General features: G+C 62.8%; 48 protein-coding genes (2 of these 48 only partly in view). 22 read left to right on the top strand and 26 right to left on the bottom strand.

Going from position 1 to position 57,671, the window contains the following annotated elements:
* On the top strand, positions 1-2,469 hold the 3' portion of the coding sequence (locus FHS84_RS11345) for a TonB-dependent receptor (protein WP_166934227.1). It extends 636 nt beyond the left edge of the window; 2,469 of the gene's 3,105 nt are visible here — the last part of the coding sequence; the start codon falls outside the window, past its left edge; it ends in the stop codon at positions 2,467-2,469.
* A 62-nt stretch (positions 2,470-2,531) separates the two neighbouring features.
* Here the strand turns inward: FHS84_RS11345 and FHS84_RS11340 are convergent, their stop codons facing one another.
* On the bottom strand, positions 2,532-3,974 hold the full coding sequence (locus FHS84_RS11340; RefSeq protein WP_166934225.1) for a tetratricopeptide repeat-containing sulfotransferase family protein: 1,443 nt from the start codon (positions 3,972-3,974) through the stop codon (positions 2,532-2,534).
* Between the two features lie 196 nt (positions 3,975-4,170).
* Here FHS84_RS11340 and FHS84_RS11335 point away from each other — a divergent pair, with 196 nt between their 5' ends.
* Positions 4,171-5,835, top strand: coding sequence for a DUF5597 domain-containing protein (locus FHS84_RS11335; protein ID WP_166934222.1), 1,665 nt, complete (start codon positions 4,171-4,173; stop codon positions 5,833-5,835).
* 24 nt (positions 5,836-5,859) lie between these two features.
* On the top strand, positions 5,860-8,799 hold the full coding sequence (locus tag FHS84_RS11330) for a TIM-barrel domain-containing protein (protein WP_208393814.1): 2,940 nt from the start codon (positions 5,860-5,862) through the stop codon (positions 8,797-8,799).
* Between the two features lie 44 nt (positions 8,800-8,843).
* On the opposite strand, the gene FHS84_RS11325 is transcribed toward FHS84_RS11330, so the two are convergent.
* Together FHS84_RS11325 and FHS84_RS11320 are read right to left on the bottom strand one after the other, a co-directional pair.
* Positions 8,844-9,656, bottom strand: a complete 813-nt coding sequence (locus FHS84_RS11325; RefSeq protein ID WP_208393813.1) for a FadR/GntR family transcriptional regulator — start codon at positions 9,654-9,656, stop codon at positions 8,844-8,846.
* A 143-nt stretch (positions 9,657-9,799) separates the two neighbouring features.
* Positions 9,800-10,747 (bottom strand): hypothetical protein, encoded by a 948-nt coding sequence (locus FHS84_RS11320; RefSeq protein ID WP_166934220.1) that lies wholly within the window; start codon positions 10,745-10,747, stop codon positions 9,800-9,802.
* A gap of 303 nt (positions 10,748-11,050) precedes the next feature.
* Between FHS84_RS11320 and FHS84_RS11315 the strand changes: the two genes are divergently transcribed.
* Entirely contained in the window at positions 11,051-11,836 is a 786-nt protein-coding gene (locus tag FHS84_RS11315; RefSeq protein ID WP_166934217.1) for an acid phosphatase, read from the top strand.
* A gap of 12 nt (positions 11,837-11,848) precedes the next feature.
* Here FHS84_RS11315 and FHS84_RS11310 read toward each other — a convergent pair whose 3' ends face one another.
* The 4 genes from FHS84_RS11310 to FHS84_RS11295 form a co-directional block, all read right to left on the bottom strand.
* Positions 11,849-13,516 carry a sensor histidine kinase gene (locus tag FHS84_RS11310; RefSeq protein ID WP_166934215.1) on the bottom strand — a complete coding sequence of 556 codons (1,668 nt, stop codon included), beginning with the start codon at positions 13,514-13,516 and terminating at the stop codon, positions 11,849-11,851.
* A gap of 7 nt (positions 13,517-13,523) precedes the next feature.
* Complete coding sequence (locus FHS84_RS11305) at positions 13,524-15,323, bottom strand: ATP-binding protein (protein WP_166934213.1); 1,800 nt, start codon at positions 15,321-15,323, stop codon at positions 13,524-13,526.
* A 67-nt stretch (positions 15,324-15,390) separates the two neighbouring features.
* Positions 15,391-16,752 (bottom strand): Gfo/Idh/MocA family protein, encoded by a 1,362-nt coding sequence (locus tag FHS84_RS11300; RefSeq protein WP_166934211.1) that lies wholly within the window; start codon positions 16,750-16,752, stop codon positions 15,391-15,393.
* A gap of 12 nt (positions 16,753-16,764) precedes the next feature.
* Positions 16,765-17,937 carry a Gfo/Idh/MocA family protein gene (locus FHS84_RS11295; protein WP_166934209.1) on the bottom strand — a complete coding sequence of 391 codons (1,173 nt, stop codon included), beginning with the start codon at positions 17,935-17,937 and terminating at the stop codon, positions 16,765-16,767.
* Positions 17,938-18,165: 228 nt separating this feature from the next.
* Between FHS84_RS11295 and upp the strand changes: the two genes are divergently transcribed.
* Complete coding sequence (gene upp / locus FHS84_RS11290; protein WP_166934207.1) at positions 18,166-18,795, top strand: uracil phosphoribosyltransferase; 630 nt, start codon at positions 18,166-18,168, stop codon at positions 18,793-18,795.
* 55 nt (positions 18,796-18,850) lie between these two features.
* On the opposite strand, the gene FHS84_RS11285 is transcribed toward upp, so the two are convergent.
* Together FHS84_RS11285 and FHS84_RS11280 are read right to left on the bottom strand one after the other, a co-directional pair.
* The gene (locus tag FHS84_RS11285) at positions 18,851-19,372 is read right to left on the bottom strand and encodes a hypothetical protein (protein WP_166934205.1); all 522 of its coding nucleotides are present in this window, start codon (positions 19,370-19,372) and stop codon (positions 18,851-18,853) included.
* Positions 19,373-19,395: 23 nt separating this feature from the next.
* Entirely contained in the window at positions 19,396-19,953 is a 558-nt protein-coding gene (locus tag FHS84_RS11280) for a hypothetical protein (RefSeq protein ID WP_166934203.1), read from the bottom strand.
* A gap of 278 nt (positions 19,954-20,231) precedes the next feature.
* Between FHS84_RS11280 and FHS84_RS11275 the strand changes: the two genes are divergently transcribed.
* Together FHS84_RS11275 and FHS84_RS11270 are read left to right on the top strand one after the other, a co-directional pair.
* Entirely contained in the window at positions 20,232-22,100 is a 1,869-nt protein-coding gene (locus FHS84_RS11275; protein ID WP_166934201.1) for a methyl-accepting chemotaxis protein, read from the top strand.
* 3 nt (positions 22,101-22,103) lie between these two features.
* Positions 22,104-22,550: a chemotaxis protein CheW gene (locus FHS84_RS11270; RefSeq protein ID WP_166934199.1), complete on the top strand. Its 447-nt coding sequence runs from the start codon at positions 22,104-22,106 to the stop codon at positions 22,548-22,550.
* 10 nt (positions 22,551-22,560) lie between these two features.
* Here the strand turns inward: FHS84_RS11270 and glgA (FHS84_RS11265) are convergent, their stop codons facing one another.
* From glgA (FHS84_RS11265) to FHS84_RS11255, 3 genes are all read right to left on the bottom strand, one after another.
* Complete coding sequence (glgA, locus tag FHS84_RS11265; RefSeq protein ID WP_166934197.1) at positions 22,561-24,033, bottom strand: glycogen synthase GlgA; 1,473 nt, start codon at positions 24,031-24,033, stop codon at positions 22,561-22,563.
* A gap of 7 nt (positions 24,034-24,040) precedes the next feature.
* The gene (gene glgC / locus FHS84_RS11260; RefSeq protein WP_208393812.1) at positions 24,041-25,294 is read right to left on the bottom strand and encodes a glucose-1-phosphate adenylyltransferase; all 1,254 of its coding nucleotides are present in this window, start codon (positions 25,292-25,294) and stop codon (positions 24,041-24,043) included.
* Positions 25,295-25,465: 171 nt separating this feature from the next.
* Positions 25,466-27,529 (bottom strand): fused MFS/spermidine synthase, encoded by a 2,064-nt coding sequence (locus tag FHS84_RS11255; RefSeq protein ID WP_166934193.1) that lies wholly within the window; start codon positions 27,527-27,529, stop codon positions 25,466-25,468.
* A gap of 346 nt (positions 27,530-27,875) precedes the next feature.
* Between FHS84_RS11255 and FHS84_RS11250 the strand changes: the two genes are divergently transcribed.
* A complete protein-coding gene (locus FHS84_RS11250; RefSeq protein ID WP_166934191.1) occupies positions 27,876-28,238 on the top strand; it encodes a DUF4258 domain-containing protein in 363 nt (120 codons plus the stop codon).
* On the top strand, positions 28,220-28,771 hold the full coding sequence (locus tag FHS84_RS11245; protein WP_166934189.1) for a helix-turn-helix domain-containing protein: 552 nt from the start codon (positions 28,220-28,222) through the stop codon (positions 28,769-28,771). The genes FHS84_RS11250 and FHS84_RS11245 overlap by 19 nt, the downstream gene beginning before the upstream one ends.
* A gap of 189 nt (positions 28,772-28,960) precedes the next feature.
* Here FHS84_RS11245 and FHS84_RS11240 read toward each other — a convergent pair whose 3' ends face one another.
* Both FHS84_RS11240 and FHS84_RS11235 read right to left on the bottom strand, forming a co-directional pair.
* Positions 28,961-29,299 carry a P-II family nitrogen regulator gene (locus FHS84_RS11240; protein ID WP_166934187.1) on the bottom strand — a complete coding sequence of 113 codons (339 nt, stop codon included), beginning with the start codon at positions 29,297-29,299 and terminating at the stop codon, positions 28,961-28,963.
* A 10-nt stretch (positions 29,300-29,309) separates the two neighbouring features.
* Complete coding sequence (locus FHS84_RS11235; RefSeq protein ID WP_208393811.1) at positions 29,310-30,527, bottom strand: ammonium transporter; 1,218 nt, start codon at positions 30,525-30,527, stop codon at positions 29,310-29,312.
* Positions 30,528-30,829: 302 nt separating this feature from the next.
* On the opposite strand from FHS84_RS11235, the gene FHS84_RS11230 reads away from it, so the two are divergent.
* On the top strand, positions 30,830-31,447 hold the full coding sequence (locus FHS84_RS11230) for a bactofilin family protein (protein WP_166934185.1): 618 nt from the start codon (positions 30,830-30,832) through the stop codon (positions 31,445-31,447).
* A 335-nt stretch (positions 31,448-31,782) separates the two neighbouring features.
* On the opposite strand, the gene FHS84_RS11225 is transcribed toward FHS84_RS11230, so the two are convergent.
* Positions 31,783-32,193, bottom strand: a complete 411-nt coding sequence (locus FHS84_RS11225) for a hypothetical protein (protein WP_166934183.1) — start codon at positions 32,191-32,193, stop codon at positions 31,783-31,785.
* Between the two features lie 11 nt (positions 32,194-32,204).
* Complete coding sequence (locus tag FHS84_RS11220) at positions 32,205-33,137, bottom strand: hypothetical protein (protein ID WP_166934181.1); 933 nt, start codon at positions 33,135-33,137, stop codon at positions 32,205-32,207.
* Positions 33,138-33,310: 173 nt separating this feature from the next.
* On the opposite strand from FHS84_RS11220, the gene deoC reads away from it, so the two are divergent.
* The 5 genes from deoC to FHS84_RS11195 all read left to right on the top strand — a co-directional run bounded on the left by deoC (position 33,311) and on the right by FHS84_RS11195 (position 38,666).
* The gene (deoC, locus tag FHS84_RS11215) at positions 33,311-34,246 is read left to right on the top strand and encodes a deoxyribose-phosphate aldolase (protein ID WP_166934178.1); all 936 of its coding nucleotides are present in this window, start codon (positions 33,311-33,313) and stop codon (positions 34,244-34,246) included.
* Positions 34,247-34,464: 218 nt separating this feature from the next.
* Entirely contained in the window at positions 34,465-34,866 is a 402-nt protein-coding gene (locus FHS84_RS11210) for a cytidine deaminase (RefSeq protein ID WP_166934176.1), read from the top strand.
* A 5-nt stretch (positions 34,867-34,871) separates the two neighbouring features.
* A complete protein-coding gene (gene deoA, locus FHS84_RS11205; RefSeq protein ID WP_166934174.1) occupies positions 34,872-36,179 on the top strand; it encodes a thymidine phosphorylase in 1,308 nt (435 codons plus the stop codon).
* A 7-nt stretch (positions 36,180-36,186) separates the two neighbouring features.
* The gene (guaD, locus tag FHS84_RS11200; RefSeq protein ID WP_166934172.1) at positions 36,187-37,542 is read left to right on the top strand and encodes a guanine deaminase; all 1,356 of its coding nucleotides are present in this window, start codon (positions 36,187-36,189) and stop codon (positions 37,540-37,542) included.
* 128 nt (positions 37,543-37,670) lie between these two features.
* Positions 37,671-38,666, top strand: coding sequence for an adenosine deaminase (locus FHS84_RS11195; RefSeq protein WP_166934170.1), 996 nt, complete (start codon positions 37,671-37,673; stop codon positions 38,664-38,666).
* On the opposite strand, the gene FHS84_RS11190 is transcribed toward FHS84_RS11195, so the two are convergent.
* Together FHS84_RS11190 and glgA (FHS84_RS11185) are read right to left on the bottom strand one after the other, a co-directional pair.
* On the bottom strand, positions 38,663-38,932 hold the full coding sequence (locus FHS84_RS11190) for a DUF2934 domain-containing protein (RefSeq protein ID WP_166934168.1): 270 nt from the start codon (positions 38,930-38,932) through the stop codon (positions 38,663-38,665). The genes FHS84_RS11195 and FHS84_RS11190 overlap by 4 nt on opposite strands.
* An 11-nt stretch (positions 38,933-38,943) precedes the next feature.
* A complete protein-coding gene (gene glgA, locus FHS84_RS11185) occupies positions 38,944-40,434 on the bottom strand; it encodes a glycogen synthase GlgA (protein WP_166934166.1) in 1,491 nt (496 codons plus the stop codon).
* Positions 40,435-40,837: 403 nt separating this feature from the next.
* Here glgA (FHS84_RS11185) and FHS84_RS11180 point away from each other — a divergent pair, with 403 nt between their 5' ends.
* Both FHS84_RS11180 and FHS84_RS11175 read left to right on the top strand, forming a co-directional pair.
* A complete protein-coding gene (locus FHS84_RS11180; RefSeq protein WP_166934164.1) occupies positions 40,838-41,167 on the top strand; it encodes a hypothetical protein in 330 nt (109 codons plus the stop codon).
* Positions 41,168-41,179: 12 nt separating this feature from the next.
* A complete protein-coding gene (locus FHS84_RS11175; protein WP_166934162.1) occupies positions 41,180-42,211 on the top strand; it encodes a hypothetical protein in 1,032 nt (343 codons plus the stop codon).
* A gap of 4 nt (positions 42,212-42,215) precedes the next feature.
* Here the strand turns inward: FHS84_RS11175 and FHS84_RS11170 are convergent, their stop codons facing one another.
* From FHS84_RS11170 to FHS84_RS11160, 3 genes are all read right to left on the bottom strand, one after another.
* Positions 42,216-43,133 carry an MBL fold metallo-hydrolase gene (locus FHS84_RS11170; RefSeq protein WP_166934160.1) on the bottom strand — a complete coding sequence of 306 codons (918 nt, stop codon included), beginning with the start codon at positions 43,131-43,133 and terminating at the stop codon, positions 42,216-42,218.
* A gap of 71 nt (positions 43,134-43,204) precedes the next feature.
* A complete protein-coding gene (locus FHS84_RS11165; protein WP_208393810.1) occupies positions 43,205-45,187 on the bottom strand; it encodes a TonB-dependent receptor in 1,983 nt (660 codons plus the stop codon).
* A gap of 73 nt (positions 45,188-45,260) precedes the next feature.
* Positions 45,261-45,563, bottom strand: coding sequence for a hypothetical protein (locus tag FHS84_RS11160; RefSeq protein ID WP_166934157.1), 303 nt, complete (start codon positions 45,561-45,563; stop codon positions 45,261-45,263).
* Between the two features lie 392 nt (positions 45,564-45,955).
* Between FHS84_RS11160 and irrA the strand changes: the two genes are divergently transcribed.
* Both irrA and FHS84_RS11150 read left to right on the top strand, forming a co-directional pair.
* Positions 45,956-46,369, top strand: a complete 414-nt coding sequence (gene irrA, locus FHS84_RS11155) for an iron response transcriptional regulator IrrA (RefSeq protein WP_208393809.1) — start codon at positions 45,956-45,958, stop codon at positions 46,367-46,369.
* 109 nt (positions 46,370-46,478) lie between these two features.
* Entirely contained in the window at positions 46,479-46,853 is a 375-nt protein-coding gene (locus FHS84_RS11150) for a GNAT family N-acetyltransferase (RefSeq protein ID WP_166934155.1), read from the top strand.
* Here FHS84_RS11150 and FHS84_RS11145 read toward each other — a convergent pair.
* Complete coding sequence (locus tag FHS84_RS11145; RefSeq protein ID WP_208393808.1) at positions 46,837-48,408, bottom strand: DHA2 family efflux MFS transporter permease subunit; 1,572 nt, start codon at positions 48,406-48,408, stop codon at positions 46,837-46,839. The genes FHS84_RS11150 and FHS84_RS11145 overlap by 17 nt on opposite strands.
* A gap of 198 nt (positions 48,409-48,606) precedes the next feature.
* Between FHS84_RS11145 and FHS84_RS11140 the strand changes: the two genes are divergently transcribed.
* Positions 48,607-50,226 (top strand): rhomboid family intramembrane serine protease, encoded by a 1,620-nt coding sequence (locus tag FHS84_RS11140; RefSeq protein WP_166934153.1) that lies wholly within the window; start codon positions 48,607-48,609, stop codon positions 50,224-50,226.
* Positions 50,227-50,230: 4 nt separating this feature from the next.
* On the opposite strand, the gene FHS84_RS11135 is transcribed toward FHS84_RS11140, so the two are convergent.
* The 4 genes from FHS84_RS11135 to FHS84_RS11120 form a co-directional block, all read right to left on the bottom strand.
* On the bottom strand, positions 50,231-50,782 hold the full coding sequence (locus tag FHS84_RS11135; RefSeq protein WP_166934151.1) for an OmpA family protein: 552 nt from the start codon (positions 50,780-50,782) through the stop codon (positions 50,231-50,233).
* A gap of 80 nt (positions 50,783-50,862) precedes the next feature.
* On the bottom strand, positions 50,863-51,876 hold the full coding sequence (locus FHS84_RS11130; RefSeq protein ID WP_166934149.1) for a lysozyme inhibitor LprI family protein: 1,014 nt from the start codon (positions 51,874-51,876) through the stop codon (positions 50,863-50,865).
* 23 nt (positions 51,877-51,899) lie between these two features.
* Positions 51,900-53,351 (bottom strand): AMP nucleosidase, encoded by a 1,452-nt coding sequence (locus FHS84_RS11125; protein WP_166934147.1) that lies wholly within the window; start codon positions 53,349-53,351, stop codon positions 51,900-51,902.
* Positions 53,348-54,538, bottom strand: a complete 1,191-nt coding sequence (locus FHS84_RS11120; RefSeq protein WP_166934145.1) for a phosphopentomutase — start codon at positions 54,536-54,538, stop codon at positions 53,348-53,350. Before FHS84_RS11120 ends, FHS84_RS11125 begins: the two co-directional genes overlap by 4 nt.
* Positions 54,539-54,643: 105 nt before the next feature.
* Here FHS84_RS11120 and FHS84_RS11115 point away from each other — a divergent pair, with 105 nt between their 5' ends.
* Both FHS84_RS11115 and FHS84_RS11110 read left to right on the top strand, forming a co-directional pair.
* Positions 54,644-55,468, top strand: a complete 825-nt coding sequence (locus FHS84_RS11115; RefSeq protein WP_166934143.1) for a purine-nucleoside phosphorylase — start codon at positions 54,644-54,646, stop codon at positions 55,466-55,468.
* A 443-nt stretch (positions 55,469-55,911) separates the two neighbouring features.
* On the top strand, positions 55,912-57,671 hold the 5' portion of the coding sequence (locus tag FHS84_RS11110; RefSeq protein WP_166934141.1) for a TonB-dependent receptor. Its footprint extends 949 nt past the window's final position; the window shows 1,760 of its 2,709 coding nt (coding positions 1-1,760); it begins with the start codon at positions 55,912-55,914; the stop codon falls past the right edge of the window.

The raw sequence follows: 57,671 nt of genomic DNA, 5'->3' as shown, positions 1-57,671 counted from the left end.
CTGGCGTCGGTCGACTGGCAGGACCAGTTGACCCGTACGACCGGCATCAATCTGTTCCCGTTCGACTGCTACAATTCGGCAGGGACGATCTCGCAGGCGACTGCGACTGATAACGCCTACACCACCTGCTTGGCCGATTCCGGCCACAAGATGAAGCCGCAAGGTTTCGCTTATCGTCAGGTGGACTTCCGGCAGCAGCGTCTCGCCGGCACCGTGGTGTTGCAGTGGCGCCCGACTGAGAAGTTGGAATTCAGCGTCAGCGGTATGAACACATATGCCCACTTCACCGATCTGGAGCATTATGTGCAGATGGACTCCAAGGCGTGGGGCGACTACGGCGCCAATTCGACTTACAAAAACGGCCAGTGGATCAAGGGCACCGGCAAGCTCACGACCATCGATACCCGCGCCGGTACCGGTCATAACCGTACCAGCGAACTTGCCGCCAACATGAAGTGGACGCCGACCGACAACCTCGATGTGTCGGTTGACCTCCAGTATGTCGACAGCAATCGTCAGTACCTCAACAACTCGGTGTTCACCGGCTATATGCCGAACACCTTGGTGACGATGGACCTGACCGACAGGAACAATCCGAAGATCTCCTGGGACAAGACGGCCGATACCACCGATCCGACCAACTACTACTGGTTGGCCGACATGGATCATATGGAATACAACTCGGCGCATTCCTACGCCGAACGTATTGATGCGACTTACCGGTTCAGCGGCGACGGCCTGTTGGGCTTCGTCAAGGCCGTTGACGTCGGCTTCCGCGCTCAGCAGAAGTTGTCCGTGGCGCGCGCCACGGGCTACAACTGGGCTTCGATCAACCCGATCGGATGGTGGATCGACGGCGGTTACACCCTCGGCGGCACCTGGAAGAGCTTCCCCGGCAAGACCAGCTTCGTGAACTCGAACGGCGAAACGATCACCTCGGCCGCCATCAGCGACGGGTTCAAGACTCTGAACAAGTACGGCCAGCTCTATTCCTATCCGCTGATCTACGGGCAGAACGTGCCGAAACTCTGGGTCCCGAGCGCAAGCCTGGCCCTGATGAACACGTATGATCTGACGACCCTCTATCGTCCGGTGCAACCCGGCTGGGGCTTCCAGAGCTACACGTATGACGTAGGCTGCAAGACGGGCATCACCTGCATTGCGGCATATGCCAATACGACGGTGGGCAGCAGTGTCACGGGCAATACGATCAGCCCGCAGACGCAAGACACCTATGCCGGCTATGCCCAGTTGGACTTCGCCAAGGAAAATCTGTTCGGTTGGAATATTCCGATCGACGGCAACATCGGCGTTCGCATCGTCCATACCAAGCATGTCGTCGAAAACGGCAAACTGGTCATGCCGTCGGCGCCTGACGTCGGCAGCTACAAGGTTTCCAACGGCTGCGCCCTGGCGTTGGGCAAGGAGATGAAGGCAGGCGACCCGACCACGGTCGTCACCTCGTGCGCCGACTACAACACGGCCATGACCTTCTGGGGCGACTATGCGCATGCGGCCTACGCCGTGCTGCGGCCCGATCCGGTCGAGACCAGCTACACCGAGGCTCTTCCCAGCTTCAACCTTCGCGCCAGTCTCACCAGCGAGTTGCAGGCTCGGTTGGCCTATTCGGAATCCATGCTGCGTCCGGAATTCGCATACACGAGCAACGACGGCTCGCTGTCCTTCAACTGGGGCGATTCGCAATCGTCTCAGGCGTTCAGCTTCAAGACCACGCCTTCGGGGTATGAAGGCAATCCGAACCTGAAGCCGATGCACTCGACCAACGTCGACTTCAGCTTGGAATGGTACTTCGCACCGAGCGGCAGCGTTACAATGTCGTTGTTCGGCAAGCGCATCACCAACTACATCTACACCCGGACCGCGCCGACGTCGGTCACCAACCCGTATTCGGGCCAGACCTACACCTTCTCGGATACGAGTTACGTGAACGGTTCGAAGGGCGGTATCGACGGTTGGGAAATCGACTATCACCAGTTCTACGATTTCCTGCCGGGCTTCTGGAGCGGCTTCGGTTTCGAAGCCAACTACACGAAGATCTACAACTGGGGCGGCCACAACAACTCCGGCAACATCACCGCGTCGGATGCGGTCGCCAGCGGTAACGCCACGCTGCCGATGGAAGGCATGTCCAACGACAGCTACAACCTGGCTCTGATGTACGCGAAGTACAACATCGATGCCCGTTTGGCCTGGAACTGGCGTTCGACCTATATGTCGTCCTCGGCGAACTCGAATGCGCCGCGTACGCCGGTTTGGGTCGAGAACTACGGCCAGCTCGACGGTTCGGTGTTCTACTCGTTCTGGGATCACTTCAAGGTCGGCGTTCAGGTCACCAACATCACCGGGTCGAAGTTCAATACGGACCAGGGTTATGCCGACTACCATCCGCGCGTGAACTGGATCGCGCATGACCGCAGCTACGCGATGGTCGTGCGTACGAACTGGTAAGACGCCGGTTCACATATCTGCGAAGCCCCCCGGTTCCTCCGGGGGGCTTTTTTTATGCCTTGTCAGGCGAGGGCATCGCGCAACGCAGCGAGATAGGGACGGTATGCCTCGGCCCGCCCTACGGAGCTTTGGTAAAGAGGCTGGCGCACCTGATTGAAGCTCGCGGTCACCACGGCTCGCTCGGTTTTGTGAAATTCGAGGCAGCGCGCATCCCATTCGAGGCCGCAGTATTCCACCATGCGCCGTGCCAACGCCGGCAGGTCTTTCACTAGGTCTTCGTATTGGATTTCCAGCATCGCGCCGGCCGGCAGCACTGACCGCCAGTGCGCCATCAAGGCATCGTAGGCCTTGTAGTAGCGGCCGAGTTCGCCGAGGTCGTAGGCAAAGCCGACATCGCCGGCAAAGGATTGCTGAAAGCACGAAAAGCAGGTGTCCAGCGGATCGCGGCGGATGTGAATAATTTTCGCCTGCGGCAGGGCCAGATGAATGAGGCCGACATGCAGGAAATTGTAGGGGAACTTGTCGACGATACGATGGGCGGCCGGTGCGATCGCCGTTACTTTGCGGACATAGGCTTCGCCGAGGCTGGCCAGTGCGTCGGCGGTCGCCGCGGCGACACCCCGCGGATAATCCGCTCCGGCCGCTCCGTTCGCAACGAGATCGGGCAGGGGCGTGATTTCGCCGGCGCCGTGCACCTCCGGATGGCTGGCCAGAATTTGCTCGACCAAAGAGGTTCCGGATCGCGGCATGCCGACAACGAACACGGGTAACGAACTGATGCATCCCGATCCGCGCCGTGTTGCGAGCAGTTCGGGCGTGAAGGCATCGGCGGCAGCCTGCATCTGTCCGAGTTCGCGCGCTTCGTCATAGGCAATCAGGCTTCGTTTGGCGGCATTGGCCATCTCGAGATGGGCGAAGGCTTCCGCGGGGCGGCTGCGGTCTGCGGCTTTTGCCAGCAGGAAGTGCAGGGTGGAGCGGTCCTGCGCGTCGAGCGCGTCCTCGTGTTGCGCCAGCTTTTCCAGCATCGCAATGGCCTGGGCCTTTTGCTTGGCGTTTCCGGCGTGGACCAGCGGATGGTAGTAAGTCGGGACCGTCGCATCGATCATCAGCGCCCGTTCGGCGGCGCGGCAGGCTTCGACCGCCCGGCCGAGATTCAGGTATGCGCACGCCATGCCGTAATACGCCGGCGCATAGGCGGGATAGTGGGTGAGGATGTGGCGGCAGTTCTCCAGCGCCACGGTATTGCGCTCGTCTTCGTTGTCGAACGTATCGACGTCCCGGCAGACCGCTTGAAGTCGGGGATCGCGTCCGATGGCCTCCTCCCAGGCGGCCATTGCGGCACTCGGACGGCCGAGTTTCAGAAGCAGTTCACCAAGCAGTGCGCGCGGTTCGAACGCCTGCGGTACGGCAGCGATCACTTGTTCCAATTTGGCCGCAGCCTCTTCGAACCGGCCCTGCCGGTATAGCGCCTGGGCCGAAGCCAATTGTTCTGCCGGGTTGTCCATGATCGTCCCTCTGGATGCACCCTGTGGGGTTGCGGACCTGTCGTCAACCGACTGCAGAGTGGTCTACACAATGTTGCGAAATGGGTTTTCCAAGTTCCAAAACGGCTTGCGGAGCGCGGATTTCCGCTGCAAAGTCCGGCCTCGAAAGCGCTGTCATATAAATAATATCAAGGACGGCGAGGGAAGGAACTGCACCATGGAACGCAAGAAATCTGCGGCGCGGAAGACCGTCGTCGCCTCGCTGATCGCGGCTGGCCTTTTGGTCGCCGGGTGTCATCAGAAGCAGACGCCCGCTTCGCACGAAGCCCCCATTCCGACCATCGCGCAGAAGAACGGGCATACCGCCCTGATGGTCGACGGCGCGCCGTTCCTGATGCTGGGCGTGCAGGCGAACAACGCCGCCAACTATCCTTCGCAATTGCCGAAGATCTGGCCCGCCGTCGAGCAACTCGGCGCCAACACGCTCGAGATTCCGGTCGCCTGGGAGCAGATCGAGCCGGTCGAAGGCCGGTTTGATTTCTCCTGGGTCGACACGCTGCTCGGCGAAGCCCGTGCGCACAACACCCGGCTGGTGCTGTTGTGGTTCGCGACTTGGAAGAACACCGCTCCGGCCTATGCGCCGGAATGGGTGAAGCTCGACGGCAAGCGGTTCCCGCATCTGGTCGACGCCAAGGGGCAGGTCACGTACGCGCTGTCGCCGCATTCGCGCACCACGCTCGAAGCCGACAAGAAGGCGTTCGTCGCCCTGATGGCCCATCTCAAAGAGGCCGATCCGCAGCGCACCGTGCTGATGGTTCAGGTCGAGAACGAGCCCGGCACCTACAAGAGCGTGCGCGATTATTCGCCCGCCGCGCAGAAACTGTTCGACGGTCCGGTGCCCGCCGCGCTGGCCGCCAAATTCGGCAAGCAGCCCGGCACCTGGAAAGAGACGTTCGGCGCCGATGCCGACGAGTATTTCCACGCCTGGTCGGTGGCGTCGTACATCGAAGAGGTCGCGAAGGCCGGCAAGGCGGTCTATCCGCTGCCGATGTATGTCAACGCCGCCTTGCGCGATCCCACCAAACCGCAGGACCCGCTGACCTACGCGTCGGGCGGGCCGACCTGGAACGTGCTCGACATTTATCGCGTCGCGGCACCCTCGATCTTCACCGCCGCGCCCGACATCTACAGCCATGACGGCGCCACTGTCGTCGCCCACATGGACAAGTACACGCGCCCCGACAATCCGCTGATGATCGTCGAGATCGGAAGCTCCGAAGACTTCGCGCGCTACGTCTATGCTGCGATGGGCAAGCGCACGCTCGGCTTTGCGCCGTTCGGCTTCGATTTCACCGGCTATTCCAACTGGCCGCTCGGCGCCAAGGTGGTGGATGCGCAATCCATCGCGCCGTTCGCTGTGAACTACAAAGCCCTGCGCGGCATCGATCGCGAATGGGCGCGGCTCGCGTACGAAAGCGATGTCTGGGGCGTGTCGGAGCCTGACGATCACAAGTCGCAGGAGATCGCGCTCGGCCGCTTCAAGCTGACGGTTTCGTATCAGGAATGGCAGTTCGGCCTGAAGGCGTGGGATCCCAAAGGTGCCAACGGCATTCCTGCTGGCACCGAGAAGGCGTCCGGCGGTGTTGCCGTCGCCAAGCTGGGACCGGACGAATATCTCGTCACCGGCATTCACGCCCGCGCCACGTTCGACCTCGCCGATCCGAAGTCCGCCAACGGCTTCCAGTTCGCGCGGGTGGAAGAGGGCCACTACAAAGACGGCAAGTGGGTGTTCGAGCGGGTGTGGAACGGCGACCAGGCCGACTGGGGGCTCAATTTCACCGACCGCCCCGTCATTCTGCACGTCAAGCTGGCGACGTACTGACAACAGGCATTGGAGAGAAACGCGATGACCTCGAAGAAGGTTTTGATGATCACCGCCGCCGTGGCCGCGCTGGCGGTTACCGGGGCTTGTTCGTCCGTACACGATCTGTTTGCGCCGAAGCCGCCGCCGGCTGCACCGGCATCGCCGTGGGAGAAGACCGCCACCGGCGTGGTGGTGACCCCGACCGCCGGGCCCGCCAAGAAGGTGCGGCTCGAAGTGATGACGGAGTCGATCATCCACGTCACGTCCTCGCCCGATGCGGCGATCGCGCCGCGAGAGAGCCTCCTGGTGCGGGCCGCGCCGGAAGCGGTGAAGTTCGACACCGCGGTGGATGGCGACACGCTGACCGTGAAGACCGCGAAGCTGTCGGCGCAGGTCTCGCTCAAGACCGGCGAGGTCAAGTTCCTCGATGCCGAAGGCAAGCCGGTGCTGGCCGGTGCGGCGACCACGTTCAAGCCGGTGACGGTCGACGGCAAGCCGTTCTACGACGTGCGGGCCGAATTCAATCGCGGCACCGACGAAGCCTTCTACGGCCTCGGCCAGCACCAGAACGGCCAGATGAACTACAACGGCGAAGACGTGATCCTCGCCCAGCACAACATGGACGTGGCGGTGCCGTTCGTGGTGTCGACCAAGAACTACGGCGTGTTGTGGGACAACTATTCGATCACCCGCTTCGGCTATCCGGCGGAATATCCCGCGATCAACGCCCAGCTCAAGATCTACGATGCGTCGGGCAAGGAAGGCGGCTTCACGGCGCGCTATACCGATGGCGGCAAACTCCTGGCCGAGCGGATCGAAGCCGATCCCAACTACCAGTTCATCGAAGATCAGAAAAATTTCCCGCCCGGCGTGATGCAGGAGCAAAAGGGCGCGGGGACCAGCAATCTGCCGCCGGCGCCGCCGCGCGCGCTCACCGTCACCTACGACGGCGCCCTCGAGACCCAGAAGAGCGGCGTGCACAAATTCCGCTTCTACGTCTCGGGCTATTTCAAGCTGTGGCTCGACGGCAAGCTGGTGATGGATTCCTGGCGCCAGGGCTGGCAGGGCTGGTACCGCAACGTCGAAATTCCGATGACTGCCGGCAAGAAGGTCACCTTCAAGGCGGAGTGGAAACCGGAAGGCGGCTATTTGCGCTTCCTGCATCTCGATCCGATGCCGGATGCCGAACGCCACGAACTGTCGCTGCATTCCGATGTCGCCAAGGCCATCGACTATTATTACGTCGCCGGATCGAACCTCGACGACGTCATCGCCGGGTACCGCCATCTCACCGGACCGGCGATCATGATGCCCGAGTGGTCCTACGGCTTCTGGCAGAGCCGTCAGCGCTACGAAACGCAGGACCAGCTCGTCGGCGTGTTCAACGAATACCGCAAGCTGAAGCTGCCGATCGATGCCATCGTGCAGGACTGGCGCTATTGGAAGGACCCGGAGTGGGGCAGCCACGATTTCGATACCAGCCGCTTCCCCAATCCGCCAAAGATGTTCGACGACGTTCGCAAGATGAACGGCCACGTGATGCTGGTGATCTGGCCGAAATTCTATGAGGGCCTGCCGCACTTCAAGGAGTTCGACGAGAAGGGCCTGATGTACCGCTATTCCGTCGACCAGAAGTTCAAGGACTGGGTCGGGCCGGGATACGTGTCGTCCAACTACGACGTCTATTCCAAGGAAGCCCGCGACATCTATTGGAACCAGGTCCAGAAGAAGCTCGACAATCTGGTGGCGCCCGATGCGTGGTGGATGGACAACGACGAGCCCGACATCCATTCCAACACGGCGATGGACGTGCAGGTGAAGATGCGCGGACCGACCGTGCTGGGGCCGGGCGCCGAGTTCTACAACACCTATCCTTTGATGCACGTCTGCGGCTTCTACGATCACTGGCAGGCGGCGCATCCCGACAAGCGCACCTTCATCCTGACGCGCTCGGGCTTTGCCGGCGTGCAGCGCTGCAATGCGGCGGTGTGGAGCGGCGATATCGCGGCGCGTTGGAGCGACATGCGCGAGCAGATTTCGGCCGGCGTGAATTTCTCGATGTCGGGCATCCCGAACTGGACGTTCGACATCGGCGGTTACACCCTGGAAAACCGCTATCTCACGATGGAAGTCGGCAAGAAGAAGATCGAGCCCAAGCCGGCCGACAAGGCGGAGTGGACCGAGCTTTATACCCGCTGGTACGAGTTCGGCGCGTTCGTGCCGGTGTTCCGCAGCCATGGCGAACTGGTCAAGCGCGAGACCTTCGAAATCGCCAAGCCGGGCACGAAGGTGTTCAACATCCTCGCCTTCTACGACAAGCTCCGCTACCGGCTGTTGCCCTACATCTACACGCTTGCGGCCGATACCTATTTCAAGGCCGGCACGATGATGCGCGGCCTGGTGATGGACTTCCCGAACGATCCCGCGGTTCGCAACATCGCCGACGAATATCTGTTCGGGCCGTCGTTCCTGGTGGCGCCGGTGACGGAGTACAAGGCGACGTCGCGGTCGGTCTATCTGCCGGCCGGCACGCGCTGGTACGATTACTTCTCCGGCGCGGTGTACGAGGGCGGCCATACCATTACCGCCAAGGCGCCGCTCGATCGCATGCCGCTGTTCGTCAAGGAAGGCGCCGTCGTGCCGACCGGCGTGGCGCAGCAGTACACGGGCGAAAAGCCCGGTGCGCCGATCACGCTCACCGTCTACACCGGCAAGGACGGCCACTTCGATCTTTACGAGGACGACGGCACGTCGACCGGTTATCAGAAGGGCGCCTTCGCGCGCATTCCGGTGGCCTGGAACGAAGCGACCGGCACGCTCATCATCGGCGCGCGCAAGGGCTCGTTCCCCGGCATGATCGCGGCGCGTACCTTCAAGGTCCGCTTCATCTCGGGACCGACCAAGACCGCGCTCGATTTCGACGCCAAGGGCGCCGAAGTCGTGAAGTACAGCGGCGAAGCGGTCGAGGTGAAACGGAAGTGAATTGAATCAGCGCGCGTGCTTCCGGTACGCGCGCTGAAACTGCCTTATTCCGCCGGGATCTGGTTTTCGATGCCGTGCGTGGGCAGGACCGGCGGCTTGGCCGTCTGGGTTTTGGCATAGGCGATGAGGTCCAGCGCTTCCTGCATCAGGAACCGCATTGCCGCGCTGGCTGCTTCGGCATCGCCGTTCACGATGGCATCGGCGACCTTCTTGTGGTCGGCGGCCGAGGCCTGCGCCACGCCCTTGAAGAAGTTGGTGGCGCGGATCGAGAAGCGCGCGGCGGTATCGATCATATCGCACATCTGGGCGTAGAAGCGGTTGCCGCTGGCGCGCATCACCGCGACGTGGAAGGCGATGTCGCTGGTCAAGGGATCGTCGTCGCCATGCTCGGCCGCCACCATGCGGTTGATCGCGTTGGTGATGGCGGCGATTTCTTCGCGCCCGGCGAATTCGGCCGCCATGGCCGCCGCGACCGGCTCCACCGCCATGCGCATCTGGGTGAACTCGGAGAGGAGCTGGAACGACAGCTTGCGCTCCAACAGCCAGCGCAGCACGTCGGGGTCGAGGAAATTCCACGACCGTTCGGGCAGCACCCAGGTACCGTGACGCGGACGCGCGGCGATCAAGCCTTTCGCGGTGAGCATCTTCACCGCCTCGCGCAAGACGCTGCGCGAGACGTTGTACTTTTCGCAGAGCACGGCCTCGATCGGAAATGGATTGTCTTCGGAATAGTGCCCGGTGACGACGGCGATGCCGATGTCTTCCATCACGCGGAAGGTGAGGTTGGAACCGGCCATGCCGCCGACGGATGGGGAGTGGGCTCCCATCGCACCGGTGCTCTGCGAGGCATTACGCATCCCCAGCTCCCTTCATGAACGCCGTCCGGAGGACCGCGACGTCCGGTCCGTGCCAGGGCGACAGCTGACAAGTGATGGTAACGGTATCATCGTCCGCATTCCACCGCAATTCGCCAAAGCTGCGCCCATGGCTGGCCGGCGATCTATTTCTTGTTGCCTGGCAAGGCGCAAACCGCACCGCGCTTGGCTGCCGTCGGGCAATCCACGACCTCGAACGGCCACTTGCTGTCGTCGTGCGGAATGTAGGCCACGATGCCCTTCGGCATCTGCGGGCAGGCAAACTCGACGACGTAGAGCTTCTTGGCTTCGATCTGGCCGACCACGCGGGTGGTCTGGTCGGTAGCTTCGCAAGCGATCTTGTTCTTGGCGAGCGTGTCGCGGAAGCTCTTCAGCGTCGGACCGATGTCGCCATTGTCCGACAGTTTGCAGGGCAGACCGCGCTTGGCCGACTGGTTGCAGGTCTCCACGTGGACCGGAATGGACGCGCCGGGCAGGCCGACGACCATCATGTAGCCCTGGCCGTCATCGCAGGCGACTTCGTCGAATTCGATGTGATTGGCCGCATTCTGGCCGGACCACTTGAAGTCCTTGACCTTGCAGACATGGCCCGAGGCGGTCAGCATTTTGGCGGCAACCGCCTTCAAATCGGCGTTACCCGGCAAGCGGCAGATTTCGGTCGGCTTGCGCTTGGCCGCGATGTCGGCCTTGGCGGTGGCGTCGGTCGCGAAGCACGAGAAGCCATAAGGTTTGGCAGGCTCCTGCGAGACGAGGAAGTAGCCCATGCCGTTGGAGCAGGTCGTTTCATAGGTCTGGGTCTGGACCGTCTTGCCGTCGACGGTTTCCGGGCCGGCGGCGACGCGCATCGCATCGGTTACTTCGCACGACAGCGACATGGATTTGGCGAGCGCCGCGGCAGCGATTTTGTCTTCCGCCAGGACCTGCTCGAGAGTCTTGCCTTTGGCCTTGTCTTCCTTGGTGAGGCGCTTGGCGTCCTGGGCGTAGTCCTGAAGTTTGTTGAACTGCTCTTGCGAGAGCTGGCCTTGCGGGATGCCTCCGCGAGCGCCGGCAACAGGAGCTCCACCGGGGGCCATTTGAGCATGCGCCCCTCCCATGACAGCGATTACCATTGCAGCCATAGCAATTCCGAGACGCATGAGACTCCCCCTAATTACATGATTGATATGATAGTATAGCCCAATAAAAGCCCGTTCCAAGGGCTTTTCAGGCGTGCTGCTTCCATCCTCCGCACCCTCTGCAGGCGATTTGGCTGCCCTTATGTGTAGCCGCAATCTTGCCGTAATTTCTTTGGATCCGTTCCAGAGTGGCATCACAAATCTTGAGCCCTGGCAGGGATCGGGGATATTCCGGCTGCGATAGGTTTCGGGAGGATTCGGATGCGGACGATCACTGCAGGGTTGGCGGCCGGCATCATGCTGGCGGGGTTGGCGGTTGCGCAGGACGTTCCGGCGCACAAGGGATATCTGAAGCCCGGCACGGTCGACATCATGTCGGTGCTGCCCGCCGGACCGGTTGCGGGTGACGCGCGCTACGACGCCGACCGCGCGATCTTCAAGGCGACCCGCCGCTACGCCGGTTCGCCGCGGTGGGAGATGGCGACCAAGGACGTAAGCTGGAAAGACGCCGACATGCTGGCCGGATTTTCCTGCGCTCTCGGCGCCACGGTGACGCCCAAGGATGTGCCGCGCATTCTCGCTCTGGTCCACAAGGCAGGCGACGACACCCAGCGCGAAACCAATATCGCCAAAAAAGCGAACAAGCGCTCGCGCCCCTTCCTGATCGACGCCGGGGAAATCTGCCAGCCGGCGAAGGAACTGGCGGACAGCTATGATTATCCCAGCGGCCACACCACGGGCGGCTGGACCTGGGCTCTGGTGCTGGCCGACGTGGCCCCCGGTCGCGCGTCGCAGATCATGGCGCGGGGCAGGGCTTACGGCGAGAGCCGGATCGTCTGCGGCGCGCACAATTCCAGCGCCGTCGAGGCGGGACGCTTGTCGGCCACCGTCACCATGACGTCGGTGCGGGCGACCACGGCGTATCAGCGCGATCTCAAGAAGGCGCAGGCCGAGTTCAAGGCGCTGAAGAAGCCGGCGCCCGATGCGGCGCTGTGCGAAGCCGAACGCGGGCTGGTGTCGCTGAATATTTTCGCGCCCGCTCCGTAGACGGACGGTTTGCTACCGGGAATTTCCGGCGGCGCGTTCGCGGATACTCTCCTGCACGCTGACATTCTGCGTCGGCGGCGATAGCGCTGCGTCATCTGCCGCAGGCAGGATCATGCGCACCGTGGTGCCCGCGCCGGGCGTACTCTCGATTTCGAACGTGCCGCCCATCAGTTCGATCAGACCCTTTGCAATCGGAATGCCGAACGCCAAGCCTTTGCCCACGGCGATCAGATGATTGTCGGGATGGCCGAAAGGCCGTTTCAAATCCTCCAGGCGTTCGGGCGGAATGCCTTCGCCGCGATCCTGGATTTCGATGACGATGTTGGACTTGCGGGCGGTGATGTCGATGGTGATCGGACCGCCATTCGGCGAATGGCGCACGGCGTTGGACAGGATGCGCTCGATCGCCTGGGCAAGACTGGTCGGGGAACCCCGGCAGATGGCTGCCCGATCGGTGCGGACGAGAGACACCCGCAACGATTTTTCCTGGATGCGCTCATGCAGCGAATGGATTGCCTTGCGGGCGACGTCGGCCACATCGAACGGCTTTTCGTCGGCGCCCTTGTCGCCCGCCTCGATGCGGGCGATCTCGATCAGGTCGTTGACCGTCTTGAGCAGGGCGCGACCGGCGCTGCGGATGTCGCGGACATACTCGCCGTTGCGCGGCGAGCCGAGCGGCCCGAAGATCTGGCAGCTCAGCGTGTCGGCATAGCCGATGATGGCGTTGAGCGGCGTGCGCAGTTCGTGACTGATGGTGCCGAGAAAGACGGACTTCAGGCGGCTTTGCTCGTGGGCGGCGCGCGCTTCGGCCTGGGCCTGCATGGCGTTGCGCTGCAGCGCCAGCCAGCGTCCGGCCACGATCAATTGGGTCAGCACGAACACGAACAGCACGATGCCTAGCGGGATCGTCACTTGGCGCATGAAATCGCTGCCGGGCAAATGCGGTTTCCACTTGAGCCACGCCACGGGTTTGCCGCTTGCGTCGGTCAGGGCGAACTGTTGGTAGCCGTCGGACTGGTTGCCATCCAGCGTGACGAAAGCGGAGGTGGCGGAGAAACCGGTAGAGAGATCGGCGAACTTCTCGACCTCCACCGGATTGAGGAAGATCGCGTAGAACGGCGTCCGGTTTGCCGCCGGCAGATCGGCTTTTTCTTCCGGGGTCACCGGCGCTGCGACGGCGAAGTACGGCTTTCCGCCGGACACGATCACGCCGTTGGCCATCTCCGGCGGCTGCCGCACGCCGGATTTGCTGACTTTATCGAGCAGGGCATTGAGCCCGCTCGCGTGCCGGAAATACTCGGGGTTGAGCGTCGTTTCGCCATGCGGCGCATGCAGGAAGCGGATTTCCCGGTTGGGTCCGATCAGCGCCGTATAGCGGTTGCCCATCGACTCTTCATAGGTGTCGAATTGGTAGGTGACCCACTTCTGGTCCCACTTCTTGACGATGTTCACGAACGAGTCTTGCCAATAGACCATCAGACGGACTTGGCCGCGCAGGTACAGATAGGCGTCCTCCGCGTCGTATCCGGCGACGATCCGCTGCGTGGCAAGAGATTGCGCGTCCTGGCGATGCGCGCTGAGGCCCGTGATGATGACGATCGCGATCATGACAACGGCGAACGCCGCTGCGAAGCAGATGTGGATCAGTTGAAAGCGGAAACGGGTGCCGGAACGAGCCATCGCCACGTCATCCTTTCATCTGCCGAAGCCGTTCGCGGCGTCGCGTTGAAGGCGTGGTGGTGAGGTCGTCGTCCCGCGGCGGCGCGTGCACCGCATTCGGCGGAAATTCGGCCCAGATGCGCGTGCCGATGCCGAGTTCGCTTTCGATATGGAAGCTGGCGCCGTGATGTTCGATCATCGCTTTGGCCAACGGCAGGCCGAGACCGGTCCCGGTGCGCTCCGCGGTGACGTCGCGCTGAATCTGGCCGAACGGTTCGAGCGCCGTAGCGATGCCGTCTGCGTCCATACCGGCGCCGTTGTCTTCGACCCCGATGGCGAGACCGCCGTCTTTTGCCGGTTCGGCGAACAGGCGCACGCTGCCGCCGGGCGCAGTGAACTTCACGGCATTGGACAAGAGGTTGACCAGCACCTGCCGCATCGCCCGCTCGTCGGCATCGAGCAACAGGTCGGCATCGGCGATGTCGTCGACGAGATCGAGCCCCTTGGCGAGCGCCTGCGGGCGTACCAGCAGCATCGCGCTCTCGGCGAGTTGCTCGATCGGGAATACGGAGCGGACGAGTTCGAACTTCTGGGCCTCGATCTTGGCCATGTCGAGCACGTCGTTGATGAGGCTCAACAGATGCGTGCCGCTCTGGTGGATGTCTTCGATATAGCTCTCGTAGCGCGTCGGCGTCATCGGTCCGAACACGCGATTGCGGACGAGATCGGAGAACCCGATGATGGCATTGAGCGGCGTGCGCAACTCGTGGCTCATCGAAGCGAGGAACCGGCTTTTGGCGCGATTGGCGGCTTCGGCCTCGGCTTTGGCCTTTATGAGCTGCTCTTCGTGCTGGCGCTGATCGGTGATGTCGTAGATCGTGCCCACCGCATGCCGGAGCTGACCGCTATCGTCCGCGAACACGGCGCCGGTGGTGAGGATGGTGCGCACTTCGCCGTCGTTGGCGCGCACGATGCGGAACTCGAACTGCCAGGGGCGGTCCGGCCGCCGGACGGGTTGCTTGGGGTAGCGCTCCAGGAATGCGGGCCGGTCGTCCGGGTGGATGAGGCCGATGAGCGTTTCGATGCTGGGGTGCACGTCGTCGCCGACACCCAGGATCTGGCGCATCTTCGGCGACCAGTGATCGACACCGGTCGCAAAATCGGAGTCGAAATTGCCGATGCCGGTCGCTTCCACGCCGATGCGCCAGCGGGCTTCGCTCGCCGTCAATTCGTGGGTTCGGCGTTCCTGCGACAGCGCCAGACGGATCAGCATGATGCAGGAATTGAGTGCGCTCCAATCCCAGTCGCCCGGTTCGTGCGGATCGCGATAGTAGAGCGTCAGTACGCCGAGCACGGTACCGTCGGTATGAAGGATCGGCAGCGCCCAGCTCGAGCGGATGCCGCAGGCGTCGGCGAAGCTCTGCAGGTTCCGCCATAGCGGGTCGGTTGTGGTGTCGGACACCAGCACGGGTGCTCGCCGCCAGGCGGCAGTACCGGTCGAACCGCTGGTGGGCCCGACTTCGATCTCTTCGAGGGTGGAGAAGTAATGGTGGTTGAGGCTCGGAGCCGCCAGCGGCTTCAGCCCTAGCCGGTCGGGCTGCACCAAGGTGATGGCGCACAACGCCGGAGGGACCAGCTTCTCGGCCAGTAGTGCGATCCCTTTCGCGATTTCACGCAAGTCGGCGCCGTTCGCCATGCCCTCGAGGATGGCGCCTTGGGCATCCAGCATTGCGCGGGCAGTAATGAACTCGTTCAGAGGCGCGCTCCATCGCCGGTGGACCAGGAAAGAGAGCACACGCCGGTTAAGAAAGCCGAACGCCCCGCCCATGATTTGGCACCGGACGGGGCGCTTGTGGAAACTACGTATAACGTCGAACGTGCAGGCTCGACGGCGACTAGCCGAACGTGTAGGGCGCGCGCTGCGGACGGCTCAGCATCGCGTTGGCTTCGGCGTCGTTCTGAAAGCGTTCGGTCACGGGGTCCCAATGCAACGGCCGCTTGAGATGCATGGCAATCCAGTGGACGAGGCATGTGGAGCAGGCGCGATGGGCGATTTCGGCGTCGGTTGCATGCGGGCCTCGCGTCCGCATCGCCTTGATCCAATCCAGGTGCTGCTCGACCGAGGCGTAAAGCTGGATTTCGTTCGGGCCGATGAGGCCGTCGAGTATCTTCTCGTCGGAAGCCTGGAGCGGCATGGCGCTGGTGGTCGCTTTGGGATCGGTCGGCGAGACGCCTTCGCCGGTGCGCGCCACGAAAATCCAGCCCTTGGTGCCGATGAATTTGACCCCGTTGGGGAAGTCGCCGGAGATGTCCATGGTCACGCCGTTGGCGTAGCGGGCGTGGGTGAGGAATTTTCCGTGTACGTTCCATAACCCGGATTTTGGGAATTCCGCTTCGCCCCAGACCTCCACCGGACCGGAGCGCTCCATATCCATGCCCCAGTGGGCGGTGTCGATATGGTGCGCGCCCCAGCCGGTGATCATGCCGGAGCCGAACTGCTCGCAGCGCAGCCAGCCCGGACGGCCGAAGTCGTTCTGCGGATGCACCCGCGTTTCGGTGTAGTAGGCCTTCGGCGTCGAACCGAGCCAGGCGTCGTAATTGAGGTTCGCGGGCACCGGCTGTTCGGGCGCCTCGGGTCCGGCGGGATCGCCGGGCAGGCCGACTTCGATATGTTTCAGTTCGCCGATGCGCCCGTTGCGTACGAGTTCGCAGGCGCGCCGGAACTGCGGCCAGGGTTCGTCGGATCGCTGCTGGCTGCCGACCTGGAACACGCGGCCGCTCTTCTTCACTTCATCGGCCATGACGCGGCCTTCGGCGATGGTGAGCGAGGCGGGCTTCTGCAGATAGACGTCCTTGCCGGCGCGCACCGCATGGACTGCCAGGATGGCGTGCTGGTGATCCGGCGTCGAAATCATGACGCCGTCGATATCCTTGTCGGCAAGCAGGTCGTGATAGTTGGCGTAGGTGAGGGTGGAGGTCCACGGCCTGCCGAATTTCGTCGTGTAGGTTTCGTCGACGAACTGCTTGCCGAGCGCAAGGCGTTTGGAGTCGACATCGCACACCGCCGTGATGCGCGCGTCGGCGATCTTGAACACCTCCTTCATGTCGTGGACGCGGCTGATGCGTCCGATGCCGATGGCGCCGATATTAATGCGGTCGTTGGCGCCGAACGCGGATTGCGGAACGATGGCGGGGAAGGCCGAAACGGCCACAAGACTGAGGCCCGATTTGAGAAGGGAGCGGCGTGAAGGTGTCATGACGCTTCGTCCTTATGTGATAACGGGTTTGGTGGCGTTCTTTTGTGCGGTGAGCACCAGTTCGGCGGTGAGCAGCGCTTCGTCCTGGTTCTGCGCCTTCTCGGTGCGGTCGATAATGTCGCGCACGAACAACGGTCCGAACGGCAGCACGACGTTGTTGCAGTCGATGTAGCGCACGCCTTTCTTGTCGGCGATGAACAGGTGATTGCCGCCGGGCCGTCCGGATACGTCGTAGTACTTGCGCAGTTCGATATAACCCTCGGTGCCGAGCAGGAACAACCGCCCGTCGCCCCAGGTCGGCAGTCCGTCGGGCGTGAACCAGTCGACGCGGATATAGCCGGTGCCGCCGTTGCCGACCGCAACCATGTCGCCGAAATCCTCGAATTCGGGATATTGCGGATGGGCGACATTGCCCGCCTGCGAGGCGACCACATGGGCGCTGGTCGATTTGGTGTAATAGAGAAACTGCTCGATCTGGTGCGAGCCGATGTCGGTGAGAATGCCGCCGTAGCGGTGCTTGTGCCAGAACCATTCCGGCCGTCCGCCGGCATCGACATTGCCGATGCGGTGCGGGGCGAGATTGACGGTCTGGATCACCTTGCCGATGGCGCCCTGGTCGATCAGATAACCGACCTGGATGGCGGCTTTCACTTCCAGCCGCTCGGAATACATGATGGCGAACTTCTTCTTGGTCTCGGCGACGGTCTTGCGCACCTCGGCAAGCTGCTCGAGCGTGGTGATTGCCGGCTTGTCGGAGAGATAGTCCTTGTCCGCTTTCATCACCCGGATGCCGAGCGGCGCGCGCTGATCGGGAATGGGTGCGCCGCAGACCAGCTTGATCGATTTGTCGTTGAGGATCTCGTCTTCGCTTTTGGCGAGCTTGATGTCGCCGAACTTGGCGCGGAAATCGGCGATCTGTTTGGGATCGGTGGTGTAGAACTTCACCAGTTTGCCGCCGCCGCGCTGCACGGCCGCCGTCATGCCCATGATGTGGTAGTGATCGAGGCCGATCACGGCGAACTTGATCGATTGCTTGGCGAAGGGGGCGGGATCGAATCCGGCGGGGGCGGTTTCGGCGCCGATGCCGGGTGCGCCCTGGGCCAAGGCGGGGGCGGGCAGGGCTGAGAGCACGCCGGCCGTGCCGGCGCTCATCAAGACATTGCGACGATTGACCGAATCGAACATGGGCTTCCCTCTCATGCCGGATGGGTTGTGTTACCGGTAACAGGCGTCCAGCTTAGCACCGCCAACGAACTGCGGCGAGCCGGATTCCGCGGCTTTTCCGGGCAGATCGGACACGCGCGCGTAAGATGGCCGGATTTCCACATCTTGGTGTGTTTCCGCGTCCGATGGGCGCCTTGCGTCGTGACGCGACACATCCTAACTCAAAGGCAGGCTCGGGAGTCTCACGAAATGGACGGCGTCACGCTGGTCGATCATCCGCTGGTTCAGCACAAGCTCACCATTATGCGGAAAAAGGGAACGTCTACGAAGCAGTTCCGCGAACTGCTCAACGAGATCGGCATGCTGTTGTGCTACGAGATTACGCGCGAGCTGCCGACCACGCTGATCGACATTGAAACCCCGCTGGCGCCGATGAAGGCACCGGAGATCGAGGGCAAGAAGCTGGTGTTCGCGCCGATCCTGCGCGCCGGCATGGCGTTCCTGGAAGGGATGCTGAATCTGGTGCCGTCGGCCCGCGTCGCGTTCATCGGCCTTTATCGCGATCCGCAGACGCTGAAGAGCATCGAATACTATTTCAAGGCGCCGGAAGACATCGCCGACCGCTTGGTGATCGTGATGGACCCGATGCTGGCGACCGGCAATTCGTCCATCGCCGCCGTCGACATGCTGAAGGACCGGGGCGTGAACAATCTCCGCCTGATGTGCCTGTTGGCGGCGCCCGAGGGTCTCAAGAAGTTCCACGAGGCCCATCCCGACGTCCACATCTGGACCGCCGCGATCGACGACCATCTCAACGATCACGGCTACATCGTTCCCGGTCTCGGCGATGCCGGCGACCGCATGTTCGGGACGAAATAAGCGCTTCGCCGAAAAGCGGGCACCGGTTTTCGGCTACGAAGTGCGCCGGAAAAAGCTACACCGACAGCAGCCGCTGGAAGAACGCGCGGTAGCGCCTGAGTGCCTGCCGCAGGTCTTCCGTGGACGCTTCCCGGCCGCGGCCCCATTGCTGTTCGAGATTGGCGCGCTCCTGCGCAAAGGTATCGGCCAGCCGCGCCATCGCTTGTGCCACCAGATGGTCGGCATCTTCCACTGCCCGCCGCGGCTCGTCGACGAGCGCCGTCTGGATGGAATCCCACTGCGCCCGCAGCGGATCGGCATGTTCCGGCGCCAGCAATGGCGCATCGCGTTCTTCCTCCGCGGGGTGCTGCGCGAAGCGGCGAGCTGACATCTCCTCGTCCACATCGCGGCCCGGTGGCTCCGTGCCCGACATCGGTGTATCGAGATCGTCTTCGAGCCGCTCGTCGGGGACCCGCGCACGGCGCTGTTCGGCGGCCGCCGCTTCCGGATCGTCGAAGACCTCGCCCAGGGGATCGCGGTGTTCCGGAACGATCTGCGGATCGAAGCTGGGATCGCGCGGCGGACCTTTGCTGTTCATTTTTCCATCCATAATTCTGCTCCTTATGAGGCCGCGCGCATGCGAGGTTCGCTCGCCAGTTCTTCGAACAGGCTGCGGTAGTGGACCATGGCGCGACGCAGATCTTCGGTATTGGCCTGGCCCTGGGAATGGCGCACCGCAATCTCGTGTGCGGTCCGGTAATTCTGGACCACCTGCGGATGCTCGACGGACAGATCGGCCGCCTGTTGCTCGAATTCGATGACCGGATAGCCGCGCGCCGCCATCACTTCGCCGAGGAGCCGGTCCGCTGCCGAGACCGCACCGGCCGGATCGTCGACGAATTCGGCCTGCAGTGCGCGCCATCTCGCCGCGTAGCGGGCGCGTTGCTCGGGCGAGAGGGGATGAATGGCGTAGGACTGCACCCGTTGTTCGCGACGGCGCAGACGCTCCTCGGCCGCCCGGCGGCTGCCGGTTTCTTCGAGGGCTCGTTGGTATTCGGGGCCGAAGTGCGATTTCAAACGCTTCGATCCGCGTCCGCGCCAGATAAGGAGGGCCACTGCTGCCGCCAAAACGACTACCAGCACGATCAATACTGCCGCCATCGGGTCCGCCGGATTCATGCTTTGCCTCCAAGATCACCGTCGCGAGCTTAACGAGCCGGCCAGGGGGCTGTTCCTTTGGTTCCTTGCGGAAAATACGTACTGCCAACGACTACAACCAGGCGCGGCGCCCGCTCTGGCGGAATGTCGGACAAAACAGCGTTATCGAAGTGTTGACGGCCGTAGCACCGCAACTAAGCCGTGAAAGTACCAGGAAAAACCGGCCATAAATAAACTCATTCTAAAATGTATGGTGTCACAAAAGCTCCGCATAGTGACGATCACCCCCGGAGCCCCCCGTGAGTTTCAAGGATTTCTCGGTCAGCAAGAAAGTCGTCGGAGCGTTCGCGATCGTATTGTTGACGACGATCGCGCTCGGAGTGTTCGCGATCACCAGCCTGGCGCGGCTGAATACCGATGCGAACGATCTGCGGTCCAACTGGATGCCGTCCATTCAGGCCCTCGGACGCTTCCAGACCAAGATCACGCATTATCGCGCCTTTCAGGCGTCCATGCTTTTGATCGACGAAAGCCAGCGCGCCGGCGACACGAAAATCCGGCAGGGCGTTCTGGCCGATGCCGAAGCGGCGTGGGCGGAGTATTCCAAGAACATCACACCCGGCAAAGAGCGTGCGCTCGCCGACGAGATCAAGGCGCGCTGGGACGAATACCGGCCGATGGAGCAGAAGGAACTCGAGCTGCTGCAGTCCCAGGGTACCGCCGCCGCGGCGCGCTATTACACCCACGAGATGCGCGAAGCGTTCAGCGCCTTGAACAAGGCCGTCACGGCCGACGTCGCCTTCAACAAGGAAATGGGCGAGTCCTCGGGCGAGCACGGCCAGGAAACCTATCTCTCGGGCCGCCTTTGGATCATCGTGGCCTTGGGATTTGCCGTCGTGCTGTGCATCGGCGCGGGCATAATGCTGATCCGCAGCGTGTCGAAGCCGCTCGGCCACATGACGGACGCGATGGGCGAACTGGCGAACGGCAACCTCATGGCCCACGTACCGCACGCCGATCAGCAGGATGAGATCGGCAAGCTCGCCGAAGCCATGACGACCTTCAAGAACCAGCTTGCGGCGGCCGAGCAGTCCAAGGCCGAACAAACCAAACTGATCGTCGAGAGCATCGGTACCGGACTGGCGGAAATTGCCAAGGGCAATCTCTCGTACCGCGTCATTGCCGAACTCGTCGGGCCGTTCGCCCAGCTTAAGCAGGATTTCAACGGGGCGGTCGAGCGTCTGCAGGACACGCTGAGCGGCGTGATGAACTCCACCCAACAGATCGCCAACGGCGCCAACGAAATCTCGACGGCCGCCGACGACCTGTCGCGCCGCACCGAACAGCAGGCGGCCAGCCTCGAAGAAACCGCCGCGGCGCTGGAAGAGATCACGGCGACCGTCAAGAAGACTTCGGCCAACACCAAGGAAGCCACGATCAGCGTCGCCACCGCCAAGACGACGGCGGAAGAGGGCGGCCGCGTGGTCGAGACGGCGGTGAAGGCGATGGATGCGATATCCCAGTCGTCCAAGCAGATCACCGACATCATCGGCGTCATCGACGAGATCGCGTTCCAGACCAATCTTCTGGCGCTCAATGCGGGTGTCGAAGCCGCGCGTGCGGGCGAAGCGGGCAAGGGATTTGCCGTCGTGGCGAGCGAAGTGCGCTCGCTGGCGCAGCGTTCGTCGGAAGCCGCCAAGCAGATCAAGTCGCTCATCAACACCTCGAGCGAGCATGTCGCCGACGGCGTCAAGTATGTCGGCGAATCCGGCGCCGCCCTGAAGCGCATCGTCGAGCAGGTCGTGCAGATCAACGCGCTGGTCGGCGAAATGGCGACCGCCGCGCAGCAACAGGCGACCGGCATCGAGGAAGTCAACTCGGCCGTCAGTCAGATGGATCAGGTCACGCAGCAGAACGCCGCGATGGTGGAGGAGTCGACCGCCGCGTCGCGCAATCTCGCCAGCGAGACCCATACGCTCAGCGAACTGATCTCGTTCTTCAAGACGAGCGAAAAGCATTCCACGGCAGCCATCGCCGAACGTCCGGTCGCGCGTGCGCCTGCCAAACCGGTTGCCGTGCGCCCGGTACGCCGCGTCAGCGCCGGCCGCATCTCCGCGGCAGCGACGGCGCAGAAGATTGCGCCGCACGACGACTGGACGGAGTTCTGATCCATGCAGACCGAAGGCGCCCGGCAGTACATCAAGTTCCTGGCTACCGGGCAGGAGTTTGCCACCGACATCATGGGCGTGCGGGAAATCCGCGGCTGGACCGAAACGACCACGGTGCCCCATGCCGCCGATTACGTGCGCGGCGTGGTCAACCTGCGCGGCGTCGTACTGCCGGTGATCGACCTCAAAGCGCGGCTCGGCATGGGAATGACCGAGGTGACGCCGGCGCATGTCATCATCGTGCTGCAAAGCGGCGAGCGTTCGACCGGCATGCTGGTCGATGCGGTGCTCGACATCATGACGCTGACCGAAGATCAGATTCAGCCGATGCCGGACATCGTGCGCGAAACCAGCAACGATTACGTCGAGGGCGTGGCCGTGCTCGACGGCCGCATGGTGACGCTGCTCGGTATCGACAAGCTGACCGCGGGCGTGGAGGCGTTCGGCTAAGCCCGTCCGCCTAGATCGTGCTCACCGCCGCCTGGGTGCTGCCGGCCTTGGCGAAACGGCGGTAGAGATCGGCGTATTGCCGCCCCGACCGCGCCCACGAATAGTCGGCGCGCATGCCTTGTTCCTGCAGCGATTTCCACACTTTGCGATTGGCATAGCGCGCGATGGTGTGGGCGATGGCGCCGGTCAGGCTTTCGCGCGTCACGCCGTGGAACAGGAACCCGGTCGCCACGCCCGCATTCACCGCCGCTTCGTTGGCGTCGATGATGGTATCGGCAAGTCCGCCGGTATTGGCCGCCACCGGTATGCAGCCGTAGCGCAGGCCGTAAAGCTGGGTCAGGCCGCAGGGTTCGAACCGCGACGGGATCAGGATCGCATCGGCGCCGCCCTGCAAGAGATGCGACAGCGCTTCGTCGTAGCCGATGGTGACGCCGATCTTGCCGCGATGCTTGTTCGAGGCCGCGATGAAGGCGGTTTCGAGCTTGGTATCGCCCGAGCCGAGCAGCGCCAGCCTTCCGCCCATGGCAACGAGATCGTCGGTCAGCGAGGCCAGCACGTCCATGCCTTTTTGCGTGGTCAGGCGGCTGATGACGCAGAAGATCGGCCCGAAGCCGTCGGAAAGACCGAACGCTTTTTCCACTGCCTGCCGGTTCTGGCGGCGCAGATGCAGCGTGCGGGCGTCGTACTGCTGGACGAGGTTGGGATCGCTCGCCGGATTCCAGACATTGGTGTCGATGCCGTTGACGATGCCGAACACGCGGTCGCCGCGCGCCCGGATCAGGCCTTCCAGGCCCATGCCGAATTCCTTGGTGCGGATTTCCTCGGCATAGGTCGGCGATACCGTGGTGATCGCATCGGCGGTATGCAGGCCCGCTTTGAGGAAGCCGACGCCGCCGAAATACTCGACGCCTTCGATCGAATAGGCGCGTTGCGGCAGTCCGAGATGCGAGAAGGTTTCCGGCGCGAACCAGCCGGGGAAGGCGATGTTGTGGATGGTGATGATCGAGGGAACGCTCGATCCGTCGTAGCGCAGATAGGCCGGCGCCAGCGCGCCTTGCCAGTCGTGGCCGTGCACCAGATCGAAGCTGCCGTCGCCGGCTTTGCCCTCGGCGAGATCCGCCGCGGCGCGGCCGAGCGCGCCGTAGCGCATCCAGTTGTCGGGCCAGTCCTTGCCGGTGGTGGGATCGAGATACGGCCCGCCGTCGCGGGCGTAGAATTCCGGCGCATCGAGCACGATGACATCGAGCCCGCCCGCGGTGCCCGCGATCAGCCGCGCCTCGGCGCCGAGCAGATCCCGGTACTGATGAAGAACTTCGCCGCGGCTGAGCGCCTTCATCACTTTGTTGTAGCCCGGCAGCAGCGTCGTCACCGCCACGTCGTAGGGCTTGAGGGCTGCCGGCAGTGCGCCCGCCACGTCCGCAAGGCCTCCGGTCTTGACCAGCGGATAGGCCTCGGAAACGACGGAAAGCGCACGCAAGCTCATGACAGCCTCACGTCAGCCGGTCGATCATCGCCTGGGTGATGAGGCAGACGCCTTTTTCGGAGCGGCGGAAGCGCTGGGCGTCGAGCTTGGGATCTTCGCCCACCACCAGTCCTTCCGGAATGACCACGTCGCGGTCGAGCACCACACGCCTCAGCCGTGCCGAACGGCCGATCTTGCAGCGCGGCAGGATCACCGCGTCTTCCAGCACCGAGAACGAATTCGAGCGCACGCCGGTGAAGCACAGGCAGCGGCGCAGATGCGAGCCCGAGATGATGCAGTCGCCCGATACCAGCGATGCCACGGCCGAACCGCGGCGGCCTTCGAGATCGTGCACGAACTTGGCCGGCGGCGTGATTTCCGCATAGGTCCATAGCGGCCACGTCGTGTCGTAGAGGTCGAGCTTCGGCAGCACGTCGGTGAGGTCGATATTGGCTTCCCAATAGGCGTCGATGGTGCCGACGTCGCGCCAATAAGGCTCGGCCTCGGCGCCCGCGCGCACGCAGGAATCCGAGAACTTGTGCGCCACCGCTTTGCCGTTCTTGACCAGGTACGGAATGATGTCCTTGCCGAAATCGCGGGTCGAGCCGGGCGTGGCGGCATCGCGCTTCAGTTCCTCGAACAGCCGCTTGGTGCGGAAGACGTAGATGCCCATCGAGGCGAGGCAGGTGTCGGTCTTGCCCGGCATGGTCGGCGGATCGGCGGGCTTCTCGACGAAATCGGTGATGACGCTTTTCTCGTCCACCGCCATCACGCCGAAGCCCTTGGCCTCGGCCTTGGTGACTTCGAGACAGCCGATGGTCACGTCGGCGCCGGATTCGACATGCTGCATCAGCATCAGCTCGTAATCCATTTTGTAGATATGGTCGCCGGCGAGAACGACCATGAACTCCGGATTGTAGCTCTCGATGATGTCAATGTTCTGGTACACCGCGTCGGCGGTGCCCTGATACCACAGGCCTTCGGAGACGCGTTGCGAGGCCGGCAGGATGTCGAAGCTTTCGTTGCGTTCGGAGCGGAAGAAGTCCCAGCCTTGCTGCAGATGGCGGATCAGCGAATGCGCTTTGTACTGGGTGGCGACGGCGATGCGGCGGATGCCGGAATTGACTGCATTGGACAGGGCGAAATCGATGATGCGGGCCTTGCCGCCGAAATAGACGGCCGGTTTGGCGCGCTTGTCGGTCAGTTCGTTCAGCCGCGCGCCGCGTCCGCCCGCAAGGACGTAGGCCATGGTGTCACGCGCGAACGGATGTCTACGCTCCATAAGCATTCACTCCCTCGGGCGCCCGGTTCGCCGGACTGCTCCGGTGTCATCTTTTGAAATCATCACTAGCACAGAGTGCAATTGTAAAGGCAGGTTTGGCCATACTTTTTTTGGCTAATTTGGCGGTCGACGGGAGCGCTAACGTCCGTACCCGCCGCTTCGCCGGGCCGGTCAGAAACGCAGGACGCTCCAGATCGCGGAATAGTCGTCGGTCCAGGGTCTGAGGCCCTGCGGGACCGGTTCGGTCGGGATGCCGGCAAGCTCGCCCTTCCGGAACAGGTCCTTGCGGGGGGTGACCAGGACCCAGACCGAACGCGTCACGCCGTGGTCGAGGTCGTTGTAGACGTCGATGCTGCGGGTGGTCATCCCGCGCGCGGCCGCGTCCTGGGCGATTACCGGGGCCAGCGCGATGTAGCGGTTGGAGACGTGCACGGCCAGGACGCCGTCGGGCTTGAGGTGGCGCCAGTACAGCGAAAAGGCCTCGCGGGTCAGCAAGTGCAGCGGGATGGAGTCGCTGAGGAAGGCGTCCACGACCAGCACGTCGAAGCCTTGCGGCCGCTCGCGTTCGAGGCTCAGCCGCCCGTCGCCGATGACGACGCTCTGGCGGGCCGGATTGGTCGGCAGGTACCAGAACAGCGCGTGGGCGATGCGGTCGACGGCGGGGTTGATCTCGTAGAAACGGTAGGTGTCCCCGGCGCGGCCGTAGCCCGCCAGCGTGCCGACACCTTGCCCGATCACGCCGACCTTGAGGGGCCCGCGCTTGCCCGCCTCGGTCAGCAGCCGCCCGATCCCGGACGGCCGGGCGTAATAGGACAGCGGCGTCCGCCGCAGCCGCGGGTCTTTCACTTCGATGCCGTGCAGGATCGAGCCGTTGACCAGCCGGCGCACCACGATCGGATTGGTCTTCGTCAGGGCGGTATCCTGAACCCGCAGGGCGCCGTAGAAGTTCCGGGTCAGGAACACCGAATGGGACTGAAAGGAATAGGCGGTCCGCGCCATCGTCCATCCGGCTGCACCCACCACCAGCAGACCGCAGATCGCGAGCAGGTTCTGGTGCAGCGTGGTCCATTCGCGATAGTGCCGTCCAGCCGCCGCCAGCACGATCAAGGCCGTCAGCGGCAATAAAATCGGCAGCTCGTAAGGCGCGTTGAACACGGTCGGCGCCACCGCCGCCACGAACAGTCCGCCCGCCGCTCCGCCGGTCGAGATGATGAGATAATACTCGGTCAGATGCTTGGGTTCCGGCCGCGCCAGCGACAGCTCGCCATGGCAGACGCAGCAGAACACGAACAGCACGCCGGAGAGCACCGGCAACATCAGCAATCCGTGTTCGGAGAAGAGGCCGGCGGTGGAGGCCAATGCGACGCCGAGCGCCAGCACGAACACGAGATACCACGCCGGCAGCGCGAACCATTTGAGATTGTTGAAGGCGAGAATGAAGCTGGCGAGATAGAGCGCCAGCGGCACGATCCAGAACAGCGGGATTGCCGCCACGTTCTGCAGCATGAAGTTGGTCATTGCCAGCAACAGGCCCGAGGGCGCCGCGGCCAGGAAGAACCACAACGCCCGCTTGCCCCAGGTCGGCCGCTCGGTCTTTTCACGCCGCGCCAGTGTGCCCTCGCGATAGCGCCATGCCGTCAGCGAACAGATCACCGCGAACCCGGCGTAGAGCACCGACCAGCCGACGGCCTGCAGGTGTCCTGTGACGTAAGGCTCGACCAATACGGGATAGCTGAGCAGGGCCACCATCGAGCCGAAGTTCGACAGCGCGAACAGCCGGTAGGGCGGGCGCACGACGGCGCCGTCCGGGCCTTCGACCGGCCGCGCCAGCCACGCCTGCACCAAGGGGCTCGTCGCCGACAGCAGCACGAACGGCAGGCCGATGGTGGTGGCGAGAAGGCCGAGGATCAGCGGCAGCGGACCTTCGCCGCCCGCGGGCTTCCAGTGCTCGGCCGGAATGATCGGCAGGAACACCAAGCTGGCGGCCAACAGCCCGGCATGAATGCGCCATTGCCAGCGCGGCGGCACGTGCGTGGTCAGGACATGGGCATAGAGATATCCGGCCAGCAGCGCTGCCTGGAAAAACAACAGGCAGGTGGTCCAGACCTGCGCCGAGCCGCCGAACCAGGGCAGGATCGCCTTGGCGATCAGCGGCTCGACCTCGAACAGCAAGAGCGCGCCCGCCAGGATCGTCGCCGCAGCCGCGAAGCGGTCAACCTGCCAACGCTGAGCCATGCGATTCCCCGACATTGAGGCCGGTGGTTATAGAACCCAGGCGTTAAAAAGCGCGAACAAACCTTCCGCCTGGGGGGCGGATGTTGCTGGCACGCGGTTCATTCCGCTATGGGCGAAAGTGTGTGTGCGTCGTGCTGCACCAGCTCGTTTAGGGCTCTCCTTCACTATGCTGCACTCCTAGGTGGTGGTGGGCGCCAGCGTCCGTTTCTACGTCCGTGGCACTTTGTCTTCCCCGTGCGGAAGGGATTGCCCCAGAATTGTCTTTATATTTTCACAGCTTATTAAACTTGGACCTATCATATTGATAGGTATTGCAATGCAACAGGAACTATCATTATGATAGGTCATGGTCGATCCAAAACCCCCTCAACCCGCCGGCGGCCGAGGCGCCGATCTGGTGCCGTTCAAGCCGCCGAGGCCCTGGCTGCAAAAGCGGATTCGGGAGATTGCGAAGAACACGGACAACATCACGTGGGGATCACATGCGTTCGACCGAAGCGACGAACGGGACATCACGGACACGGATGCGCTGACGATCCTTCGGACGGGCCAATTGGACGACCAAATAGAGCAGGGGGAGAGTCTGGGGGAATGGAAAGGGAAGATGACAAAGGTTCTGCGGGGCCGACGAGAAGCGGGCGTCGTAGTGATCGTAATCAAGGATGCGGAGTTATTTGTGAAGACGGTGGAATGGGAGGATTTGCGATGACAAGACGTGAGTTCTTCCAAGACGGAAAGGAAATACAAGCGGAACCGCTGCACTACACCACGTGCGGGCTTGACGACGTGTACCTGCTGAGTGGGTTTACACGCAAAAGCACACCGTACGGCGATGGTGTAACCATCAGCAATATTGACGGCCTTCATAGGGCCATCGGCCTATCCCTCATTGTTGACCGCAAAGCTCTCTCTCCAAAGGAATTGAGATTTTTGCGGAAAGAATTGGATATGACGCAAGCTGATTTGGGTAGAGCCCTCAGGCTATCAGATCAGCAGGTAGCACGTTGGGAGAAGGGTGAGTGTGCTATCACTGGCCCTGCCGAAGTGGCGATGCGTCTTCTTTTTGCTGTTGAGCTTGTTCCTGCCCGTAAACGCGGGGCGTTCATGGCTAATTTGGTGAAAGCGCTAAATGAGCTTGCATTGAAAGACGAGACGCGCCCCAACAAACTCGTGTTTACTGAAACGGATATGGGTTGGATAAAAACGGCCACAACGCGCGAACTTGCCTGCGTTGGAGCTTAATTAGAGGCTCTACACGTTTCTGAGCTTGTATAAAGCCCCGGTCGAATGGCCGGGGCTTTTGCATGAGTCGCTCTATATGGTGGCCCACAACATCCCTTCGCTGCAGGTTTTCCACGGCTTGGTCTGATAGTTCGCGATAGCGCCGCGGATTTTGTTCCGCTTGCGGCGGAGCAGGAGGCGAAAGGAAAGCTATAGCGCGTCGTTATCCCGTTCGCCGGTGCGCACGCGTAAGGCCGCTTCGAGGTCGCAGACGAAGATTTTGCCGTCGCCGATCTTACCGGTGTAGGCGGCCTTGCGGATCGCCTCGACCACGACCTCGCTGCGTTCGTCCGGCACCGCCACTTCCAGCTTCAGCTTGGGAATGAAGCTGATGGTGTACTCGGCGCCGCGATAGACCTCCTTGTGGCCCTTCTGACGGCCGTAGCCGCGCACTTCCGAAACCGTCATGCCTTCGGTGCCGGTGGTGAGGAGGGCGTCGCGCACCATGTCGAGCCGATGCGGCTGGATAATCGCGATCACGAGTTTCATGCGTCGGTCCTCACCCATTCATGTTGTAGCCGGTCTCGCCGTGGCTGGAGAAATCCAGGCCTTGGATTTCCTGTTCGCGGTCGATCCGCCATCCGGCGACGGCTTTGGTGAGCTTGATAATGACGAACGTTGCCGCCGCCGACCAGAGGCCTGTGACGATAACGGTTTCCAATTGAACCCCGAACTGGGCCAGGACCGGGCGGGCCAAGGTGGTGCCGCCGACGCCGAGCCCTACGGCGAAGGGTACCAGCAGGCTGCCGAGCGCGCCGCCGACCCCGTGCACGCCGAGCACGTCGAGAGCGTCGTCGACCTTCCACATCCGCTTCACCACATGCACAGCGCCGTAGCAGACGAGGCCGCCCGCCGCGCCCAGGAACACCGCGCCCAAGGGGCCGACATAGCCGGACGCCGGCGTGATCGTGGCCAAACCCGCCACCGCGCCGGTGACGGCGCCGACCAGCGAAGGCTTGCCGAACTTGATCCATTCCACCGCGATCCAGACGCAGGTTGCCGTTGCGGCCGCCAGGTGCGTGGCCAGCATCGTCATGCCGGCATCGCTGCCTGCTTTGAGAGCGCTGCCCGCATTGAAGCCGAACCAGCCGACCCACAGGAATGCGGCGCCGACCATCACCATCCACGGCGCGTGCGGCGGCTGCACCGAATGCGGAAAGCCGTGCCGTGGGCCGAGCATCGCGGCGGCGAGGAGGGCGGAGATGCCCGCGGTCAGATGCACCACGATGCCGCCGGCGAAATCCATCGCGCCGAGCTGGCCGAAATAACCGCCGCCCCACACCCAATGGCACACCGGCGCATAAACGAGTACCAGCCACAATGCCGAGAACAGCATCACGGCGCCGAATTTGATGCGCTCGACGTAGGCGCCGATGATGAGGCCGGGCGTGATGATCGCGAACGTCATCTGGAACATCACGAACACGCTTTCGGGAATGGACGTGCCCGGATGTACGGCGTCGCGCGGCAGATGCTGCAGGAACATCGCTTTCAGATCGCCGATCCACGCGCCGGAGCCGCTGAACGCCTCGGAATAGACGAACGCGAACCACATCAGCGAAACGATCGCGGCGATGGCGAAGGTTTGGAACAACACCGACAGGATGTTCTTGGCCTGCACCAGGCCCGCGTAAAAGAAGCCCAAGGCCGGAAGCATCATCAGCAGCACCAAGGCGCTGGATATCATCAGCCAGGCGGTATCGGCTCCGTTGATCACATTGCCCTCCAGAGACGGTTTTCTGCTTATTGGCCGGGCAGGTTGCAAAACCGTGCATCGCCCGCAACGCGGCACATTGCCGTTCAAATCAGCAATTATCGTATTTGCACCAATAACAGGCAAGTTACGAGGCAAACCGCCCAGAATTCGAGCGAAACGCGGCCTCTGCACCCGTTATTATATTATATATACGGAGAGGTTTATGAAATTAACGAAAATCGCAACTTTAAGTTAGGTCGAAGCACGTTTTTAGATATGTAAGCGTTGTCAGTAACGAGTGGTCTGTCATTGGGGAGGGGGACATGACGATCTTCAATCGTGCCAAGGAGCCCGAACAAGAAGGGCTCCGATCCATGCCGCAACAGCCGAAAGCGCCGGAGCCCGTGAAAGCGGCCCAGCCGCCGCGTCCGGTCGTGCGTCCGGCAACACCGCCCGTGCAACAACGGCCGGCCGTCGTCGCGCCGGTACGCGTCGCCGTTCCGGCGGCCGCAACGCCTGCCGTCTCGCATCCTGCGCCGGCGGCGCCAGTTGTCGAAGCTGCCGAAGCGGTGACGCCACGTGCGCCTGTCGCCGCTCCGAAGCCTGCTACGCCGCCGTCGCCGAATGCCGCGATGCTGGTTGCGGGCGCCGGCGTCACGCTGAAGGGCAACATGCAGTGCGACATGCTGCGGGTCGAAGGCAGCATCGAAGGCGACGTGAAAGCGCGCAAGCTGGTGATCTCGTCCGGCGGCACCTTGATGGGAACGGCCGAAATCGAAGACGCCGAAATCGAAGGCATCTTCGAAGGAACGCTGATCGTCTCCGGTCATCTGGTGGTGCGCAGCACCGGCCGGCTGGCGGGAAAATTCCAATACGGCGAGATCGAGATCGAACGCGGCGGTGCCGTCACCGGCGAAGTCCAGCTTCACGGCCAGGTCTAGCGCCGAACGTTCTGCTTCCTCTTTCCTCCCCCGCGGATCTCAACCGGTAGCTCCGCACTACCGCCCGAAGTGCGGGGGAGGCGGCCCGGCGTAGCTTTAGTGAAGCCGGGACGGAGGGCAAAACCTCGAAGCACGCACCCCGCCGCGGTGCTGCCCGCGCGCTGGACCCTCGCTATTTATTTTCCGGAAATTATTGCGGCTGCGAACCAATTGCGCCGCCTGATGCGAGCTAACTGTTTGTCGCCGCAGTGCGAACGCCAGACTGTCGCACCCTCTTGAAGAATGCGAGGAGTTTCCCCATTTCCATTACATCCCAACAAAAGCATTCGGCCGGCTCACGCCGTCTTCGGCCCGATCAATGCCGTCAGTTTGGCGATGATGTCGTCGAGGCCCGTGCAGACGGCGCCGATTTCGGCACAGTGCGCACTGACGGCGGCGATAGCGGCAATTTCGGACTTCAGCACCGCCACGGCGCCGGTCAGCGCAGCCGTGAGGTTTTGCAACGTCGCACTGTCGTCCAGGGCCGCCGCGCTGATGAGGGTCAGTTTTTGGTGGGTGGTGAGAATGTCTCGTTGTTTTTGCCCAAGTTGTTGGACTTTGGCGTTGTCGTCGTCCGACAAACCCACCCCCGGCGTGGCGGCGGCGATGATGGCGTGAATCTGCGCGTCGATGTCGGCGCTCATGGCCTTCAGTTGCGCCATGCGCGGCTTGGCATCGGCGAGAATGGCGTTGAATTCGGGCCCCATGGCCGTCTCCTTCAATCCGATCGTTTCTCTGTCGTGCTGAGTTTGTCGGCGATGTCTTTGATCCGCTGCGCTTGCGCCAGGAACGCGCTCAAGGCGTTGAGGACGGCCGCCGGATCGGCGTCGGGATGGGTCACTGCGTCCTTCAGCTTGGCATGCGCCTCGGCCAGCTTGTCATAGAGGTCGGGAAGACCCGCTTTGATGACCGCATCCATGGCTTTGGCGGCGTTGATCGCTCTGGTCAGCGCGTCGGGCGTCTTTTCCGCAAGAAAGGCGGTATGTGCGGTGGAGACCGCCTTTTCGAGATCGTCGAGTTTGGCGGTCTGGATCAGTTTGAGTTTGGTCGCCATCTCGGCTCTGCCGCCCTGAATGACGCCGTCCATGATGGTGACGGCGCGCACGATCGCCGCGTGTTTTCGATTGTCCTGATAGAGTCCGTAACCGTAGCCGACAACGGCGCCGACCGGCTCGGCGACCGAGGTGAGGGCGGTGCCCGCAATCGCATTGACGGCTCCCGCGACGACGGCCGCCGAACCGACGGCTTTGCTGGTCGCCGCCTGAACGTCCCTGGTGGCATCGGCCTTTTCGAGGGTGTCGAGCGCTTCGGCGTAATCGCGAATGCCGTTGAGCAGCGCCGCGGTTTTGGGCATCAGGTCGGGCACATAGACGGGAACGCCGTCATTGGCGCCCACCAATGTGAACGTGCAGCCGTCGCTGTCCGCCGTGCAGCCGGATTTCTGGATGAGTTTGTCCTTGGCGGCTTGCTGGAAAAGGATGCCGTTCAATTGGCCCGTGGCATCGTCGTCGAGCGATTGGAACGCGGTCGCGGCCTTGTCGGCGGCGGACGCGAAGGTGGCGATGGGCTCCCGGTAGGAGCTGGTGGATGTGCAGCCCGCAACGGCGACTGCCATCAAGAGGAGCGGAAACAGCTTGGTGATGATGCGCATGATCCCCTTCGCATACCGATCGAAATGGCTGCACAACTGGAAGTGTACGGCATTTTTGACCAGCCGCGTAGAGGCGCTGGCGCCAAGGGGCCCGCGAGCCATCCGGTCTTCATGCACAAGCCCTGCGCCGCGGGCGGGTTGACTTGCCGGTTCCTGGGTGGAAGCGTCTGGAAATGCACAAGAACCTGTCTGTTTTCTCAAACGATCATGCGCCCGCGGGCGCCCGTAATCCGGTCGCGGCCTTCGACGCGGCGCTCATCAATGCCCAGTCCGTTGACGAGGCCGAGGTTGCGCGCGCGGTAGCGGCTTTCGCCGAACAAGCACCGTCGCCCGGCGCGCCGCAGTTGTTGAATGCGCTGCGGTGTATCGACCTCACCACGCTGTCGAGCGACGACACGCCCGAGCGCGTGAAGGCCCTGTGCGCCAAAGCCCGCCAGCCGCTCAGCCGCGACAAGCAGGCGGCGCTCGGTCGCGAGGGCATTACGACGGCCGCGGTGTGCGTCTACCACGCCTTCATCGGGACGGCGCTGGAAGCCCTGGCCGGGACGGCCGTTCCTGTCGCGACCGTATCCGCCGGATTTCCCCACGGCCTGTCGCCGCTCCGCGCCCGCGTTTTGGAGGTGAAGGAGTCGGTTGCCGCCGGCGCGCACGAGATCGACATCGTCATCGACCGTTCGAAGGCGCTCACCGGCGACTGGCAAGGCATTTATGACGAGGTGTGCCTGTTCCGCGAAGCCTGCGGCGAGGCCCATCTGAAGGCCATCATCGGCACCGGCGACCTCGGCACCCTCACCAACGTGGCGAAGGCGTCGCTCGTCTGCATGATGGCCGGCGCGGATTTCATCAAGACCTCCACCGGCAAGGAAACGGTCAACGCCACGCCGGAATTCGCCCTGGTGATGGCCCGGACGATTGCCTTCTGGCGCAAGTCGACGGGGTACAAAGTCGGCTTCAAGGCGGCGGGCGGCATCTCGAAGGCGAAAGAGGTGCCGGTCTACCTCGCCATCATGCAAAGCGTCTTGGGCGACGAATGGCTTCAGCCGAACCTGTTCCGTATCGGTGCCTCCCGGCTGTTGGGCGATATCGTGGAGACGCTGGAACGGAGCTAACCTGTCATCCCCGGCGAGCCCGCGCGGCACATCGATTTCGGTTCGGCACATGGTCGGCGGCGCGGGCGAGGGAAGGGGACCCAGGTGGTGGTGTTTTTCCGCTCTCGAAGAGTCATCGCGGTGCCGAACCGCCAATATTGTCCAGGGTTCAAAACCTGGGTCCCCTTCCCGTCGCAGCGCTACGCTTGCTCCGCCGGGGATGACAAAATGAGATCGCTATGACCCACGACGATATGCTTTCCCTGGCCCGCACCATGCGGGACCGCGCCTATGCGCCGTATTCGAAGTTCCATGTCGGGGCGGTGGTGAAGGGCGCCAACGGCAAGATATATGGCGGCTGCAATGTCGAGAACGCGGCCTATCCGGTCGGCAATTGCGCCGAGGCGTCGGCCATCGCAGCCATGGTCGGCGACGGCGAGACCCGTATCGTCGAGGCATTGGTGATGGGCCCCGAGGGGCAGATTTGCACCCCGTGCGGCGCCTGCCGTCAGCGCCTGCGCGAGTTCGCCGACCTCGATCTGCCGATCTATCTCGCCGACCCGACCGGCATCCAACAGACCGTCACTCTCGACGACCTCCTGCCGATGTCTTTCGGCCCCGACAATCTTATGCAGAAATAACCGACATGCTTCCTCAGGAAATCATCCGCAAAAAGCGCGACGGCTTCGCTCTCACCGAGGGCGAAATCGCCGAGTTCATCCAGGGCGTCACCGCGGGCACCGTGTCCGAAAGCCAGATTTCGGCTTTCACCATGGCCGTCTTCTTCAAAGGCATGGAGTTCCCCGAGCGGGTGGCGCTGACCAGGGCCATGACCCATTCGGGCACCGTGCTCGACTGGGGCGACTTCGGGCCGGTGCTCGACAAGCATTCCACGGGCGGGGTGGGCGACAAGATCAGCCTGATGCTGGCGCCGATGGTCGCCGCGTGCGGCGGCTTCGTGCCGATGATCTCCGGCCGCGGCCTCGGCCACACCGGCGGCACGCTCGACAAGATGCAGGCGATCCCCGGCTACCGCGCCCAGCCGGACCTCGGCACGTTGCGCGAGGTGGTGAAGAAAGTCGGCTGCGCCATCATCGGCCAGACCTCCGATCTCGCGCCCGCCGACCAGCGCATTTATGCCGTCCGCGACGTCACCGCGACCGTTGAGTCGATCCCGCTGATTTGCGCCTCGATTCTCTCGAAGAAGATCGCCGCCGGGCTGCAAGGCTTGGTGATGGACGTCAAGCTCGGCACCGGCGCGTTCATGGAAAATCTGAAGGACGCGACCGATCTCGCCGAAACGATTGTGAGAATCGCTAACGGAGCAGGATTGCCCACCGCTGCCTTACTCACCGATATGAACGAGGTGTTGGGGCTGACAGCAGGCAACGCCATCGAAGTGGTCGAGGCCGTCGACTATCTGACCGGCAAGAATCGCGAGCGCCGTCTACATGAGATCACCAAGGCGCTGGTCGGCCAGATGCTGGTGCTCGGCAAGCTTGCGGCGACGCCTGAAGAAGGCATCGCCAAGGCCCAGGCGTCTCTCGATTCCGGCGCCGCCGCGGCCAAGTTCGAAGAGATGGTCGCTGCCCTCGGCGGCCCGAACGACTTTCTCAAGAACCCCGATCGCTATCTTGCCAAGGCCCCGGTCACGATGCCGTTCAAGGCGCCGCGCTCCGGTTTCATCGCGGCGGAGAAGACCCGCGCCATCGGCCTCATCGTGGTCGACCTCGGTGGCGGCCGCCGCAAGACCACCGATGTGATCGACATGGGCGTCGGCTTGTCGGACTTCCGGCCGATCGGCACCAAAGTTCAGGCCGGCGACACGCTCGCGCTTATCCACGCCAAAAATGACGCCGATGCCGCAAAAGCTGCTGCCGCGCTGGCCGAGGCGGTTATCATCGCCGACACCGTGCCCGAGGATCGTCCCTTGGTTCATGCGCGGGTGGTATAGCTGAGTCATGCGCCAGGTCTTTCGCGGCACGCTTTTTCATCTTCTCGACGACCCCGATGCGGGCGCCGATGCTGCCGTCATTCATGAGGACGGAGCGCTGCTGGTCGAAGACGGCCATATCATCGAGGCCGGAACCTGGATCGATATCCAGCCGCTGGTGAAGGGGGCGCCTATCGCCCGCTTTCCCGACGGGCTGATCGTGCCCGGCTTCATCGACTGTCATGTCCATTTCCCGCAGATCGACATGATGGCGTCGCCGGGCGACAACCTGCTGCATTGGCTGTCGGCCTATGCCTTCCCGACCGAGAGCCGGTTTCATCACGAGGACGTCGCGGCCGAGACGGCGCGCTTCTTCCTCGACCAGTTGTTCGCCCACGGCACCACCACCGCGCTGGTGTTCGCCACCGCCCACAAGGTCGCCGCCGAGGCCCTGTTCGCCGAAGCCTTCCGCCGCAACATGCGCCTCATCACCGGCAAGGTGCTGATGGACGTCAACGCGCCGGCCGGCATCTCCGACACGGCCGAAACCGGCTACATGGAGACCCGCCATCTGATCCGCGATTGGCACGGCAAGGGGCGGCTGGGCTATGCGGTAACGCCGCGCTTCGCGCTGACCTCGAGCGAGCGCCAGCTCGAACTCGCCGGACGGCTCCTGGCCGAACACCCCGGCGTCAAGCTGCACACCCATCTGTCGGAGAACACCAGCGAGATCGAGGCGGTCCGCCGCTTGTTTCCCGACTGCCCCGATTATTTCGGCGTCTACGAGAAATTCGGTTTGGCGACGCCGCATTCGGTCTTCGCCCATTGTCTGCATTTGTCGGCCTCCGAGTGGGTACGGATGGCTCGTTCGGGTTCAAACATCGCTTTCTGTCCGACCTCCAACCTGTTCCTCGGTTCCGGCCTGTTCAATTTGAGTGCCGCCGAAACCGCGGGCGTCAAAGTCGGGTTCGGCACCGATGTCGGGGCAGGGACCAGCCTGTCGCTGCTCGCCACCATGAACGAGGGTTACAAGGTCTGCCAGTTGCAGAAGCGGCACCTCAGCCCGTTCAAGCTTTTCTATCTCGCCACGCTGGGCGCCGCGCGCACCCTCCGGCTGGACGACAAAATCGGCAATTTCGCGTCCGGCAAGGAAGCCGACTTCGTGGTGCTCGACGCCCACGCGCTGCCGCTTGCCAAGCGCCGCTGGGAGCACGCCACCACCTGGGCCGAGAAACTGTTCGCGCTCGCCATGCTCGGCGACGACCGCGCCGTGGCCCGGACTTACGTGGCGGGACAGTGCGTGCACGAGCGTGACAAGAAAGCGGCGCCCTCCGAACCGCCGAAACGCCCGCGTCCGCTGGACGACGATCCGATCTGGGATTGATTGAAGGTCCCGGCTCTGCGCGCTGCCCCCAAGCGGCGAGGCCAGCTACGCGCGTTGTGCATGCAGCGCTTGGCCGGGATGACATTGGGTAATGTTGCCTCCCTCACTCGACTCTGGCACCTTTTGTCATGGACCAGTTCATCGCCAAACTCCCGAAAGCCGAACTCCATCTTCACCTCGAAGGCAGCTTCGAGCCCGAGCTGATGTTTGCCATCGCCCGGCGCAACAAGGTGGAGATCCCGTATCGCTCCGCCGAAGAAGTCCGCGCCGCGTACCGCTTCGCGAACCTGCAGGATTTCCTCGACATCTATTATGCCGGCGCATCCGTGCTCTTGGCCGAGGAGGATTTCTTCGACCTGACGCGGGCCTATCTGAAGCGCGCCGCCGCCGACAATGTCCGGCATGTGGAGGTCTTTTTCGATCCGCAGACCCACACCGATCGCGGCGTACCGTTCAAGACCGTCGCCGATGGGATTTGGCGGGCGCTGTGTGAAGGCGAGAAGGAGTTCGGCATCACCGCGAAGCTGATCCTGTCGTTCCTGCGCCATCTGCCGGAAGAGTCCGCGTTCGCGACCCTGAAACAGGCCGAGCCGTATCTCGACCGCTTCGCGGCGGTCGGATTGGATTCATCGGAAGTCGGTCATCCGCCGGCGAAATTCGCCCGCGTCTTCGCCGCCGCGCGGGAGGCCGGGTTGAAACTCGTCGCCCATGCGGGCGAGGAGGGGCCGCCGGAATACGTCTGGGAAGCGCTCGACGTGCTCAAGATCGACCGTATCGACCACGGCAATCGCAGCCTGGAAGATCCGCGGTTGGTGGAGCGTATCGTCAAGGACGGGCTGACGCTGACCGTCTGTCCGTTGTCGAACCTGAAATTGTGTGTGGTGAAAGACCTCAAACAGCACCCGATCAAGCGGATGCTGGACCTTGGGCTCAGAGCGACCGTGAATTCCGACGACCCGGCGTTTTTCGGTGGTTATGTCGGCGCCAATTTCGAAGCCATTGCCGCCGCGCTGCCGCTGACGCGGGAAGACCTCCGGACGCTCGCCGCCAACAGCTTTGCCGGGTCGTTCCTTTCGGATGCGGAAAAGTCCGCCCACATTGCCGCCGTGAGGGCGGCCGTTTAAGCCGCCTTCTTCAGCGCCCCTGGATCGCAACGGCCTGCTTGTACGCGTTGCGGGGCTTCGCGCACTTCGGGACGCGGCATGACGAATTCGGTTCGTTCGCGTTCTTCCGCGATGGCGAGCCATGCGCGTTCCAGTTCGGCCGTCAGTTCGGCAATCGCGCGCAGCCAGTGTTCGTGGGCGCGCCCTTCGGGGTAGCCTTCCAATTCCCAGATCGCGTGGCTGCGTGCCCGTATTTTTTCTTCGCCTATCAGTTGCTCAAGTCCCATCGCCTTATCTCCTATCCGGCAGCGCGCCGCATGTCTTCGTCGTCCCCCGTTTCCTCTTCACGCCACTTCGGCGCTATACCCGTCACGCCGCGATACAAGTCCATGTAGGCCCCCGCGCTCCGGTCCCAGCCGAAAGTACGGGTCATGGCCTGTAACTGTACGAGGCGCCAATGCAATTGATCGCGATACAGCGCCAATGCGCGTGATAATGCGGAGATCATACCATCAGTGGTCGGATCATCAAAGACGAAACCGCTCGCAGTACGATCGCAAATCGACAGATTGTTAGTATCTACAACAGTATCGGCGAGACCGCCGGTGCGGCGCACGACCGGCAGTGTGCCGTATTTCAGCGCATAAAGTTGCGTCAGGCCGCATGGTTCGAAACGCGCTGGCGCCAGCAGGATATCGCTACCAGCCTGCAGTTTGTGTGCGAGCGTTTCGTCATACCCAACCGTTGCGGCGATGACGGTCGGATGTTGCTCCGCCGCGTGGGCGAGCGTGGCTTCGATGGCACGATCGCCTTCGCCGACGACCGCGAGCTGGGCGCCGCGTTCTGCGATCCACGGCAGCGCCTCGATCAGCGCGTCGGCCATTTTCTGATGGGTAAGGCGCGAAACGAAGCCGATGACGGGAACATCGGGTGCCGGCGGAAGCCCGAGTTCGCGCTGCAGTTCGCGTTTGCACACGCGTTTTCCGGCGGTTTCGCGCGGCCGGTAGTTCGCCGGCAGGAAGCGGTCGGTCGCCGGATTCCAGATCGTTTCGTCGATGCCGTTGAGAATGCCGCAGAAATCGCTTCCGCGTGCCGCGAGCACGCCGTCGAGACCGAAACCGTATTCCGGCGTCAGGATTTCACGGGCGTAGGTCGGACTGACGGTGGTGACGCGATCGGCATAGCGCAGGCCCGCCTTCAGATACGAGACCTTGCCGTAGAATTCGAAATCGCCGTGGCCGAGATCGGGAACGTCGCCGTGGCCGAAATTGCCCTGGAACGCCATGTTGTGGGTCGTAAAGACGGTCCGCGGCCGGGCTCCTTCGTGGTGGGCGAGGAAGTAGGGCAACAGGCCGGTGTGCCAGTCGTTCGCATGCACGAGATCGGGCAGCCAGCCGATATCGGTGCGGCCGAGCGCCAGGTCGGCCGCCGCTTTCGAGAAGTATGCGAAGCGCAAGGCGTTATCGCCCCAATCGGCGCCCTCGTTGTCCTGATAAAGCCCACCGTCGCGGCCGAACAGCGTCGCGCTCGAAACCAGCAAGACGGGAAGATCGCAATCGGGGAAAGTTCCGGCGATCAGAAGGCCGTCGGTGATGCCGAAGGCAGGGCCAAGGCGTGTCACCACTTTGGCGTCGCGCAATTGCACGACGGCGCGCGGATAGGCCGGCATAAGAACGGTTATGTCTGCGCCCTGGCGCTTCAGCGCTGCGGGCAGCGAGCGGGAAACGTCTGCCAATCCTCCGGTTTTTGCGAGGGGGTAGGCTTCGGACGTCACGAATAGTAGGCGCATGGCACGTCCTGTCGGTTGCGGAGCGAGGCTCCGGTCGGGCGGCCGGCTGCTATAAGTCCTAGTGAAATAACGAGAAAAACAGTCGGCTGCGACGAAAAGTGCTCTCTCAGTTATCAGTATTACTCCCGAGTGCGACAACTTGTGCACGCTCGGGATTCTACCTATGCCGGCCCTTCGAACCGCATTTCACAACGAGAGCAGAGAATGCCGGTTCCCGGCATCGCAACGCTGCAAGTGCGATACAATTGTTGCGTGTTGGTCGGCTGCCGACGGACGCTTTTTTCCGAACCGCGTGCGTCCGTGTCACGGGAAATTTTGTCCCAATCTGGGTCAAAATTTGGTAAGAATGCGCTCGGCTTGACGGACCCGAAGAGGTCCCGGCGGAAAATGGATGGGGGAGCTGATGCGGTACGCCGAGTACCACAAAGAAATCGCGCGCTTGGATAAAGAGATCGCCGAGTGTCTGCGTCGCGAAGCGCGGGCTGCGGGCGGATCGCCATGGTACTACCGGGTGATGCCAAGCCTTGCGGCGAAAGCGATCGAGGAGTCCGCCGCCCGGCGCACCAAGCTTGCGCGCTCGCGCGCCAAGTTGGAGCGCGACGTCTTCGGTGCCGCCTCGCTGCTGTGGAATGCCGATCCGGTGGCGGTTTTCCGCCGTACGGTTCCGGCTTCCGACGAAGGGATCGAGCGGTTGCGCGCCGCGGCCGATGCCGCCTTCGAACAGCAGAAATAGCGGGGGGCAGCAATGGCCAACGATCGTCAAGTGATCCAGTACATGTCGCCCGCCGAACTGGTCGGGTTGATGAATGCTGCCGGTGTTGTCACCGTGCATGAGACCGTCATGTCCGACGGCAAGCCGGTGATCCACGCGGCGGTGAACGTGGCGAACGCCGAAACCGGCGAGAAGCTTCCGGGCGGGTTGCCGTTCTCCGTGGTGATGTTCAAGGGGCCGAACGAGCCGGGCTATTCCAACATCGCGATCGGCACCATCGTTCCCGCATCGGAACTGAAAGTCGTGCTGCCGCGGGACTACTTCAATTTCTGCAATCAGCGTTTCCGTTTCACCCGCGTGTTCCCGGTCGACGAAAAGTCATTCGTGATCCAGATGGATCTGGTGCTGAAGAACGCCACCCGCGAATATGTGAAATTCAGTTTCGGCCTGTGGGGCGCGCTGTTCTCGCAGATGCTGTTCGAGCTGATGGGGCGGGGCCGCGAGTCCTTGATTGCGGCGGCGCAGGCCTATGCTGAGGCGCATACCGATTTCGCCCAGCAGATCGCGACGACGCCGGAAGCGGCGATTGCCGAGCCTGTTGCGGCGGAACTGCCGGTTGCCGTGCCGGCAGAGACCGTGACGGATCTTCCGGCGGATACCGACGCCGTGTTGCCGCTGGACGCCGAGGCGATCATTCCGGTCGAGATCGAACTGCCCGCCGCAAACGAAGTGGCGGACGATGTACCGGCCGAGGAAACCGTCGAAGCGACGGTGGAAATCGTGACCGCGGACAAGCCCGCCGAGGAAATCGTCGCCGAACAAGAGACATCGGACGTGCCGGCCGAAATCCTCGTCGAACCATCCGAAGCGGTGGTCGAGCCGGCCGAAGCCACGGCAGAAGCGGCCGTGGAAGAGGCGGTGGAGCCGGTGGGCGAGCCCGAACTCAGCATCGCGGCCGGTCCGACCATCGAGCCGGCACCCGAAGCGGACATCGTCGTGCACGCGGCCGAGGTTACCGAACCAGCCGGCGAACACGAAGAAGCCAAGGAACTGGAACCGGCTTAAGCTGCTACGGTTGCGGCGTGAATTCGACCGGCACGAAGACGTAGCCGGTACCGTCCTTGCGCAACCGCCCGATGCCGGGGAATGCGACGTGCGAGCCTGCAACGGCGGTGTTTTCCGCGGCCGCTTTGGCGAACAATGCCTGTCGCGTCGCGATCGCCTGTGCCCGATCGAAGTCCGACATCACCGATACTTCGGGATAGGCGAACTGCACGAAAGGATTGTGCACGATGTCTCCGAACATCAGCAGCACGGCGCCTTTGGATTCGAACCGGAAGGCAGTGTGTCCGGGGGTATGACCGGGTGTCGGCACGATGGTCATGCCGGGTGCGATGGCATCGCCCGGTTTGAATGTGCGGAAGTCTTTGCCATAGAGCGCGACCGCCGTCCGCGCGCCTGCGGGCGTCGCCTTGTTCTGGGCGTCGAGCCAATAGGCGGTTTCTTTCGCATCGGCCCACACGACCGCTTTCGGGAATAGCTTCTTGCCGCCTTCGACCAGACCGCAAACGTGATCGCCGTGCAGATGTGTCAGCACGACGATATCGATGTTGTCCGGCGTGTAACCCGATGCCTTCAGGTTGGCGGCAAGGCCGCCCAGTTTCCAGCCGTAGCAATCGGCATTGCCGGCATCGACCAGGATGCGATGGGCGCCGGTATCGACCAGATAGGCATTGACCGAAGTCGGCACGCCTTTGGCTGAATACGAGAACGCGCGTTCCGACAGCGCCTGGATCTGCTCGGCGGGAATGCCTTTGAAGCCGCCGGGCGGAAGATTGATCACACCGTCCTGCAGCGCCGTGACTGTGAAATCGCCGACCGCATAGCGGAACCATCCCGGTGCCTGGGTGTCGTGGCGGCCTGCCGGCGACGGCAGCGCGAACAACAATCCGGCCAGCAGACAAAGAACGAAGCGGCGCGCGCCCATGGCAAACCCCCGAAAGACTCGGCCGGGAATTTACGCCGGGACGCGCGCCGTTCCGATCACGTTTTCGCGCGCTAGATTTTCGCGCGCAGCACCACACGGACTTCGCGGCCGGGCGCGATGACCGTGTCCTTGTTGAACGAGGCGGCATTGCGTTCGACCTGATCGGCGAGGTTGCGGCCGATGAGATCGATCTCCCAGCCGTCCATCACCGGCCACGATAGGCGCGCGCTGACATCGGTATAGCCGGGCGTGGCAGTATCGAAGGCGCCGTACTGGGTTTGCTTGCCGACCTGCATCACCTGGAATTCGGCATCGAAAGCGTCGCTGTCCCAGGCGAGGCCGCCGCCTGCGCGCCACGGCGGAATGCGCGGCACATTGGCTCCGCCGGCCAGCGTCGCACGCACGATGTCGCCTTGGAATTCGACCGACAGTACGCCGGTGCCGGCATCCCAGAGTTGATAGCGGCCTTTGCCTTCGAGACCGCGGAAATGCGCTGCGCTCTGGCGATAGAACAACTCGCGCAGATCGTTGCCGCCCACGCTACAAATGCCGGCTTCGTCGCAAGTCCGTCCCGTCTGGTCGCCGTAGATGTAATTGTCGAACCACGAACTCCACAGGCTGAGATCGAAGCTGAACATCCCGGTTTTGACTCGCGCGGTGGCTTCGACCGAATTGGCGCGTTCGGTTTTCAGCCGGGGATCGCCGGTTTCATAGGTGCCCGGCCCGTCGTGAGCACCACGGGCGAACAGCTCGGTCTGTGCGGGTGCGCGTCCCGCCGTCGAAGCGGTGAGGCCGAATTTCAGCCAGTCGGTGGCGGTATAGAGCAGGCCCGCCGCGCCGCTGATGGGCGTGAAGTCGCGCCCGGTGCGCAGGCCCGATGCCGGCGTGCCCGAAATATGCACGTTCTCCAGCCGCACGCTGGTTTCGAGATTGAGGCGTTTGCCGAGCGGCGTATCGGCAAAGACGTAACCGGCAAAGGTGTTGGTGATGGCGGGATAGAGATAGGTCGAATCCGCGCCGATGGCCGAATAATCGCGATTGGAGGCTTCGAAGCCGACCGCCATCGACGAGAACGGTCCCAGCGCGCCGATCAGTTGCTCGATGCGGACATTGCCTTCCTTGTTCTTGAAGGTGGTATTGACCGAACCATCCGGGTTCTTTTCCTCGTGGCTGTAGTTGGCGTACGAGCCGTCGACGGTCAGCGTCTGCAGCGGTCCGGCGCCGATCTCGAAGGCGGAGCGGCTGATCAGCTTGGTCTGCCGCATCAGGATGTAGGTGGTATCGCTCGGAATGCCGTACTTGGCATCGTATTGCACCAGGGCGAGGCCGGTATGATCCTTGGCGTCGAAGAAGTAGCTCGAACCAAGGGCAAAGCCGTTGCCGACGAAAAACGAGTTGGCCTGGGTTCCGAGCGGCGTGCCGTAGTTGCCGGAGTTGCGATAGAAGCCGTCGGCATGGATGGCGAAATTTCCCGCCGCGATGTCGGTCAGCAGCGATACTTCACCGGTATTGGCGGCCGAGGCGTAGGCGGCTTCCGCTTCGCCGGAGAGTGTCTTGTCGGGCAGCGTCACCGGCACGCGGTTGTTGAGGGCGTTGATGACGCCGCCGATGGCTTGGCTGCCATAACGTAATGTTGCGGCACCCCGTACCACTTCAATGTTCTGGGTCGAGAGCGGATCGATCGGCACGCCGTGGTCGGGGCCGACGTCGGACACGTCCGAACTCGACAGGCCGTTCTCGACCAGTTTGACGCGGGCCGAGTCCATGCCGCGGATGATCGGACGCGAGGCGCCTGCCGCGAATCCGGAGCCGGATACGCCGGGCACGTTTGCCAGCGCGTCGGCCAGCGTCCCGCCGCCGCTCGACAGGATCGCATCGCGATCGACATTGGCAATGATCGCGGCGGTATCGTCGATATGCTTGGAAATGGGCGAGGCGGTGACCACTACGGTCTCGACACTGCTGCCGCGTTCGGCGGTGTACATTTGCTGGGCGCAAGCGGGCGAAAGGGCTGCCGCCGCGGTCGCGGTCAGCAGAAAAGATCTGCAATACAAGGCAATTCTCCACAACGAAGGGGACGCAAAGCCGCCCGCACGCAAGGCACGGGGGCGCGATGTTCGGGCATCGTCAGGCGCGCGGCGGCGCCCGTCCCATCCAGTTGTGACTTAGCGGCCGTGCGGCGACGGTCAGTTCGAGAAGGCGCGGCAGCAGCGACACCACCGCGCTGGGCGGCAGCACCGCGGCGGCGGCCGGCGTCAGATAGGTGCCGCCGTGGACGTATTCCTGGCAGAGGAAGCATTTGTCGGCGTCGATCGGCGCTTTGGGAGCGGGGGCGGAAGCCGTCACCGTGCCGGACGGCAGAGACGAGACCGGCAGGTTATGCAAATGCGTCTGAACCAGGAACGCCTGCAGGGTAAACGTGAACAACACGACGAGATTGAGCTGGAGCCGTGAGGCCCCGTTCGCTACCGCGCGCTGTCGTCGTTGATCCCGCATCGCAGCAAGACTAGCGGCAAACGGTGGCCGGCCGCAACTTACCGATCCGGCAAGGTCTTGCGGCTTGCGATTAGTAAGTGCCACAAACTACAGGGATATTGGACAACGAGGCCACACTCGCGTGTCGCGGGATTGGGGCTGTGCGGGCCACCCTGGCGCGCAAAGTTAAGACTAATTCCTAGATTGGATTTGATTCAGATAGGGGAAAACCCTCACTTGGGAGAAATTGACACTAGCGTCACGGTGCTAACCGATTGTAATTCTCATTCGGCGACCGACCACAGGCGCGGGGCTTCCGTGGCGGGCCGCTAGGCGCGAGGGCTTCCTTGCAGATTCCCGAAATCGACGAAATGACGATTGCGCGCTTGCGCAAGGCCGGGCTTCGGCCGACGCGTCAGCGCCGCGAACTGGCGCATTTGCTGTTTTCGGAATGCACCGAAGCGATGACGGCGGAGAGCCTGCACACGTTCGCGCAGCGCCACGGAGTGAAAGTCTCGCTGGCGACCGTCTACGGCACGCTGCACAGCTTTTGCGACGCCGGGCTGGTGCGTGAAGTCTCCATCGATTCCCGGCGCTATTTCGACACCAACCCGGACAATCACCAGTACTTCTATTTCGAGGACGAGCGGCGTCTGGTCGGCGTCAGCCAGGCCGACGCCGGGATCAAGGTGATGCCGCCGCTTCCGGAAGGCCGCAAGATTTCGCGGGTCGATGTCGTGGTCCGGTTACGGAGAGATTAACCAGCCTCTGCTATCCTGCGCCCATAGAGGGATTCGTTGGGGGCGTGGGTCCGTGGCACAAATTCGTAAATGCGTTTCCGCTGACTTTCAGCAGATTGCGACGTTATTGGTGCAGCTCTGGCCTCAGAAGGTCCAGAATCTCGCCAAGCTGCGCGGCGCCTTCGACCGGGCGCTCGCCTCCACGACCCAGCGGTACTTTTGTGCGGTCGAGGATGGCGAGATCGTCGGCTTTGCCTCGCTGAGCATGAAATACAGTCTCTGGCAGGAGGCCCTGCTGGCCAATCTCGACGAGCTGGTGGTGGACGAGGCGCAACGCGGGCAGGGGATCGGCGGCGCGCTCCTCGATTACATCGTGGATGTGGCCCGCAAGACCGGCTGTTCCCGCATCGAACTCGACAGCGCCTTTCACCGCACCGAAGCGCACGAATTTTACGAACGGCGCGGCTTCGAGAAGCGCGCCTTCCTGTTCACGATGGCGTTGTAGTTTCCGAGGGCTGCGCCGCGTGCCCGATCAGCGAATAGGCGGGCCGCTCCAGAAGCCAGATGACCGGAAGCGCGATCAGCGACACGTAGAACATGAAGCGGAAGTCGCTGGCGTAGGCATCGATGGCGGCGCGGATGCGCAAGGCGACGTCATACGCGGCGCGGGTCGGCGGCAGGGCTATGTTCTCGAACAGCGACGGTCCGTTGATCCCGAGCGCCCGGTTGAAGGGCGTTGCGAAGCGCGTCAGTTCGGCGTGAACCGCCTGCATGGTGTTCGACAGGAACGTGGTGGTGATCGAGATGCCGATCGCGCTGCCGACGTTGCGGATCAGGTTCATCAGCGCCGTACCGTCGGGGCGCAGTTTGCCGGTCATGGTGGCGAAGGCCACGAGCTGCAGCGGCGTGAAGATCAGCCCCATGCCGAAGCCCTGGACGATGGTAGTGAAATAGAGTTCGGGCATCTCTACCGACGGCGTCCACAGCGACATCTGCCATAGCGACCACAGCATGAGCGTGGTGCCGATAGTCATCAGGATGCGCGGATCGATGTGATTGGAAAACCGGCCTACCAGCAGCATCGCCGCGATGGTGCCGAAACCGCGCGGGCCGAGCAGAAGGCCGGTTTCCGTCACCGTGTAGCCGGACAGGTTCTGCAGGAACGGCGGGATCAGTGCGGTCGAGGCGAGCAGAACGGCACCGACCAGGAACTGCAGCACCATCGCCAGGACGAAATTGCGGTCGCGGAAGACGCCTTTCTGCAAAAACGGCTTGGCGTAAGTCAGCATATGCACGGCGAAGAGATAGAAGCCGAGGCACGCCAGCGTGCATTCGATGACGATCTCGCTCGACGAGAACCAGTCCTGGGTGGTGCCGCGGTCGAGCATCAACTGCAGCGCACCGACGCCGAGCGCCATGAAGCCGAACCCCGACCAGTCGAATTTCAGCGAAGCGTCGGATTTGTTGTCCTTGAAGAAGGCGACGATGCCGATGGTCGCCAGGATGCCGAACGGCACGTTGACGTAGAAAATCCAGCGCCAGCTGTAATAGTCGGTGAGATAGCCGCCCAACGTCGGTCCCAGGATCGGGCCCAGCATCACGCCGATGCCGAAATAGGCCATCGCCTGTCCGCGCTCCTCCGGCGGATAGAGGTCGAACATGATGGCTTGCGACAAGGGAGCCATCGCCGCGCCGAGCACGCCCTGCAACAGGCGGAACATGACCATCTGGGTGAGGTCCTCGGCCATGCCGCACATCGTCGAGGTGATGGTGAAGCCGATCAGCGACGCGACGAAGACGTTCTTCTTGCCGAACCGCGCCGCCAGCCAGCCAACCGGCGCGGTCATGATCGCCGCCGCGGCGATGTACGACGTGAGGACCCAGGTCACCTGCTCGCGCGAGGCCGAAAGTCCGCCTTGCATGTAAGGCAGCGCGACGTTGGCGATGGTGGTGTTGAGCGCCTGCATCAGCACGCCGGTCATCGCGCACAGCACCACCACCCGCAATTCGAACGGGCTCTTGTAATGATGCTTCTTGGGCGTTTCGACGTGGGTATTCATGCGCAAACTGACGGGCCCAAAGACAGGCGTCAGGCGCAGGAATGCGGGTGGCGGAAGCGGGCTGGGGCGAAGATACGCCTACGGAGCGTTCGGATTATGCGACACGGTGCCGCCAATGTTTGCGAACGACGGTCCGCTGCGGCGTTGCGTCCAAGGGGACGCTCTCTATAGCATGGCAGTACCAAGGGGGGGCTTGGCATGTCCGATTATCTCTTCAAGCTGCGCTTTCTGTTTTTTCCGGTGCTGTTGTATTCATTGGCGGCTATCGCCGGATACCTCGCCGCCTATGTCCTGCTGGTGGAATGGGCCGGCTTGCTTGCTGCAGAAGGCGAACTCGAAGAGTTCTGGCTTCCGCTCGTCGCGGGCGGGGCGGCGATTGCGGCGTTTCTCGGTCCCCGGTTGCGTGTGTTCATCCCAGCCAAAAGAAGCGATCCCGACGGTTTCTTCATACTGGTGGCAATGCTTCTGGTCGTTCCGCCGATCATGTTGCTGCAACCCACAGTACAGGAGGCAATGTGGGGACTGCGGCCCGTTCCGGCGCTGACAGCGATCGCCGTCGACAGCAGGGCGCGTTATTACGCGCCGCAAAACGTTTGCGTTGATACGAGCAGAGTGCGCTGGAACGGCTTCGCCCATAGCGATGGGCGGCACAACGATATCGAATACGAGCTTTATGCGGCAGTACCGGTTTGCGCACCGGAAACGGGGACCGCGCACTGGGTCGGCATTCACAAAAGTCACACGGTGAGTGGTTCGACGCCGGCGGCGGAGCGGACCCAAGAGGTGACTGCGTTCGAACAGAAGGTTCGTGCTGAAGTTGAACGGCTGGATCCGGCATTCTGGACTTACGTCGAACGCGTACGCGGCGGCAGTGAGATGCATCAATTTGCCAAGGCCATCGGCGGCACGGCGGAAACCGTCATCGTGATGCCGCGCACCGAACCATTTGGTCAGAATACGCAAGCTCGCTTGACGTGGGCCGCATGGGCGTTCGGCGGCGCGGCGGTGCTATGGGCTTTCGTCCTCTTGTTCCGCACTTTGAACGAGGACGAGGTAGAAAGCGTGCGCAACACGGGCAGGCTGACGCCCAAACCCGAAGACGAGTTCTCGTTGAAAAGCTTGATCATACCGACGCGGGAGTTCTACGGCCCTGCAGTCCTGATCGACATCATCGTCGGCGTTTATCTGGCGATGGTGTTTTCCGGCCTCGGTGTCATGTCGTTTGCGACCGACGATTTGGTCGCTTGGGGCGCCAATCGCGGGCCTCTGGGTATCGGGCCGGATCATTATGGGCTTGTCACCGCCATGTTCCTGCATGCCGGGCTGATGCATATGGTCAACAATCTGTATGGCTTATTGTTCGCGATCGTGTGTCTGGTACCAGTGGCGCGTAACAGCCGGCTGATCGTCTGCTTTCTGGTGTGTGGTCTGGCCGGCTCGATTGCCAGCGTGTGGTGGAACCCTGCCGTGATTGGCGTCGGGGCATCCGGTGCCGTGCTAGGGTTGTGGGGTATAGCCGTGTCGCTCGCGGTTGTGCGCGATCACCGCGTTGCAGGCAATGGGCGCTTCATTCTCATCAATGTTGCGATCTTCGGCGCCATGACGGCCTTTCTGGGGATTGTCTCATCCAATGTCGACAATGCCGCGCATGTCGGCGGGTTTCTCACCGGTCTGGTGATAGGTGTCGCGCTATTCGTATGGGAGAAAATTTCGCCGGACCCCGAAGCTGCGGACCAGCATCAGGAGCTGATCAAAAACCTTTTCAAACCTGCGGAAACGTCGGCGCCGAAAAGCTCCGCCATCGATCCGCTGCCGTAGTGTCTTACTTCTCCAGCACGATCAGCACGCGGCGGTTCAGGTTTTCCTGGGTGCCGGGCGGGGTGGGGATTTTGGGCTCGCTTGCCGCTTTGCCCACCGTGTCGAACGTCGCTGCGGTCAGGCCGTAAAGCTGCATCTGATCGCGCACGACCTGCGCTCTGGCGAGCGACAGCACATAGGCGTCTTCTTCGGCGGTATCGGTGTTGCCGACGAGATGGATTTTGGCGAAGCCGCCGTCCATGGCTGCCTTCACCGCTTCGGAGACGGTTTGCTTGGCCGGATCGTTGAGGTCCATGTCGCCGGAAGCGAAGAACACGATGAAGACTTGCGTCTGCGGCGGCGGGGGCGGCGGCGGTACCGCCGGCGTTTCGACCGGGGTCGGCGAGTCCGACAATCCGACCGACCAGCCGCAAAGGCGGATCAGACCGCCGAGATAGCTCGATACCGAATCCGCCGCATGCGTTTCGCAATAGCTCGGTTCCGCGTCGCCCGCGTGCGCGAGCGCGATGCTGAACGCGAACCCAACGATGCCGGCCACACCTCGCTTCAAGCCCATGACCAGTCCCGGCAGCCCAGGCCTAAGAATTGCGTGAGTCCGGGCGAGGGCTCAAGTCCTAAGGGAAGAATGTGGGCAGGCTATTCGAACGGCCGGAAGCCCGCCTTGAGAGACTCGACACGCTGCCGGGTCGCCCAGGCTTTCCAGTCGTCTGCCGACGAACCGGGATAGCGGGCCGTGCCGAACGCCGCCCAGGCATCGCGCAGCTTGAGCCAAAGCCGTTCGGTCTTGCGCACGCCATCGGCCGTCACCGTGCCGGTCGCGGTCCAGTCGGTTTTGGTGATGACGGTGCGATAGGCTCCGTTCAAGGCCTTGTCGGCCACGGCGAAATCATCCTTGGGCGGACGTTTTCCGCTTTCGAAACCCTCGATAAAATTGAGAAACGCGGCACGCAGCTTTCCCGCTTCTTCGGCATAGAAGGCGCCACGCAGCGTTCCCGACATGTCCTGCTCTTCGCGGGAATGGGCGTCGGTATAGGCTTCGTCGGCCTTCTTCAGCGCCGCGAACGCGGACTTCTGTTCCGGCGTAAAACCGGCGACGATTTTCGCCAGCTTACGGTCGCGGACGACTTGGTCCTTGTCCTGGGCGAAACCCTCGCACATTCCGCCATGCAGCCCGCTGGTGATATGTTCGCAGAACAGATACGGCTTAGCGGCGTTCTTCGGCGAAGCCAGGAATTCGACGGTGTCTTCCCATTCGGCGCGGGTCAGTTCGTCGGAGCGGCAGGCCAGCGCCGTGGCGCGTTTGCGGTCCACCCGAACGCCCCAGCCGTTGGCAAAAGCGACCATGGCCGTCAGTTCGTCGGGTGAGAAGTTGTCGCTATTGCGCTTGTCGGCAGCGATAGCCTTGGTTTCGGCCTGGGTCACCGTCGCCGATCCGGCGGCAATGCAATGGTCGAGATCGGCGAAGGACGGCACCAGCATGGTCGAAAGCTTGCGCCTTTCCATCTCCGCCCGAAGACCTTTGACGGCGACGTAATCGCCATTCTCCATCAGCCTGTCGACCTTGTCGACGTATTGCATCTCCAAATCGGCCGCATTGGCCGAGACAGCCATCAGCCCAACCGCGATTAACGCGATCCCGATCCTGCGCATGAACAATCCCCCCGTAAACAGACTTATCTAAACGCCGGCTCGGTGAAGCTCCTCAGTTTGCGCGAATGGAGCGTGCCGTTCTGGGCTTCTTTGCGCAGCAGTTCGAGGGCGCGGACGCCGATCTGCAGGTGCTGGCTGACGCGCTCCTCGTAGAAGGCGTCGGCCATGCCGGGCAGTTTGATCTCGCCGTGCAGCGGCCGGTCGGAAACGCAGAGCAGCGTCCCATAGGGCACGCGGAAGCGATAACCGTTGGCGGCGATGGTGGCGCTCTCCATATCGATGGCGATGGCGCGCGACTGGTTGAACCGCCGCGCCTGTTCGGCATAGCGCAGTTCCCAATTGCGGTCGTCGGTGGTGACGACGGTGCCGGTGCGCAGACGCTCCTTCAGCACCTGTCCGGTACCGCCGGTGACTTCGCTCACCGCCTTGGTCAGGGCGAGCTGGACTTCGGCGATCGGCGGTACCGGGATTTCGCGCGGCAGCATTTCGTCGAGCACCTGGTCGTCGCGCAGATAGGCGTGCGCCAGCACATAGTCGCCGAGCCGCTGATTGGCGCGCAGGCCGCCGCAATGGCCGACCATCAGCCAGACATGCGGGCGCAGCACCGCGAGATGGTCGGTGATCGTTTTGGCGTTCGAGGGCCCGACGCCGATATTGACCAGGGTGATGCCCATACTGTTGGGCTGCACCAGATGATAGGTCGGCATCTGCGGCTGCTTGAGCAGCGGCGGGCACGACGGCTCCTTGCCCTGTTCGATGACGCGGTTGCCCGGCTCGACGAAGGCGCGGGCGCGTCCCGCCGCCACTTCGTTGTGGCCATAGACGGCGAACTCGTCGATGTAGCGCTGATAGTTCGTAAACAATACGAAATTCTGGAAATAGCGCGGATCGGTGCCGCTGTAGTGGCGCAGGCGATGCAGCGAGAAATCCACGCGGGATGCCGAGAACAGCGACAGCGGGGCGGGGCCGGGGCCCGGCCATTCGCCGCCGTCGGCGATGCGGTCGTGCGCTTCGTCGAGCCGCGGCAGGGCGAAATACTCGATCAGCTTGCGCCGCCGTTTGGCATCGATGGAGGAGGCGCGCTCCACCGCAAACGTCAGCGGGATCGGCGTGCGCGAACGGCCGACATAGATCGCGGTGTTGTAGTACTGCGTCAGCAGCGTGAGCTGTTCGATGAGATAGTTATGGAACAGGCGCGGCTGGGTGATGGTGGTGCCGTAGCGCCCCGGACTGGTCACCTTGCCGAAGGCCAGCGTGTTGGACCCGAGGCTGTCGTCGTAATTCACGTCGGCGCAGAGATAGGGATAGACCGGATCGGGTCCGTGCTTGGGCTCGCCTTTGGCGAAATCGGCGAAGGCGCGTTCGATGTCGCCGGTCGCTTCGTCGTAGAGGGAAACCAGCCGCTGGTAGGCGGCTTCGGGACTGTCGCAGCGCTGAAGATCGGTGGCGACGTCGTCGGAAAGAATGGGTGTCACAGGAAGCTGGTCCCTACGGGCATGGGGTTCAGGCCCAGGTGATGGGCCACGGATTGGCCGATATCGGCGAAGGTGGTGCGGATGCCGATCGGGCCGGGGGCAATGCCGGGTCCGAAGGCGAGGATCGGAATGTGTTCGCGGGTATGATCGGAGCCGGTCCAGGTCGGATCGCAGCCATGATCGGCGGTGAACACCACGAGATCGCCGGGCTTCAACGCCGCCGCGAGATCGGGAACACGCTTGTCGAATGCTTCCAGCGCCTCGGCATAGCCGATCAGGTTGCGGCGGTGGCCGTACAGCATGTCGAAATCGACGAAGTTGGCGAACACGAGCGAACCGTCGGGCGCGCTCTTGGCTTGGGCGATGGTGGCGTCGAACACCGCCTCGTTGCCGTGCGCGACGATTTCCTGCGTCACGCCGGAATGGGCGAAGATATCGGGAATCTTGCCGATGCCGACCACTTCGCGCCCGGCCGTCTTGGCGACGTCGAGCACGGTCGGGCGATAGGGCGGCGTCGCATAATCGTGGCGGTTGCCGGTGCGCTGGAATTGCCCGCGCTTCTCGCCGACGAACGGCCGCGCGATCACCCGCCCGATGTGGTACGGGTCTACCAGTTTGCGCACGATGTGGCACAACTCGTAAAGCCGCTCGAGGCCGAAATGGGTTTCGTGCGCGGCGATCTGATAGACGGAATCCGCGCTCGTGTAGCAGATCGGTTTGCCGGTCTTGATATGCTCTTCGCCGAGCTGTTCGATGATCTCGGTGCCCGAGGCATGGCAATCGCCGAGGATGCCCGGCAGCTTGCCTTCGCGGATCACCGCTTCGGTCAGTTCGGCGGGGAAGGTCGGCACGGTCTTGGGGAAATAGCCCCAGTCTTCTTCCACCGGCAGGCCCATCATTTCCCAATGCCCGCTCGGCGTGTCCTTGCCTTTGGAGAGTTCCTGCGCGGCGCCGAACAGCCCCTGCGCGGTCATGCCGTCGAAAGCGGGCAGGGCGGGATCGACCAGATGCGCCGCCCGGCCGAGGCCGAGCGCCATCAAATTCGGGATCTGCATCATCCCGCGCGGCGCATTGGAGCATCCTTCCCAGATCCGGGCGAAGGTGTTGGCGCCGGTGTCGCCGAAGCGGTCCGCGTCCGGCAACGAGCCGATGCCGAAAGAATCCAGAACTCCAATGATCGCGCGCATATCGTCCTAACCCTCGCCAACCGCGAGGCAAAATCGGTGCATGATTATTGTTCCAACAAACGCCACCCTTGTCCATGCGCGCATAGCACTGCTACCCCTAAGGGCATGACACAGGATTCCTCCGCGCTGATCGCCAGTGGTGCCCAGGCCGTTCAGGCCCGCATCCCCGACTTTCCCAAAACCGCCATCGTGCTCGGCAGCGGGCTCGGAGGTTTCGCCAAAGGGCTTGTCGACGCAACAACCGTTCCGTATGGGGACATTCCCGGCTTTTCGCGATCCACGGTGGTCGGCCATTCCGGCAACCTGATCGCCGGCACGCTCGAGGGCAAGCGCATCGCGGTGATGCAGGGGCGCATTCACACGTATGAAGGCCATGGCGGTGCGGCAATCGCCACGCCGATTCGCATTCTGAAGCGGCTCGGCGTCGAGACGCTGATCCTGACCAATGCGGCGGGCGGGCTCAATTTGGATTTGGGACCGGGTTCGATCGTGATGATCGAAGACCACATCAATTTCTCCGGCTTCAATCCGCTGATCGGCCCCAACGACGACAGCTTCGGCCCGCGTTTTCCCGACATGAGCGATCCGTATGACCGCGAATTGCGGGCGAAACTGGAAGCCGCGGCGGCAGTGGCCGGCGTTGCGATCAAAAAAGGTGTCTACATTTTCGTACTCGGCCCCAATTTCGAGACCGCCGCCGAAATTCGTATGTTTGCCAAACTGGGTGCCGATCTGGTCGGCATGTCGACCGTGCCGGAATGCCTGGTGGCGCGGCACGCCGGTATGAAAGTGGCGGGGATTTCGATCGTCACCAACTACGGAACCGGCATCAAATCCACCCAGCAGACCCACGAGGAGACCCTCGCCACCGCCGAACAGGCAGGGCAGAGGCTGGAGCAACTGCTGCGCGTGTTCGTGCAGCGGATCTAGGCAATGCTGCACTGCAGCATGATGTGCCTATTATGAAAGTGCGTTAAGGTATTGTTCTCTGGAATTTAATGATTGTGACGCCGTAGTTGCGACCTAATCGCAATTCTGCTCGCGTGCGACATCCGCGTCTACGCTGCATTTTTCGGTGAATGTGGCCGGTATGCGACTCCTCTGTCACGAAAGCTACGTGATACATCCCCTATAGGCATTCTGTAGCCGTAGCAGCTTGCTGCAATTGCGAAATTCGGTCTCGGGGTGAGGCCGGTAAGACGGGGGCGCATAGGTGCGTTTTAACGAGAGTGTCTGGGGAGCCATCGATGCTGTCATCGACCTTTCACAGCACGGCCACAACGCACCTGCGTGGCGCCACCGAGTGTGCGGCGACGGAGAAAAGCACCGCCGTGCTTGGTGCGAGAACCCACTGAACCATTGAGGGGAAGACAATGAGAGTAACAAAGAGACTGTTCACGAGCGTTGCCCCGGTAGCGCTCTTGGCGCTTGCAATAACGCCGGCGTTCGCACAGTCCACCGGTACTGCGGAAGTCGAAACGGTCGTCGTGACCGGCACCAAGGTGAAACTCAGCGGCATGATGACGACGCTGGAAGTTCCGAAGCAGCGTTCGGTCATCACGCAGGACTTCATCACCACGCAGCCTTCCGGCCAGACGGTCTTCGATACCCTGAACTTGGTTCCGGGCCTGAACTTCACCAACTCCGACCCGTACGGCAACAGCGGCGGCAATATCCGCATGCACGGCATGGACGGTAACCGCATCTCGTTCACGTGGGACGGCATGCCGCTCAACGACACCGGCAACTACGCCACCTACACCAACCAGGTCGTCGATACCGAAATCATCGACCGGGCTTCGGTGAACCAGGGCACGACCGACGTCGACAGCCCGACGGCGTCCTCCACCGGCGGCGTCATCAACATTCGCACCGCCAAGCCGGCCGAAAACTGGGGCGTGCTGGCCGATACGGCGCTGGGCAGCTTCAATTACCGTCGCGCCTTCTTCCGCGTCGACTCGGGAGAGATCGGCCCGTGGGGCACGCGCGCGTTCGCGACCTATTCGTACACGATGTACGACAAGTTCAAGGGTCCGGGTAATCTGCAGAAGAACCAGATCAACGCCGACATCTATCAGGGCATGGGCGATCTCGGCTGGATCAACCTCGCGGCGCACTTCAACCGCAATCGTAACGACCAGTACAACGGCGTAACGTTCCTGCCTGTTCCGGCCTCGACAGCCTTCTATCCAACGGCTGGTTCGAACTATGCCGTCTACGCTCCGAACGTTGCTCTGGACGCGAACGGCCAATACACCGGCACCGATCCGAACGCGCTCGGCGGTTTCGGTCTTGGTTACGACGAAGACCCGACCTGTACGCGGGCGGCGGTTGCCGGCGCGCCAGACAAAGATGGCTGCTCCAGTTTCTATAAAGTGCGTGTCAATCCGTCCGACACCGGCAATATCCGCATGTCGTCGCTCTGGCATCTGAGCTCCAACCTGACCTTCACGTTCGACACCAACTTCCAGTACGTTCTGGCGAACGGTGGCGGCTACACCAATGTCTCGGAAACCGATACGAAACTGGTCGGCTCGACGACCGGTACGGTGTTGACGGGTGCGGCGAAGAACAATGCGCGCGTCACGCCTTATACCTGCCTCGCCGGTAACGGTTGCGATCTCAACGGCGACGGCGACATTCTCGACACGGTTGGCGAGTTCACGCCGAACAACACCAACACCCGCCGTTATGGCATCAACGCCCAGTTGATCTATGCGGTGAACGACGAGAACACCTTGCAGTTCGCCTATGTGTTCGACTGGGGCCTGCATCGCCAGACCGGCCAGTGGTCGACGTTCGACAGCGTCAACGGCCCGGCCGATATCTTCGGCGGCCTGCGCGACTCCGATCATCAGGTCAAGAACGCCGACGGTTATGCGCTGCGCCAGCGCGATCGCAAGTCCTATGCGAGCCTCAATCAGTTCTCGTTCAACTACGAAGGCCGCTACCTGCAGGACACGTTGCGCGTCAGCGTCGGTGTCCGTCTGCCGTTCTTCGAGCGCGAACTGCACCAGTACTGCTACAACCAGACCACCGGTTACGGCTATTGCACGACGGCCGCGCCCAAGACCGGAACCGTGCAGCTGGCCAACCTGGCGACGATGGGGGTGTATAAATTCGACACGTCGAA

It is taken from the genome of Rhizomicrobium electricum, assembly GCF_011762045.1.
In the GTDB taxonomy this organism is placed as follows: Bacteria; Pseudomonadota; Alphaproteobacteria; order Micropepsales; family Micropepsaceae; genus Rhizomicrobium; species Rhizomicrobium electricum.
Note: the sequence above shows the minus strand (reverse complement) of the source record. Positions and strands in the feature narration are given on the sequence as shown.

Bases quoted from the DNA above. Each gene is read 5' to 3' on its own strand.
- FHS84_RS11300 (WP_166934211.1), bottom strand. From the start codon at position 16,752: ATGACACCTTCACGCCGCTCCCTTCTCAAATCGGGCCTCAGTCTTGTG.
- FHS84_RS11295 (WP_166934209.1), bottom strand. From the start codon at position 17,937: ATGTTCGATTCGGTCAATCGTCGCAATGTCTTGATGAGCGCCGGCACG.
- glgC (WP_208393812.1), bottom strand. From the start codon at position 25,294: ATGGAGCGTAGACATCCGTTCGCGCGTGACACCATGGCCTACGTCCTT.
- FHS84_RS11135 (WP_166934151.1), bottom strand. From the start codon at position 50,782: ATGGGCTTGAAGCGAGGTGTGGCCGGCATCGTTGGGTTCGCGTTCAGC.
- FHS84_RS11250 (WP_166934191.1), top strand. From the start codon at position 27,876: ATGGTCGATCCAAAACCCCCTCAACCCGCCGGCGGCCGAGGCGCCGAT.
- FHS84_RS11285 (WP_166934205.1), bottom strand. From the start codon at position 19,372: ATGAACAGCAAAGGTCCGCCGCGCGATCCCAGCTTCGATCCGCAGATC.
- FHS84_RS11225 (WP_166934183.1), bottom strand. From the start codon at position 32,193: ATGGGGCCCGAATTCAACGCCATTCTCGCCGATGCCAAGCCGCGCATG.
- FHS84_RS11270 (WP_166934199.1), top strand. From the start codon at position 22,104: ATGCAGACCGAAGGCGCCCGGCAGTACATCAAGTTCCTGGCTACCGGG.
- FHS84_RS11120 (WP_166934145.1), bottom strand. From the start codon at position 54,538: ATGCGCGCGATCATTGGAGTTCTGGATTCTTTCGGCATCGGCTCGTTG.
- FHS84_RS11195 (WP_166934170.1), top strand. From the start codon at position 37,671: ATGGACCAGTTCATCGCCAAACTCCCGAAAGCCGAACTCCATCTTCAC.
- glgA (WP_166934197.1), bottom strand. From the start codon at position 24,033: ATGAGCTTGCGTGCGCTTTCCGTCGTTTCCGAGGCCTATCCGCTGGTC.
- FHS84_RS11320 (WP_166934220.1), bottom strand. From the start codon at position 10,747: ATGGCCCCCGGTGGAGCTCCTGTTGCCGGCGCTCGCGGAGGCATCCCG.
- FHS84_RS11245 (WP_166934189.1), top strand. From the start codon at position 28,220: ATGGGAGGATTTGCGATGACAAGACGTGAGTTCTTCCAAGACGGAAAG.
- FHS84_RS11115 (WP_166934143.1), top strand. From the start codon at position 54,644: ATGACACAGGATTCCTCCGCGCTGATCGCCAGTGGTGCCCAGGCCGTT.
- upp (WP_166934207.1), top strand. From the start codon at position 18,166: ATGGACGGCGTCACGCTGGTCGATCATCCGCTGGTTCAGCACAAGCTC.
- FHS84_RS11335 (WP_166934222.1), top strand. From the start codon at position 4,171: ATGGAACGCAAGAAATCTGCGGCGCGGAAGACCGTCGTCGCCTCGCTG.
- FHS84_RS11175 (WP_166934162.1), top strand. From the start codon at position 41,180: ATGGCCAACGATCGTCAAGTGATCCAGTACATGTCGCCCGCCGAACTG.
- FHS84_RS11315 (WP_166934217.1), top strand. From the start codon at position 11,051: ATGCGGACGATCACTGCAGGGTTGGCGGCCGGCATCATGCTGGCGGGG.
- deoC (WP_166934178.1), top strand. From the start codon at position 33,311: ATGCACAAGAACCTGTCTGTTTTCTCAAACGATCATGCGCCCGCGGGC.
- FHS84_RS11130 (WP_166934149.1), bottom strand. From the start codon at position 51,876: ATGCGCAGGATCGGGATCGCGTTAATCGCGGTTGGGCTGATGGCTGTC.
- FHS84_RS11330 (WP_208393814.1), top strand. From the start codon at position 5,860: ATGACCTCGAAGAAGGTTTTGATGATCACCGCCGCCGTGGCCGCGCTG.
- FHS84_RS11325 (WP_208393813.1), bottom strand. From the start codon at position 9,656: ATGCGTAATGCCTCGCAGAGCACCGGTGCGATGGGAGCCCACTCCCCA.
- FHS84_RS11145 (WP_208393808.1), bottom strand. From the start codon at position 48,408: ATGAATACCCACGTCGAAACGCCCAAGAAGCATCATTACAAGAGCCCG.
- FHS84_RS11210 (WP_166934176.1), top strand. From the start codon at position 34,465: ATGACCCACGACGATATGCTTTCCCTGGCCCGCACCATGCGGGACCGC.
- FHS84_RS11170 (WP_166934160.1), bottom strand. From the start codon at position 43,133: ATGGGCGCGCGCCGCTTCGTTCTTTGTCTGCTGGCCGGATTGTTGTTC.
- deoA (WP_166934174.1), top strand. From the start codon at position 34,872: ATGCTTCCTCAGGAAATCATCCGCAAAAAGCGCGACGGCTTCGCTCTC.
- FHS84_RS11230 (WP_166934185.1), top strand. From the start codon at position 30,830: ATGACGATCTTCAATCGTGCCAAGGAGCCCGAACAAGAAGGGCTCCGA.
- FHS84_RS11340 (WP_166934225.1), bottom strand. From the start codon at position 3,974: ATGGACAACCCGGCAGAACAATTGGCTTCGGCCCAGGCGCTATACCGG.
- glgA (WP_166934166.1), bottom strand. From the start codon at position 40,434: ATGCGCCTACTATTCGTGACGTCCGAAGCCTACCCCCTCGCAAAAACC.
- FHS84_RS11255 (WP_166934193.1), bottom strand. From the start codon at position 27,529: ATGGCTCAGCGTTGGCAGGTTGACCGCTTCGCGGCTGCGGCGACGATC.
- guaD (WP_166934172.1), top strand. From the start codon at position 36,187: ATGCGCCAGGTCTTTCGCGGCACGCTTTTTCATCTTCTCGACGACCCC.
- FHS84_RS11305 (WP_166934213.1), bottom strand. From the start codon at position 15,323: ATGGGCGGGGCGTTCGGCTTTCTTAACCGGCGTGTGCTCTCTTTCCTG.
- FHS84_RS11220 (WP_166934181.1), bottom strand. From the start codon at position 33,137: ATGCGCATCATCACCAAGCTGTTTCCGCTCCTCTTGATGGCAGTCGCC.
- FHS84_RS11310 (WP_166934215.1), bottom strand. From the start codon at position 13,516: ATGGCTCGTTCCGGCACCCGTTTCCGCTTTCAACTGATCCACATCTGC.
- FHS84_RS11240 (WP_166934187.1), bottom strand. From the start codon at position 29,299: ATGAAACTCGTGATCGCGATTATCCAGCCGCATCGGCTCGACATGGTG.
- FHS84_RS11190 (WP_166934168.1), bottom strand. From the start codon at position 38,932: ATGGGACTTGAGCAACTGATAGGCGAAGAAAAAATACGGGCACGCAGC.
- FHS84_RS11140 (WP_166934153.1), top strand. From the start codon at position 48,607: ATGTCCGATTATCTCTTCAAGCTGCGCTTTCTGTTTTTTCCGGTGCTG.
- FHS84_RS11280 (WP_166934203.1), bottom strand. From the start codon at position 19,953: ATGAATCCGGCGGACCCGATGGCGGCAGTATTGATCGTGCTGGTAGTC.
- FHS84_RS11180 (WP_166934164.1), top strand. From the start codon at position 40,838: ATGCGGTACGCCGAGTACCACAAAGAAATCGCGCGCTTGGATAAAGAG.